Origin of the sequence: Mobiluncus sp., from assembly GCF_034180645.1 — a bacterium.
Classification (GTDB): Bacteria; Actinomycetota; Actinomycetes; order Actinomycetales; family Actinomycetaceae; genus Mobiluncus.
Window position 1 is genome coordinate 1 of the sequence record NZ_JAXFNY010000004.1, and the last position, 57,671, is coordinate 57,671.

Here is a 57,671-nt window from a genome sequence, read left to right on the forward strand (position 1 = left end):
GCGCGTTTATGGGGGGGTCTACCGCGTCCACTTGGGTAACCCGGGGGGGGGGGGTGCCCCCCCCCCGCCCCCCCCCCCCCGCAGGAATTATGATGAATTTTGAAACTAAACTAAATCATCATTCTTGACTCCATGTTTGAACTCTAACTGTTTGCCCCTCTGCCCAACCACTGTCTTTATCTGAGCCGAATCTGTCACCAAAACACTTTATCCCGTTCTTTAGTAGACCGCATGTCATCCCGTTCCCATAATCTGTATGTATTTTCACTCCATCGGGCAAAATAGAAATAGCACTACAGTAATTACCTGTTTTCTCGCTCAATTTCATGTTTGAACAATCGAAACCTTGTTTATAAAAATCAATCCACGGCATATACAGGTGGCTGGGTGCGAATAAGACAGAAGCAAATTTATCATAAGTCTTATTGTTCATTTGCATTTCTTCCTGCACCTTTTTAAAATACTCCGGCGTTGGTGCTATAGAGAACATTTGTTCTTTTGTTACAGGACGTTCCTTCCCTTTAGGAAATATAACACTGATCCCCGTGCAACCATCCCGGCTATCGCAACTCAATTGATATAGATTTTCTCTCGTCTCATCAAAAAAATAGTACCTGTCTCCGTAAACAATATCCGTATCCTTCAAAGTTTTTAAACTTGATAAATTTAAGTCCGGCATTGCCATAATGTCTTGAAGCGTTAAATCGCTCAGAGGCTTTTTCGGGATTACTCCGGTGGTGGCGGCTTGGACGGTTGTATCGGGCATGACGCCGGTTCCGCCGATAATAATCAGTTTGCTGGCACCCAGGGCGTCAGCTTTCGCTTTCACACCCTCCCCGTTTGGTGGGGAGAGCAGGATGACCCCGTCTTTGGCGGCACCAGCGACCATCGCGTCTTTCAACGCCGTACCCGACGCCAAATACACCACACTGCCGGACTTTTGAGCCTTCGCGTATTTAGCGATAGTGAACGCGGTCTCATACCTGTTCGCACCCGCCAAACGAGCCGTCGCTTTCCCACCAGCAGCCGTATTGAGAATGGAATCCGGCACAACAGCCCCACCACCCAGGGCAGTAACCTTACCGGCTTTCAGTTCGGAGACGACCCCGGGCAAGGCTGCCGCGGACGCATCAGACGTAAACGTGAGAATCGGGCCATCACGCAGTACGCTCGCTGCGACCGCGTCAGGAGAACCCGAACCCGCATTCTTGGTGATGTAAACGTTCTTTGGGGTGCCGTTAACCTTCACCCACTGCTTCGCGATAGCCACCGCCGTAGCATTACGATCCGCACCCGCCAAACGAACCACTTCCACACCTTGCCCCTTGGCCTGGTCCTCGATAGCCTGTGGCACCGCACCAGTACCGCCAAGAATCATGATTTTGCCGGGTTTCACCCCACCCAGATTCAGACTCTTACCATCAGTCAACACCACCGGGCCGTCCCCGATAGTCGCTGCTGGTAGGGCATCCACCGGGTTACGGTTAGACGCAACATACACAACCTTCCAATCAGTCCCCCACGTGTGTTTCGCCACCGCCAACGAGGTCTCCACCCCAGACGGGCCAGCCAAACGCTCATGAGCCAACTCACCAGCCACCGCCGGTGCTACTGACACACCAGCCAAACCAAGCATGGAACCAGCCGCAACCAGCCCCACCAACCATCTCTTCACACCCATAATCAAACTCCTAACGTTAGAAAAAACCTGGGTAACAAAATGCTAAGAAAACACCCCCCCCGCACGCTGTTCACCACCAGCGAACACCACCAGCAAACACAACCCGGACCGGGGTGTCGGGCGCGACCGGAGCAGGGGGGGGCGACTCAGCGAGAGGCTGGGGGGTGAGCGTTTTGCGACAATAGTCGCGCAAAACGCGAGGGGGCCCTCCCCCTTCCGCCTCTCGCGAGCGCCCCCAGCGACGAAGCGCCCCCACCGGAACCCCCTAACCCGACGGGAGTAACCCCGGAAACTAATCGAGACTGGTGGGATTCAGCAAGAAATCCAGGACGCTCATAGTAAGGATTCCGTGCTGGTCATAGGTGGGTTTCACAGTATCGCGCACCAACAAGATTTTCTTGAAGCTGTCCGGGACCTCCACAAGCGGAGCTTTCTCTTGGCGTTCCTTTTCCGAGTCCGAGATACGCCAGGCTGATTGCAGGTAGCAGCGCCGCGAACCCAGATTCGCCACAAAATCTACCTCGAGGTTTTTCCGAATGACTTTGCCGTCTTGACGAGCCTGTTTTTCCACGCAACCGACATCGACCGAGAAACCCCGCAGGCGCAGCTCATTATAAATAATGTTCTCCATTAGGTGGTTTTCCTCGACTTGGCGAAAGTTTAACCTAGCGTTACGCAGACCCACGTCCTCGAAATAGTATTTTTGCGGACTCCCGATATATTTTCGACCTTTCACGTCATAGCGAGACACCGTCTCGATCAGGAAAGACTCCTCCAAATACCCGATATAGGACGCGATAGTGTTCGCGCTGAGTTTTGACTTCAGGACGCTCTTAAATGTCGCCTCTATCCGCGACGGGTTCACCAGCGAACCAACCGAGGATGCCAGCACATTCACCAAGTCCTCTAGCTCTTGCGTTTTCTCAATTCCGTTCCGGGCAATAATGTCCTTTAAATAAGTTTCCGCAAACAAGCGCTCCAGGTAGCGCGACTTTTGCTGGTCACTGCGCATCGACAGCACCAACGGCATTCCCCCATAGAGCACATACTCCGCCCAACCGCCATACCGATCCCCGTCGAATCCACTCATGTACTCTGCAAAAGACAGTGGCCGCACCCGGACCTCGTCCCCGCGTCCGCGAAACTCGGTCAGCACATCAGAGGAAAGCATCTTCGAGTTACTGCCTGTCACGTAAACATCCACGTTGTGGGAACGGAGCAACCCATTCAAGACCCCGTAAAGACGCGGAGCCACCATCCCCTTCAGCTCTTGGCCTGTGATTGCATACTGGACTTCGTCAATGAGCACGTAGTATTGCGAGGTTTTGTCAAGGAGCCTGGATTTCAGGTAATCGTTAAGCACGCCGGGGTCGCGGTAAGCTGTCGCATCTTCCGTGTCCAGCGCGATTTCAATAATGTGTTCATCATCTACGCCCAGTTCCCGACGCAGATATTCAGCGAAAAGCCTAAACAGCAGGTAGGTTTTTCCGCAGCGTCGAACCCCGGTAATGACTTTAATCATCCCGTTTTGCATCCGGTCAATGAGCTGGTTGAGATAAACGTCCCGGCGGATTTCCACACTGTTAGTCTAATCTGCATTGAGTGATTTTGCTACATGTAGCAAAAATACTCAAAGCACGCGTGTGCAGCAAACCTGACTCAGGACTCTGCACCATTGACACTTAGCTTGACGCCGCGTCGCAAGTATTTACGAATATCCTCACGCTAGAGGCTGCTCTCCCCAGCTGAGGGCATATGCATGAACGACCGATTTCAAACCAAAATCCGCACCGCGGCTCCCCCTAACTTTTGCAAAACCGCTGGTGGACCCGATTCCAGCCTAATCAGGTTGCGGCAAACCGAAACGAAATCGGTCGTTCGTGCAGGGCATGACGTAAAACCCCGCCGGTGACCTGGCGGTAGGATAGAACCCATGCGCGCGAACCTAGACAAGAATCCTCACGACGTCCAATCCATGTTCAATGCCGTGGCCCGTCGTTACGACCTGATGAATTTTCTCGCCTCCCTGGGGCAGGAAAAAGTGTGGCGCGCCCACGTGAAGCGCGCGGTGGTGACGCGGCCATTTTTAAAGGTGTTAGATGTGGCCGCCGGGACCGGCGCCAGCTCGATTGAGTTCATGCGCGCCGGAGCCAAAGTCGTGGCGGTCGATTTTTCCGAGGGCATGATTGCCGAGGGGCGCCGGCGTCACCCGGAGATTGACTTTCAGCAGGGCGACGCGATGAACCTGGACTTTCCTGACAACACTTTTGACTGCGTCACCATCAGTTTCGGGCTGCGCAACGTGTCAGACCCAGACCGGGCTTTGCGGGAGTTTTACCGGGTGGTGCGCCCCGGCGGGCACGTGGTGGTGTGCGAGTTTTCCCGCCCAACTTTTGCCCCGTTTAGAGCCGTTTATCGGTTCTTTTTGCACCGGATTATGCCGCCGATTGCCCGGCTGTTCTCGACCGACGCGGTGGCGTATGACTACCTGGCGGAATCCATCTTGGCTTGGCCCTCTCAATACGAGTTCGCCGCCCACCTGCGCGCGGCGGGTTTCGAGCGCCTGCAGCTCAAGAATCTCACCGGCGGTATCGTCGCTCTGCACCGGGGCTACAAGCTGAAGTAGGCGCCGCCCCTCTAAATGCCAAGCTGGCCGCCGCCCGAAGGCAGCGGCCAAGCCAGCTAGACACGTGCGTACGACTATTGCGCCTGGAGCGTCACGGGAATCTTCTGTTCCTTTCCGTCACGCACCACGGTCAGTTCCACCGTGTCGCCCACGGCATATTGACGCACGAAACCGACCAGGGACAACGAGCCTTTCACGGGCTTGCCGTCAATCTTGGTGATGATGTCGCCCTGTTTCAAACCGGCTTTATCCGCGGCGGAACCGGAGTTAATTTTCTGCACCCGCGCACCCAAACGGGACACTTTGTCCACGGTGGCGACCTCTTGGCTCACCACGACGCCGAGTGCCGCGTGCACCGCTTCGCCGTGATCAATGAGCTGGGTAGCAATCATCGAAGCCTGATTAATCGGGATGGCAAAGCCCAGCCCGATAGAGCCCGCCTGGCCCTCTCCGGTCGAGCCGCCGGAACCCGAAAGACTCGCAATGGACGAGGTCACGCCTACTATCCGCCCTCGTGGATCGAACAAGGGACCGCCAGAGTTACCCGGATTTACCGCCGCGTCCACCTGAATCGCGTTCGTGGTGACTTCGGTAGGAGCAGTGCTTTTTTCAGGCTGGGAAGGCTGTATCATGCCGCCACCAAAGTAACGCCGCAGGCCAAAGGGGTCTTTCTCATCTTCACCATCGGGACTGCCCCCCTGTACCGCTTGCACCCGCACGGGACGGTCCAGCGCCGAGACAATACCCGTGGTGACCGTAGACGACAACCCCAGCGGGTTACCGATGGCCGCGACCGACTCCCCGACCTTCAGGTTGTCCGAGTTACCCAACGGCGCCACGGTCAAATCTTTCGGCGGGTTCTCGATTTTTATCACCGCTAGGTCAGTCAGCACGTCACGGCCCACGATTTTCGCTTTGTACAAGCGTCCGTCGAACAGCTCTACGGTGATGATTCCGTTGCCGTCCGCGGCTCCCGCCACCACGTGATTATTGGTCAGAATGTGGCCTTTCGAGTCGATAATCGAGCCGGAGCCCTGGTCGGATCCGTTGTTCGTTTCCACCGAAATCGCCACCACGGCGGGACGGACCGCTTTGGCCACGGCCTCCCAGTTCGGGTTCTGCGAATTGGAGTTTGCCACCGGCTCGGGGGTAGCGACGTCCTTGTCCTCCGGGTTGAACAGGGTCGAACTGGTCGTTTCTGCGTCATGCCCGAGCAAGCCGCTCTGTTCGATGGCGTACAAACCACCGGTACTCAGCAGCGATGCCGCCACCGCCACGCCGATCAAGGCTCCCCAACCAGGACGGCTTTTTTCCTTTTTATCCCCCGGGGTCGCCGCCCAGGTCAAGCTGTTTTGCAGCGGGTTCGTCGCCCCGCGGGTGCCGGCAAAGGGGTCAGAAGTCGCAAACGGGTTGCCGCCGGGGTTGCCCGGCAGGGCGGGGTTGGCGCCGACAGGCTGACCTTGGTTCGGGCTGGCCGCTCCCGATAGCGGGTTGGCCGGGTTCGCGAGGGGGTCGGAAAAGCCCGGAGTGGTGCCCCAAAAGGCGTTGGCTCCGTACTGCGCCGAAGGGTTCGCGCTCGCCGGGTTGGTCGTGTTGGCGGCGTTGGCAGAAGTGGGGTCAGTCGGGTTGGCAGAAGCGGGGTCAGTCGGGTTGGCAGAAGCGGGGTCAGTTGAGTTGGTTGAGGCGGTGCTGAACGAACCGGTGGAGCTGTTCAGGGGCTGTTCAGCGGGAACGCTCCCGGACGAGCTTGTGAAACCGTCACCACCCGGACTTGTGAAACCGTCATCGGAAGGACTGGCGAACCCCGCGCTCGCCACTTCACTAGAAGCGTGGGCCACCGGCCTGCTACCCGACTGGTCGGCGTTATCGCTATCCGCAGCAGGCTCAGCACTGGCCTGGCCGGCGGGGGTTACTGAGATAATCCGGCCGCTCAGGCTCGGAGTTTGCGTCTGGGCGGGCTGCGGGTTGTCCGATGCCGCAGCCTCCTTGGAGTTCTGGGGATTCGCGGGAATCTGCGTTTCTTGATGTTCCGGAGTGGAATCGGTATTTTCCTGGTTTTCTGACGCGGACGTTTCCTCGGGGGAAGCCCAGGGGTTATTTGTATCGCTCACTGTTTACTCCTTATAAAGTTCTCACCGGTTTTGACCCGCTGACTTCAAAATTACCTGGGAATCTGGCAGAGGTCTGCGGTCAAAGCTCGTTCCCAGGTAGGATTTGCCGGGTTTGGAATCGCCGTTACCGACGCGAGAGTTTCTACCTCTGATTTCGACACTTTTGCAATATATTCCCCAACCGCAGGATTGTTCAAAGTTAGGCTCACAGGACGACCTCCAGCAGGCTCAGCCCCCTGACCGGTTGGGTCAGGGCGGAAACCAGATCTGCCTGATTGTCTACCAACTCAGCTTGCCAGCCCGCCGCCCGAGCCAGCCCGCAAATGTCTCCGACCTGGGGAGTTAGGAACATTCGGGTGAATGTTTCCGCCGGGGCCGCACCGTGCTCCAGGCCGCCAAAGATCCGTCCGCCCCCGTTATTAATGACGATGACCTGCAAGTTTGGTACCTCTTCGGTGCGGCCGTGGCTCAGGGCACCCAGGTCGTGGAAAAACGACACGTCACCAAAAACCAGCCGCATCGGCTGACGCCGCGCCAGCGCCGCCCCCCAAGCCGAGGCAATGGTGCCATCAATCCCAGCTAGGCCCCGGTTGGTAAAGACGCGGTTCGGGGCAGAATTGCGCGCCACCGCATCGAAAACCCGGATGGTCAGCGAAGCCCCCAAGTAAAGATCCACCGGCTCGGGCGCAGTCATAGTGCTGTCCCAAATCGCTTGTGCCGCACTATGGAAACCCCAATCCTGGGTCAGGGCCGCGACCGCGTTTTCCCCCGCCACACGCCACATTTCCAGCCAGCTCTGTGGGGCCTCAGCGGCAGACCGGTGAAGAGTCGAGTGTGGTGATGGTTTCGCCGCTTTCGCCAGTTCACAAGCCAGGGTGGGCGCGTCTGTCCACTGCCGGGCGATGTTGTCGGCGAGGTTGACCGTTGTTCCCGGTGCTCCCACGGTTTCCACGGAAATGTCATGGCGGGTAACGAGCCGCGTAATCGGCCTGGTCAGGGTGGGTCGACCCGCGACAATAACTCTTTCTAGGTTGTTTTCGACTACTGCTGACAATGTGGTTCCGGCGACTTTGGCGTATCCTCGCACCGCGTTGGGGTGGCGCCGCCAGGCGGTTTGCGGTTCGGCCAGGACGGGAATCCCCGCGTTTTTGACCGCCTCACACAAGTCCGCGTAGGTGGCGTCGCTGAGATCTCCGGCAATCAGCAGGGTGCCACGCGGTGCCTGGTGCGGGTCCAGAGGGTTCTCGCTAGCGATAGCGCTGGCGGAAGCTCGAGCGGCGAACGCCTCAATAGTTTCGGGAGGTGCCAAAGGTTCGATGAAGCTGGCGTTGATATGTACCGGCCCGGGGAGGGGGAAGTGTTTTTCGTCGGTGTCCGGGTGGTGTGAAGGACTGACACCTCGGCAAGACGCCACGGCGGCGGACACGGCCTGCTGCAGTTCTGCGGCGGTGACGCCGGGCTGTATATCGGTGGAGAACCGCACGAAATCCCCAAAAATCCCCGGCTGCCAGGTCGTTTGGTTCGCCCCGGTGCCGCGCAGCGCCGCGGGGCGATCCGCGCTAAGGACCAGCAATGGCAGACCCGCATGGGCTGCCTCCATCACCGCGGGCAGGGCGTTTCCCACCGCGGTACCGGACGTCATCACCAAAACTGCCGGATGCCCCGCGCGCGTTGCCCCGAGAGCCATAAAAGCCGCATCGCGCTCATCGATGCGCACGTGCAGGTTCAGGCGGCGGCTGGCTGCCAACTGGTTTAGGGCATAGCCCAGGGGAGCATCCCGGGACCCGGGGCAATAGAACCAGTCCGTAAATCCCTGCGCAGCCAGTAGTCGCACCAAATCCCCAGCGTATTGCCGGTTTGAGGCATCCTGATTGTCTCGCTGACCGGTGTTATCCACGACTCACCCTTTCACCGCTTGGCATCGTGCTGTTTCGCGGTTTCCGTGAAACCGGGAAACCGTTGCCATGCCAGGAAACGAAAGCTGTTTTAGAAACTGCAAAATTTTCGTCTCCGGGGTCAATGTTACCTTTCAAGTACTTTCGTGCATACCGAAGGGAGGTTTATGGACAGAACCCAGTAATAAAGTTTCGATTCAGTTCAATAGTGGTGCAGCGCGGGGTCTAGCCGTCTGGTTGCGCGGGCGTTCGCCAGTTTGGTAGCGCTGACGTTAGCCGTTGTGCAGCACTGATGCTAAACCATGTTGCAGGGCTGATGTTCAGCCATGCTGTGGCGCGAGCGTTTGGTTGTCTATAGCGCGTGTGTTTAGCCGTTTTCTTGAGGAAGCTGGATTTTTGTGGCCTGGCCGCGGTGAATCCAATAGCCGCGGGCGGGCGGGAATATGGTGCCGTCCTGGGAGACGCTAACTCCGAAGATGGCGGTGGTGTCAGCGGCACTCAAGCCGAGAGACAATCCCGCGGCAGGGGCTTTGACCACCGCATTCAGTTCGGATTCTGTCATCCAAGACAGCCCGTCACGGGAATTGGCAGCGCCCGAGGCAAAAACCAGGTGTCCGCGGCTGCGTGCCGCGCGGATGACGTCTGCCATGGCCGCGGCGGCGTCCGTGTTCAGCGCGAATCCGGGCAGGTCGGCAATATAGATGGCTAAACCGGGGAATCCCGGCGGGGATTTTTGTTCCGCAACGGAAAGCAGCTGGTGATAGAAGTCGCGGAAGTCTGCGAAACCACAGGCTACCGCGTCCCAAATCTCCAGGCCAGCCAGGGTTTCCAACGCGGGCGAACTATCCTCACGACTCTGGGCAGACAACAGCACCATACCGGTGTCCGGGCTAGAGGAGCGCAGCGAACGAGCCAGCCAGCGCATGACCGCTAAGCTCACCGCCCGGTCGACTTCCCCGTCGCCTCGCGCGATGAGGTAAACCCCACTGGTGATGTTATTGATTTGCCGGCCTCCGGGGGCGCTCAGCCCCAATGCCATTTCTCCCTTGGGAGCAGTGGTGAGGGCGGTGGCGAACACCGGCACTGCCAACCGGCCAATCCGGTGGGCCGGGGTTTTCGCCAGCGTCCCCAAGCGCTCCAGGATGCGTGTCTGGGCTGGCTCGGAAGGGTCGTTACCGAGGACAGCTATCTGAATAGCTCGCGGGTCGTCCGCGACGAGGCCGCGGCCCGGGACGGAACCGTTTAACTCGATTCGCATTCCGAATGCGCCTCGCCAGGCTGCCGGGAGGTTCTCGACGCTCTCGGCACTGATGATGAAGTGGATTCCGACGACTCTGCCTCCGGTGATGAGTTCCAGGAAACTGGCAGAACTGGCTCCCGGTAGGGATTCCAACACGGCTTCCAGACCGTCAATCGCGACGATAATTCGCTCGCCACGGTCGGTTTCACCGCCCGCTACGCTATCAGCGCCGGGGGTTGCACTGGGGATGGCGCCGGGGTTCGCGCTGCGGGTTGCTCCGGCATCCCGCCCGGGTGTCGCTGAGTTCGGGGCCTTGGCACCGTTCTGTTCGCCGGACTGCTCACCGAGCTGTTCCCCGCGCAGCACTTCACGCAGTTCGGGGAAACTGCGGGTGGCGTTGCGCAGCGCAATTTCGGTACGCCAACGCCACCGGCTGACCAGGTACTCAATAGTGTCGGCAATCGTCTCCGGTTCGTTGACATGGGCTACCACACCCACGTTTGCCCAGTTCGACAGCACATCGAGGGTGGGGTCGGCACTGCAGACATAGAGAGTAACCGGACGACCCCCGGTGTTCAAACTATCGGCAGCGATAGCTCGCAACACTCCGGTGCGCCCGCTGCCGCTCGGTCCCGCCACGAACAGGTTGCCCTCCCGGTCAGGGTTAAAGCCAAAGGGGACGACGTCTTGGCGTCCCAGGTCATCGCGTACCCCCAGGCGGAACTCCGTGTCGCTGGATTGTCCCAAGGCTGCCAGGTCATAAACCTTTTCCAGTCCGGAAGTCCAGCGCCTGATTGTGGATTTCCCGCGGTAAAACGACCCTGCCAGTACCGACAGCGGCGTTGCCGCCCGCGGCACATCTACCGTGGGCTGGTCCCCGCTCTTGCCAGCCCGGCTGGAACTGTGACCTGCGAGGGCCGGAACTCGCCATAATCCGCCCGCCGATAGCTCTGGTGGGAATGCCGCTCCGCCCAGGGCGGTGAAGTTCACGGGAGCCAACTGAGCGTCAGCAAAATCGGTAATCATCAGGGTATTGAGGGTCTGGAAGCCGGTGGCTACCCCGCCGACCAGCAGGACTCCGCGGCCGGGATGCGCGAAAGCCGAGCGCGGGTCCATTTCAAAACTGCCGCAAACCATCTCTAGGGCTGCGTCCTCCAGGTGTAATACCACACGTGTCGGCAGATATTTCAGGGCTTCGCGCGGGAGCTTTTCGGTATCCCCGCCGCTCACCAACAGGTGTAATCCCAGGGCGCGGTACATGTGCAACCGCTCCGCCAGCTGCGAGAGCTGCCGTGAGGTAAATGCCTCCCCAACGGCTACGACGACAATTAAATCCGCCGGTACTCCCGCAATTTTGGCTTCGCGCGCCCGCGCCAGACTGCCCGCCCCGGATTCGCTCAGCCAGTTTTCGCGCCGCTCGGTTTCCGCTTCCAAGTAGCGGCGCAGCCGGGCAAACACGGCGTCTCCGCGCCCCGGCTCGATACCTAAACAGTGTGGGGCTTGCCCCAGTTCACCCCATTTCGTTCCGCGGGAATCAAAAATAATCCAGCTCACGTCCTCCGGGCGCTGGGTCAAGGCCAAACCCGCCAGATAGGCAGCGATAACATTGGTCCGGGCCGCCTGGTTTTCTCCCGCCACGATGGCGTTCTGGCCATCAGCCAAATCCAAAGTCACCGGGCCGGCAGCGCCGTAGCCAATCGCCGCCGCGCAGCGGGAACTGTCCCCCGATTCACCTAAAACCGCCGCGCTTTCACCAGGCATCAGGGGATAAACATCGGTCAGCTGGGCGACTACCGGCAAAGGCTCGGCGGTTTTACCGGGCAGCTTCAGGTTGGCCAGGAGTTCGGCGACTTTTCGCGCGCTGGGGGCGGTCAGCAGCAGGGGTTCCACGCTCAGCAGGCTCGGGCGGGCGGACTGCAGGGGAATCCCGTTCGAAGCGGTGTGGCGCGGACCAGGCGGGTTAGCTCCGGGAATGCGGGACACACCGTCTTGCCAAGACCCGGTCGCCAGGTCCAGGACTTGCCGAGCGGCGCTGACCGCACTACTGAGGTCGTCAACCGCGTTAACCAACCAAACGCCAGGTTCTGTAGCGAAATCTTCCCATCTTGAGGCGGCCGGGACTTCTCCGTCCACCACCAGCAACAGGCGTTGGCGTGAACCGCGCTGTCCTTTGCGGCTGGTCCAGGCTTGCGCCAGACGTTCAGCACTGGTTTCGCTCAAGTCACTGACCGGCTCTAACTCTAAATCCTCGCGCACCGCCTCGCCGTGAGGCAGGAAGCTGACCCACGCCCATTGTGCGGGTTTCGCCCCGGCGACCACGATTTTCAGGTCAGCCGGGGAATAGCGCAGAGCGGCGCGAATCAGCAACTGATTCAGCGCGGGTCCGCGCAGGTTTCGCGGACCGGTCACCGCTAGCGGGCCGGAATCAGCGGGAACATAGGCGACTTCCAGGCCGGTGTGCCCGTCGCCAACAGCGGCGGCACCAATCGCGCTGATTCGGCGGTTGATGGCCGCGACTTGTCCCGAGGTCGTGTGGCGCGTCTCCGCGTTCGGCGCCGAACCAGGGGCTGCGGTTCCGGCTGGCCGGTGGACAGCCTCACCAGCCCCGTGCCTCGTATCCGACCCCGCCATCGCTCCCCAGCCGCGAAACGGGGCTGCATCTGCGGGACTGCTCAACTTGATTTCGGGATGAGCCTGGGTGAAACCGACCGGAATCCGCATTTGCACACTCGCGTGTCCCCACAGTCCGGGCAGCAGGGCGTTGCGCGGGTCCGCCAGGTCGGTGACACTGGCGCGTATCGCCGCGTCACGTTGGTCCAAAGCCGTCCGAATCTGCGGAGTGAGCGCAGCCATGTCACGCTCATACCGCACCCAAGCCGCCCGGTTTTGGGTCAGAGCCCATCCTACTTCAGCGCCGCCCGCCACCACAGCCAGCCCCAGCAGGGCAAACGCCGCAGCGCTGGGAAAAATGACCGCCAACACCCCAAACAGGGCCACCGGCACCACAGGCACGGCGAGCGTAGCGGAATTCGCCAGCCACAGGCGGGGCCGGGCCGGCATTTCTACGTTGATTCCCAACGGTTCGGGGTCAGCAACCGGTTGCGGGGAATAAGTCAGCAAGGACTTCATACCCGCCGGAGCTGGCGGCAGCTCGGCGTTATCCCCCGCGAGTGCTAAACCTGCCCCCGGCGGTATCGGCGCTTTCGCCAGCGGCAACGCTCGCGGTAACACGTAAGGTTTCCCAACCTGCGCCGGACCTGACCCGCCAGTCTCGCCACTCGGGACTTGTGACCTCGAGCCCTCAGCAACGACCGGCAGCGACCCGGTGCCGCCCGGATCGAGCAAGGGCGCTAACGGCGTGACGGTCAGGCGAGAGGTCGGCACTCCGCCCAAAGCTGCGGCCACATCGGCAACCCGGGCGCGCGCGTCCGCGTTTAACAGCACTTCGGTGGGATTGCCCTCCACCAGGATTCTGACCGGTCTACGCATCAGGCTTCAAACCTCAACAGGTAGTTTGGCGCCAGTTCCAGCACGTCGCCGGGTTGAATGTTGTACCGCCTGTGCGGCTGCAAGTCCACTATCTGGCCCGTCGTCCGGCACAAGCGGGTGCCGTTATCCGAGCCCAGATCCTCCACGCTGACTTCCCAGCCTTGCGTACTAATACGGGCGTGAGTGCGGGAAATTTCGAGGATTTCGGGTGGAGTAGTCAGGGAAAACACTCCTTCGCGCCCATGCGTCTCCGGGGCGCGACCCACCACCAAATCGCCCGTCAGCTCAACAGTTTGCCGGTCGGTGGAACGCACCCAGCCCAATTTCGGGAAAGCCACCTGAATTGGAGCATCCAGGACTCCACCGCAAACCCGGCAGCGGGGAAAATCCAGCGGATTGTGATGACCCAGCGGACAAATCCGCACGGTATACGTTTTGCCTCCGTTGGCGCTGTGTTTCATAGTCATCCCTCGCTATCCGGGGGAGGCGGTGGCGGCAGAAGGGAGCCCGGCGGCTCGGGCGGCGCGGATTGCGCCGATTCCGTGGGAGTGGATGCGGATTCCGGGGCGGTTACGTCGACCACAATCGCGGTGACATTATCGTGCCCTCCCGCCTGCAGGGCCAGGTTCACCAGGGAGTTTACTGCCGCTTCCGGGGTGGAGTGTTCACCCAGAGCCCGCCCGATAGCGCCGTCATCAATCATGGAATGCAAACCGTCGGAACACACCAGGAAACGCCGGGGCGTCGCCACCGGATAGGTCCAGGTATCAATCTGCGGCAACCCGGCTTGACCAGCACCGATAGCGCGGGTGATGACGGAACGGGTCGGCCAGACGCGGGCTTCTTCTACAGTCAACATCCCCGCCTCGACCATCTCGGCGACTTGCGAGTGATCCCGAGTCAGGCGGGTCAGCAGCCCCTCTCTCAACACGTAAGTTCGCGAATCGCCCACGTTGAGCACCAGGAACTGCGCCGTTTCTGACCCGTCAGCCGCGTACTCCCCTGGTGAATCCAGTACCACCAAACCCGTCAGCGTGGTTCCCGGCGGGGAAATCGTGTAATCAATGTTCGCTTCGACCAGCCCCATGACTTCTTCGCAGGCCGCCTCCAGGGATTCGCGCACCACCGGCAGGCTCACGTCCGTGCCGGTCAGAGGCTTAATATGGCCCAGCAGCGTGGCCGAGGCCTGTTTGCCTCCGGCGTGGCCGCCCATTCCGTCCGCAACTAAAAAGAACGGCGGAGTCGCCAGGAATGAATCCTGGTTTTCAGCCCGTTTCAAGCCGATATCGGTGGCGGCAGCCCAATGCAGCGTTTCCCCGTGAGCAAACGTCCAGGTGCCGGTTTCGATTTCCATCGGTTTCGTCCTTCGCTCCTTAATTGCAGTTCCGCTGCCGCTGCTAACTAAAGTCTAGCGAACACGGCGGCTACCTGTTCAACTCTTTCGCGCCACCGTTTGCTGACCGCCGGGCTGACGGGTGCCAGATTTCCTTTCAGTTCCAAGGTTTTTGCCGGATATAGGCAACCGTTTTCGAGGTGGGGATCCGCAGTGAGGATACTGTCGGTGAACAAGCGCAGTGTCCCAAGTCCGCAGGCGGCTGTCGTTTCCAGCTGGGTCGCGAGGGCCAGTCCGGCGCTCAAGCCCACCCCGGTATCTAAAGCTGAGGACACCACCAGGAGGGGCGCGCTTGTGCCACCTGGAGCAGCCGTCCGCAGCCCGTCCGCCACCAGGGCCGCGGTACGCGCCGGGCCGCCCAGGGGCATCGCTTTGATGACGGCAGCGGCCAGCCCACTGGCGATCACTTCGGTGAGCTGCCCGCCCAGGCGGATAGTTTCGTCAGCCGCCACCGGAATTCCCGTCGCACGCTGCAGCTCGACCAGTTCATCGAGGGTTTGACAGGGCTGTTCCGCATACTGCAAACCGGCCGGTCCGGCTGCCTCGCACAAGCGCGGCAGCGCGGTTTTTGCCTCAGCCAGACTCCACGCCGCGTTAGCGTCCACCCGAATCTGCCCCATCGTCCCGAGGGCCGAACGCACCGCGCGAATCCGGGCGATATCGTCCTCGAGGTCGCTGCGCGGGTCGGCGACCTTCACTTTTGCCGTGCCACACCCGGACTCGCAAACCAGCCGCGCCGCGGTGTCCGGGTCTACGACCGGCACCGTGACGTTGAGGGAAACGGGGGAAGGCGAGGCCGGTAACCCCTGTGCGGCCACCGCAAACGCCCCGGAAAACCAGGTGGCGGCGACTTGTGGAGGATAGTTATCAAACGGCGCCGCCTCAGCCAGGCCGGCACAGCCTTGTAAAATCAGCCCTTCCCGCACCGTAATATTGCGAAACTTGACGCGCATCGGCAGGGAGTACACCCACGCCCGTTTGATTCCTTGCGCGGTAAACAGCTGGGCGCCAGCCGGGCCGGGTTCAAAGGGGGACAGGCGGGCGGAACTGCCGGAATCTTCAACGCGGCTGGTCACGACGCCACCACGGGACCGGCTGTCCTTCCGGAGTCCGGCAGGGTCAGTGAGGCGGCGACTTTCGCCCCCACGTCTGCAAGCGGCCCGAAATCGGAGCCGGCGACCTGAAAAGCCAACACCCACAAAGTATCCCCGATAGCCGCCGCCCAACGCTGCTGCACTCCCCGACCGTCCGATAGGCACGAATCAGCCCAGATAGCGGGGTTTTCAGCCAGCTGGGAAGTCCCTACTTCCCGCGGCTGCCAACCGGCGGGTACCGCCAGGCGACGCAGCCAATTCACGCTGTGCTCCGGGCTGGTCAGGGGCGCGGACATCAACAGAATCCGCGAATGCGGGGTAAAGTCGTGGGGCGTATCCAACGCAAAACGGCTTTCCAGTTTCAGTCCGGAAACACGCGCGGGGGCGCTCGGCTCCAGGTTCAACACCCAAGTTTCGGGGTAAGCCAGCGAAACCCCGTCAATCATTTGGGTGTCGAAATAGTCAAACCCGCGCCGGTTCACCTCCCGTTCCCGACGCTTCTGAGCGGAGCGAGTGCGTTCCAGCGCCCCCAAAGCCCCGTAGAGACGTTCCTCTTTCATCCACCGCGGCTGCAGGAAGCTCGGCACCGGCGCGGGAACCAACGCCCAAAACGCTACCCCGAGGCCAATCAAAGCCAGCAAAGCCGCCAGCGGAATCCCCCACACTCGCCAAAAGGACAAGCCGGTGGCGTAAGTCACGCAAGCCTCGAAAAACGTCACGCCCAGGCACAGAATGGTCAGGCCGGGAATCATGATGGCCACCACCCGGTTACCCAGCTCAGTTTTCCCAAAACCATCGCGCAGGAATTTGGCGTAGGGCGTCACCCAGGTCACGATTATCAGCGCGATTCCCACCAGCGTGGCAACCAGGAACGTGAAATCCATCTTCGCCTCCGCACGTCTGCCTGTGATTAATCCTAATTAAGCTGTGTCTTCTGGCTCTGTGGACTACCTACATAGACTCACTAAAACCCTCGTTTAAACTTCACGTTACTACATCAATGTCGGTAAACCGAGCGGATTCGCAACAAATTGAAACAATTACGAAAGTTTGAAATGCCAAACGGCAGAGTACGTAAGAGATGGGTCACCTGCGCCGATTATAGCGATGGGAAATTCGTGTCCGTTCTCAATGATTTCATCAGGTATTGAAAAAGTGTATTCATTGTTAGAAACGATAGCTTCACACGATTTTTCGCCGGTTTGATAGGAACAGATATTCACAATTTCCCATGACTTTGGATGACCGTTCGAATCGACGCCTTCGGGGTAATAAGCAGTGTCGATTTGCTCTAAAGGTACCGCACTATGAATACGGATTTGAGACGTTTCCACATCAAACGATTCAGGGAGTTTTACCCATTTTATCGGTGAGGCAGGTGCTTCATCATCGGCTACTCCCCATGAAGAATGGGATTCATCAATGAAAATTTGTGGTGAACAAAAATCTTTAGAGCAAAACCGTAAGTAAGGGACTTGGCTTGACGTTTCGTCATTGCGGGATGAGACTTGACGCCCTCCGGTACATGAAGTAAGGCACATAAGACAAAATAATAAAACCAAAGCATTGGTCAAGTAAGACTTGGAAAGAATAAAACCTAACATTTTACAATCTCAATACATATAGGGGAATGAATTTTTGCCAGATGAAGCGACTGAAAAATGATTCTTACCAACCGTCCAATAACGAGAGGCTCCCAGATCCCGATAGTTAACTTGCAATGTTCCGACAAAACTCTAGGATTATCATTTTTTGGAATTACACGAAAGTCTGCCAAATCACTTTGGCTACTGTTGCGGCTATATATAATACACTTTTCATACCTATCAATGAGTAAGGATAAAATACTCCAAAAGTTCGACATTTTTTCGCCTTGTATATAATCAATGCGTAAACTAATGTCACAGGGAAACTCACAGCCTCTAGAAATTGCTTCGATGTACCCCTCACCTCTAGCGTCAGGGAAAATTGGCTGAGGAACCATATCGCCTATGAACTGTAAAATCTTAGAATAATGGATATTTTCATCGACCCCAGACTTACCGTATTCGATAACGGAGCCCCACTCCGGTAAGTTGAGACTTCCCATACGAATTGCGACAGCATCCACTTGGGTACTCTTAACTTGTGATAAGCAATGAGATAGCATCCAAAATAATAAAGAAAATGCAGGTTTTTGCCGATCTGCGAAACTCACATATACCGATGACACCAGTCCCGGAATGTCCTGCGGCCACTTCTCTTCCGGGTGATAATACCAGGGAGCACATCTGTTTTCGGTAAAATCAAAGCACTCTTCGCACATTCCCTCAAATAGCTCAATTATCTGTTCTTTCTCGGATTCTGATATCTCTAAACTATCTTTGGTTACAGTTTTAGAAACAAAATTAATTTCTACTGCATTGCCCATGGCCAACAACTAATATCTCTGTTATTGGACTTATGCTCACCGTAGCTTTTTTGTACCCCAGGCGCATACCCGGTGCCGAATGTATGCCATGAAGTTGTTTTGCCGGTTACACATGCAACTCTAGCATTCGGTCCCGGTGTCTGCCCTTTGAGGCACGGTTTACTTTCCCGAGCGTCTTCCATTCCCACCTTCACATATCGGTTACCATACCAGGCATATAGTTGAGCCGTAAGCCTCATGGTAGAAAACCTCGGATTTCCAACCGGTTTCCAGCACACATGCCCTGACACTTCAGCAACGCCATTGGACGGATGAGGCTGATGCGCCGTAACCAGGCCACCATTGGGCGAGAGTAGATTCCGTTTCTGGTTGTGCGTCGTTGCTTGTGTTTCTCTCACCTCACCCACAAATTGAGTCTGCTGATTACTCTCCAACGGATCATCGTATGGAATAGGCTCTATTGCGCCAGCAGCCGATGGAGCTGAAACCAGCAAAGATGCTGCTACGCAGCCAATCGCCACGGGTATGAAAACAGAACGAATGACATTCTCCCTTCCTAATTTCAAAAAAACAGTCCGTGTTCCCGATTTTATCACCCAGCACCGACAAATACTGCAAATTCGCCATTGCTGGGAATCAGTTTGCGCACTCTCACAGAGATAGAACTCATATCTCTAGTAATAATACGGAAACTCGTCCCAGTTCGGGGCCCGCTTCTCGAGGAAAGAGTCGCGGCCCTCGCGCGCCTCCGCGGTCCCATACGCCAGCCGGGTCGCTTCCCCGGCAAACATTTGCATTCCGACCAGGCCGTCGTCCACCGCGTTGAAAGCATATTTCAACATGCGAATCGCCTGCGGGGATTTCCCGGCGATGGTCAGCGCCCATTCCCAACCCACGCGTTCCAGGTCCGCGTGCGCCACCGCGCGGTTCACCACTCCCCAAGCCTCGGCTTGGGCGGCGGAATAGGTCTCGGCCAGGAAGAATATCTCGCGGGCGCGCTTATCCCCGGCTTGCCGCGCCAGCAGCCCCGAACCGTATCCGGCGTCAAACGAGCCAACATTCGCGTCGACCTGTTTGAACTGGGCGTGTTCCCGGCTGGCCAGCGCCAGGTCGCACACCATCACCAGCGAGTGTCCCCCACCGGCCGCCCACCCGTTGACCAGCGCAATGACCGGTTTCGGGGTGGCGCGAATGAGGCGCTGCACCTCCAGGATATGCAGCCGCCCATAGCGTCCGGCCGCGTCTCTCGGGTCAGGGAGGTCCGGAGTTTCTGGGGTTTCAGAGTGTTTCAGGTCAGCAGTCCGGTCGGCCGGGTTTCGGGTTTCACAAGGGCGTTCGGGCGGGTTTACTGCGCCCTCTAGCGGAAGTGGTGCGTCGTCGCGCGGAACGGTCACGTGATACTGGTAACCGTCAGCGCCGCGAACCCGCTGGTCTCCGCCGCTGCAAAACGCATAGCCGCCGTCGTGTGCCGGCCCGTTGCCGGTCAGCAAAATCGTGGCCACGCTGGCAGTCATGCGGGCGTGGTCCAGGCAACGATACAGCTGGTCCACAGTTTGGGGACGAAAAGCGTTGCGCACCTCGGGCCGATTGAACGCAATGCGCACCACCGGCGCCGGGCTACCGTCCGCGCCCACGCCCCGGTGATAGGTCACATCGCTCAGCCCCTCCAGACCGACTTCCCGCCACCGTTTTGCCTCAAAAACATCTGACACTTCGTCCATGACCCAAATCTTAGTCGCTGAGACTGGAGCAAAACCAGAAACAGGCGCACAGTCACCCTTCACCAATTGGTTGTGAGCCGCGACAATCAACCAAGCGATCAGAATTCCATATTTTCCTTAGTAGCTCAGCGCAAGGTGCTGTAAAATTGTTACGTCCAGTTCACACATGCGTATGCGTATTTTTCACAGAGGATTTGGTAAAAATGAATATTCCACTGTTTTTTCAAAACCCTGCGTTCGTATATTTCATGACTTTCTCACCCTATGTATTGGGATTGATAGCGGTCGTGATGCTGGTGGTGATAGTGATTGAACTGCACAAACTCATCAAACTGATACAAGCCCAGATGGACAATCAACAAACTGTTTCGCCTGCAGACCAAACAGTTACTGAAAACTGAAGTTAGTGTTGGGCAGCAACTCAATCCAGGTGGTGCCCCGGTTGAGCAGGACGGGCTGACCGGCCGAGTCCGTCAACAGTAGCGGCGAGCCTTCGGAATCTTTGGACCAAGTCACTTGGGCAACCGACCCCCCGCTCGCCACGTAGGCGGTTCCACTACCGGTCAGCACCGTTTCCGGGACAGCAGCCCCGGCCGCGTCTTTCGCGCCAGTGTCGACGATGCTGGTCAACACCACCACCACGTTATCGGTTTGCAGCGGGACTCCCGAGCGAGCGCTCGCCGCCACGCCCCCGTCGGACCGCTGCCAGCGAGAACCGGTCCAGGTGTAGCCCGCTACCAGGGACGGGAAGCGGGCCGCCAGGGTGTTCGCCGGAGTTCCTGACGAAATCGCGGTGGGAGGCTCCCCTAGGTCAGGGTTGACGAAATCGAAAATTGGGGGCGCATCGGGCTCAATAGTGTGGTCTTTGCCGACCTTTTCGTAAAGTTTAGGAATCGAGAGGTAGAGGTTGTGGGGCATGGCGCGGAACTTCACGCGATACAGCGCCCCCAGCGCCTGATCTTCGTTGAATCCAAGCAGCCCCGAGTCTTGCACCCGGGATTCATAAACCGGCACGCCACCGGAATAGACCAGCATTCCGCCGAACGGAGCCGCTATGCACGGATCCATCGGCCGCACGGAACGCACCGGGCCGATTTCCTCGGGAGTATGCGTATGAAACACAGCGTTATACCTGGTCATGCCACCTTCAACCTGTTCTTCAAACACGATGTCGGCGTCCTCCAGCCCGGATTGCGGACGAGCCGCCACGGTGTTCTCCACTTTCACCGCCACCGCGGGGTGCGGGGTCAGGTCTTCACGAGGTAGGCCAGTCAAGGGCCAAGAGGCGGGTTCCTCGGGCTGGGTGGTAGGGGGAGGGGCCTTTTCCGGCTCGGGTGTCGAATTTGCACAGGCTGAAAGCCCCAGCATTCCCAGCATTGTCCAGAAAGCCACGAAAACCGCTAGAATCTTATTGAAACCGGCTGTATGACGGGTTCCGGGCACGTTGCTACGTCCGGCGCAAACGACTTTGTTTGCCACATTTTCTGCGGTGTTGTCCCAGGTTACAGCCATAATTGAACTTTAGCGTTAAGGCAGGGTGAAGTTGGTGAGTGACACAGCGAAGCGGGGAGTTCCCGTCCGGTTCTGTTTCCTGACGGGTGGCACGAAGCCCCAGGACGTAGTCAGTCTGGCCGAATTTTTGGATACCGCGATTGAGCCTTTTCTGACTACCGAGGAAGAACTCGCCCGCAGCGGTCGGCAAATCGCGGACGACTACGACTGGGAGGCGGCGTTCGCGGAAGTCCGCGCCGAGGAGGACTCACAAACCCCGGAATCCCCAGAAGAATCGGACTTGCTTGCGGAATCGGAATCACCCGAACAGCCTGCTGAGACCACCCTCGACGCTACCGACACTGAAAAACCCGCAGACGACACTGCTGAGAGCACCCCCGCGGACGCACCCCCCAGCCAGCCGGTACGTGAAATCCTGGTTCCCATCGCCCCGGGAGTCGATCCGGAACAGGCCCGCCAAACCCTGCGGTCGCGCCTGAATGGGCCTCTACCAGCCAAAACCGACTTAATTATGCAGACCTCCGGCTCTCAGACCGGCAATGGGCATTTGGTGGCGATTTCCGCCAGCGCCCTGGTGTCCTCCGCCCGTTCGACCCTGGCTGCCCTGGGCGGGCCGGGCCGCTGGATTCTGGCACTGCCGACTCACCACGTGGCAGGGCTGCAGGTGTTGACCCGTTCGCTTATTTCTGGGACGAAACCCGTCATCGTGGATACCACTAACGGATTTAAGCCCGCCAGCCTGGTGCGCGCGGTGGAACGCGCCACCAAGGATTCAACCCTGCCGGTGTATCTGTCGTTAGTGCCGACCCAGGTGTCAAAGATTCTGGACGAGGGCGGGGACGCGGTCGAGGCCTTGGCGAAAGTGGACACCATATTGGTTGGGGGTGCCACATTTACCACGTTCCTGGCCGACCGGGCCAAAGCCGTGGGCTGGCACGTGGTGGAGACTTACGGGATGACGGAAACCTGCGGAGGCTGTGTCTATGACGGGATTCCCCTGCTGGGAACCCAAGTTTCTACCGTGGGCGATACCGTGTGGATTACCGGCACGTCTTTGATGGAGGGCTACGTTGAGAAACCGCCGTCTGGAGTCGATCCTGCGGAGGTTTCGCCGTGGATTCAGATGGGGCCGCGCCGCTGGTTTAAGACTTCCGACACCGGCCGGATGGAAGGTCCGCGCCTGATTATCCAGGGCCGTACCGATGATGTCATCAACACCGGCGGGGTGAAAGTTCATGCTTCCGCAGTTGAGCAGGCTTCTTTAAGTGTGCCGGGGGTTGGTGAAGTGTGTGTGGTCGGGCTGCCCGATGCACGCTGGGGTGAACTGGTGACCGCGGTGGTGGTGCCTGGAGACGACCTCGACGTGGATTTGCTGGCTCCGATGTTGGGCTCCCCGGCTTCCTTGGGGGTTCGGGGGAAAGATGGAAATACTGAGCCGGATTCTCTGGCGGCGCGGATTCGCACCGCCGTCACCGCGGAGCTCGGCGCTGCACACGCTCCCCGCGTGGTCGTGGTGGTGCAGCATCTGCCCACGTTAGGACCGGGCAAGGTGGCTCGTCACGAGGTCACCGAGCTGGCGAAACGGGAACTTCGCGCCGGTCGCGCTTGGGTGCGCTAACCGAGCCCCGCAGGTTCGGGCGGGCTTAGGACTGCGCCCGGGAGCGCTGCGAGGAGTTCCGGATTAGCCCCGCTATGAGGTTGGGGATAAACGCAAAACCGACATAGATGCCGGCGAATAGGACAAATTCGTCCCAGTGGATGCTGAGGTCGGCAGCCGCGTCCATCGCCAGAAAAAAGTGCGGAATAAACAGTACTACCGGAGCGATGAGCCACCACAGCGACCAGCCGTTGACAATCCCGTCCGCAACCCCGCACCCCAGTCCCAAAAGCGGTAACGCCAGGTAGAAAATCAGCAAAATCCACCCAAAACCACAATCGCCCACCAACTTAAAAATCGGTTGGGTCACATAGGGCAAAGCCAGGAACAGCACGGCATAAGCAGCCCAGAGAATCCAGCGTGATTTGGGGTTAGACATCTGCGACCCCTTCTTTGCGAATAAAACCATTTAAAAATCATAATACCGGTCGCCTCCCCCCGCATTATTTATACTATTTTCTCCGTTGGTATCTTCCAGGCATGTCCAGAAATCGACAAAACAAGAAAGACCACTGGTTATACGTTAAGATGAAGCCGTGGCCAGAGTTTTGTTGTTTATCTTGTGGTTGGCGCTGACCCTGTATGCGCTGATTGATTGCATTCGCACCCCGAAAGATAACATGCCCGGCAAGGTGCCAAAGATTTTGTGGATTCTACTGATTTTGCTGCTGAGCCCCATCGGAGCGATTGCGTGGGTAATCGTGTCCCGAGTCGCCGCAGCCGAAGCCAAAGGCGGGGTTATCGAACCGAATATCTGGTCTAGTGAGGAATCCGTACCCATCAGTCTCGGACGAAAACCTGCCCCGAAACAGCCCAGCGCTCCTGACGACGACCCGGAATTCCTCGAGGAAGTCAGTCGGAAACTGCGCGAGAAACAGCGTGAAGAATACGAACGCAAGAAGCGGGAGAAAGAGGACGAAAAACTCCAGCCCCGCCCGGACGAAAATTCCGACCCAGAGAAGCCCACAGACCCCCAAAATCCCCCGGACCCCGCGGACTGACCCGACACGAAATCCTAGCCACCCGAGCTTGTGCCCCCGCCAGAAAACCGCACGTACCCGGTTTTGCCCCGGTATCACCAGACTCACCTAGCTACCCCGAGACTCACAGCCGACAAATCGGCCTGGTGAACCGGGAAAACCCTGACCTATCGCCGGGCGAAATCAGCAGGCCGGATTGCTATTCCTCGGTTTTCTCAGAGGGGTCGGACTTCTTGGCTTTCTCTTTTTCAGCCTTTTGTGCAGCCTGCACCAGGGCTTCCTGGTTCAGTTTGTCCAAGGTCGCTTGCGCCCGGGCACGTTCTTTCTCAGCCGCGTCATGGATCTGTTCCTCGCGCAACCGCGTATCGAAACTCCGGGATTCCCCGGTGACATCGTCGAACCCGTCCCCGTCACGGTCACGTTTTTTCCGGTCTACCACCAGGGAGGTCGGCTCATCGGAGGGCCGGAAGAACACATCAATCCAGGCCGTGCGCGGGTCGGAGTCCACAAAGATAGCTTTAAAGAACAGCGTGAGCGGCACCGCCAGAATCGCGCCAAGCGGGCCCATCACCGTGGACCACACCATCAAAGACAGGAACGAAACGGTGGCGTTCAAGCCCACCGCGTTCCCGGCGATGCGAGGCTGCAAAATGTTCAGGAACAGCAGCGACGCGACCATGTAACCGATGAATACCCCGACAGCGGGCCACACCCCGCCCAGCGCCAAAGCCAGCAAAATCGGGGGAATCATGGACAGAATGAATCCCACCGCGGGAATGTAGTTCGCCACGAAAGCGAGGATGCCCCAGGTCCAGGGGGTCGGCACGCCAAACGCAAAGAGAATTCCTACATCCACCAGCGCCACGACAGCACCAAAAACGGTGGTCATCAGGAAGTAGGTCCGCACCCGCAGGGAGAAATTGCGCAGGGCGATGGCGAAACCTGGCACGTAGGAAGCCAGCTCGGCTGCGCGGCGGCGTACCACAACGATGTCCCCGACCACAAAAATCGACACCATGATGATAAAGAACAGGGTGGTTCCCGCGCCGCTAATCTGGTTAGCAAAACCGGACAGGTAGGAAAAAATCCGGTTAATATCCACGTTCTTCCAGGAATCCAACACGGCGGAAGTGTCGAAGCCGCGTTGATCCAACTGACTGATGGCTTGTTCATAGAGGGCCTGGAACTTTGAGCCGTAGCGAGGCAATTCGGTGACCATTGCGGTGATGGCAATCGCAATCAACCCCAGCATGACAAACAGGATGACAAACAACAGCACGATGTTGACCAAAGCGGCCAAACCCACCGGCCAGCGATGACGAATCAGCCACTCCGAAACCGGTCGCACCGCCAACGCCAGCGAAAATGCCAGGAAAGTTGGCATGAACACCCCAGCAATCTGGGCCAGAAGGAAAATTATCAGCGCGCTGGCCGCCAGGGCGAAAGCGAAGCGCATCCCGGTCGGCCAGGCAGCCAAACCGGAGGCTTTCTCTTCTAACTCCTTGACCTCTACCGTGTTCCCCACCTCAACGGCGCTGCTCGACTCGTCACCGGTGTTACCAGACCTTACCGCCTGAACCATATCTTTGGCCTTATCCAACAATCCCATAGCCATAACCCTATCAACCGGGTGTTGAAAAACTGAAGTTCCCGGCCCGCCAACCGCAGCTGGCGAACCGGGAACCCCGAAACTATTGAATTAAACCCGATTTAGCCCCGTAATCACAGGTCATCGAGCATTGTCGGCCCTACCCCCACGGGTGTTCCAGGTCGACATCGTCATCGAACAGCCCGAATCCGGTCGTGTCGCTGTAAGGCAGCTGCGACATCAGCATCTCGTGACCGCTCGCGGAAGGCTTGATTTCCACCCGGCGGTAACGGCTCAGACCGGTACCGGCCGGAATCAGCTTGCCCAGGATGACGTTTTCTTTCAGGCCCGACAGCGGGTCGTCGATGCCTTCCATCGCCGCGTTGGTCAGAACCTTCGTGGTCTCTTGGAAGGAAGCCGCGGACAGCCAGGAATCGGTAGCCAAGGACGCCTTGGTGATACCCATCAGCTCGGAACGTGCCGAGGCAGGCTGCTTGCCCTGCGCCACGACTCGCTTGTTTTCTTCACGGAACTTCGCCTGATCGATGAGCTGACCGGGCAGCAACATAGTGTCGCCCGACTCCAGCACGGTGACGCGGCGCAGCATCTGGCGCACGATAACCTCGATGTGCTTGGCGTGAATATCTACGCCCTGGCTGTGGTAAACCTGCTGCACTTCGTTGACCAGGGAACGCTGGGTTTCGGCTTGGCCTTTCACGCGCAGCAGTTTCTTCGGGTCAATAGGACCTTGGGTCAGGCGGTCGCCCACCTCCAGGTGATCTCCGTCCGCAACCAGCAGTGCCTGGCGGCGAGACACCTCGATGACCAGGTCCTCCTTGCCGTCATCACGAGTGATTATGACCTCGCGCGGGCCGGAGGGGTCGTCGTTTATCTTCACCCGACCAGCAGCCTCGGTGATGGTCGCTTCGCCCTTGGGGGTACGCGCCTCAAACAGCTCCTGTACACGCGGCAGACCCTGGGTAATATCGGCCGCCGAAGCCGCACCACCGGTGTGGAAGGTACGCATCGTCAGCTGAGTACCGGGCTCACCAATGGACTGCGCCGCGATAATACCGACAGCCTCACCAATATCTACGCGCTTGCCGGTAGCCAGGGACCGCCCGTAGCAGGCAGCACAGGTACCAATCGCCGCATCACAGGTCAGCACGGAACGCACCTTAATCTGGGTGATACCGGCTTTCAAGAGCTTCTTAATAGCCACGTCACCGACATCTTGCCCGGCTTCAAGCACGACGTTTCCGGCCTCATCCACCGCGTCAACAGCCAAGGTACGCGCAAAAGCGGTGGTCTCGACCAGTTCGTCAGGCTCGACTTGACCTTCTTCGTTGACCGAACCGATGGTAATGGTCAGGCCCTTGCGGGTGCCACAATCCTCCTCGCGGATAATGACATCCTGGGACACGTCCACCAGACGACGGGTCAGGTAGCCGGATTCCGCGGTACGCAAAGCGGTATCCGCCAGACCCTTGCGGGCGCCGTGGGTCGCGATGAAGTATTCCAGCACGGACAGACCCTCGCGGTAGTTCGACTTAATCGGGCGCTCAATCAAGCGCTGTTTCGGGTCGGACACCAGACCGCGCATACCGGCAATCTGTTGAATCTGGGACCAGTTACCGCGCGCCCCGGACTTCACCATGCGGTACACATTGTTGCGTTCGGGGAAGTTCTCGCGCATTTCCTCGGCCACTTCATTCGTGCACGCCCGCCACAGGTCAATCAGGGCGCTGTAGCGTTCGTCCTCGGTGATGGCACCCAGGTCATAGTCTGCTTGGACTTCAGAAGCGAGGTTCTCGTACTTTTCCAAAATGGCGGGCTTGGTCGAGGGCGGCACCACGTCCGTGAAGGAAATCGTAATCCCGGACCAGGTCGACCAGTGGAAACCGAAGGACTTGAGCGCATCCAGGGACACCTCAATATCGGCCTTTTGGTACAGTTCCGCCAGGTCATTGACGATTTTGCCGAGTTTCTTTTTCTCTACCACGTAGTTCACGAACGGGTAGTCACGCGGCAGCGAGTCATTAAAGATAACCCGGCCCAGGGAAGTTTCCAGCTCAAAGCGGTCTCCCGGCTGCCACCCCTCGGGCATTTTCATGTCCTCCGGCGGCAAGTCGCCTGGTTCCATCCGAATTACGCAGGTTTCCTGCAAAGCCAGGTCGTCGTTGTCATAAGCCAGGCGGGCTTCGGCGGGGCTGGAGTAGTGCTTCAACACCCGGTTGCCGTCAGGGTCAAACCGCGGGTTATGCACCATCTCCGGATCTTCATCCGAGGTCAGGTGGTAAATCCCGATAATCATGTCTTGGGAAGGCATGGTCACCGGGCGTCCGTCTGAAGGCTTCAGGATGTTGTTAGACGACAGCATCAGCACGCGGGCCTCAGCCTGGGCTTCAGCGGACAGCGGGACGTGGACAGCCATTTGGTCGCCGTCAAAGTCCGCGTTGAACGCGCCGCAGACCAGCGGGTGCAACTGAATCGCTTTGCCTTCCACCAGCAGCGGCTCGAAAGCCTGGATACCCAAACGGTGCAGGGTTGGCGCGCGGTTCAGCAAGACCGGATGGTTGGTGATAACCTCGTCCAAAACGTCCCAGACCTGGGGGTTTTGCCGCTCTACCATGCGCTTGGCAGCTTTGACGTTCTTGGCTTCCCCGTTTTCCACCAACACCTTCATCACGAAGGGCTTGAACAGCTCCAGAGCCATCGTTTTGGGCAAACCGCACTGGTGCAGCTTCAGCTGGGGGCCGACCACGATCACGGAACGACCCGAATAATCCACGCGCTTGCCCAGCAAGTTCTGGCGGAAACGCCCCTGCTTGCCCTTGAGCATGTCGGACAGGGACTTCAGGGGACGGTTGCCCGGACCCGTCACCGGCCGGCCCCGCCGACCGTTGTCGAACAGCGCATCCACAGCCTCTTGCAACATACGTTTTTCGTTGTTGACGATGATGTCCGGGGCTTTCAATTCCTGCAAACGATTCAAACGATTGTTGCGGTTAATGACGCGGCGGTACAGGTCATTCAGGTCAGAAGTCGCGAAACGTCCGCCATCCAGCTGCACCATCGGGCGCAGATCCGGGGGAATGACTGGAATAGAATCCAGAACCATCGCGGAAGCCGGTTTGCCGGTCTGGAGGAAAGCGTTAATGACCTTCAAACGCTTCAGAGCGCGGGTCTTTTGTTGACCAGACTTGCTCTCCACGACCTCTTTCAGCGCCTCGGCCTCAGCTACCAGGTCAAAAGACTCCAAGCGATCCTTCACTGCCTGGGCACCCATGCCGCCCTTGAAGTAGGTCCCGTACAGGGCATACATTTCGCGGAACACCAGCTCGTTGCCTTCCAGGTCGCCGACCTTCAGGTTCTTAAACCGGTCCCAAACTTCGTCATGCAGCTTCAGGTCAGACTCAGCCTGGTGGCGAATGGCACGCATTTCCTTTTCGCCGTTGCGCTTGACCTTGTCGATTTCGGATTTCTCGGCGCCTTCCTTTTCCAGCGCCGCCATATCCTGTTCCATCTTTTGGGCGCGCTTTTCGACGTCCAAATCGCGGTTCTTTTCGATTTGCCCCCGCGCCAAATCGGATTCCTTTTGCATATCGGACAGGTCCTTGTGGCGACGTTCCTCGTCGACCTCGGTAATCATGTAGGCCGCGAAATAAATAACCTTTTCCAGGTCCTTCGGAGCGATATTCAGCAGGTAACCGAGACGGGAAGGCACGCCCTTGAAGTACCAAATATGCGTCACCGGGGCAGCGAGTTTAATGTGACCCATCCGCTCGCGGCGCACCTTGGAACGGGTGACTTCCACCCCGCAGCGTTCGCAGACAATACCCTTGTAACGCACGCGCTTGTACTTGCCACAGGCACATTCCCAGTCGCGGGTCGGTCCGAAAATCCGTTCATCGAACAAGCCTTCTTTCTCAGGCTTCAACGTCCGGTAGTTGATGGTTTCCGGCTTCTTAACTTCGCCGTGGGACCAACCGTTAATGTCGTCCTCAGTCGCTAAACCGATGTGCAACTTGTCAAACTTGTTTGCATCCAACATGTGTTTTCTTTCCTCTTCTTCCGGTCCGTCTTAGGCGTTGATGAATTCGTCGGTCGTCAAAAGGCCGGGGGCGTTGGGCCGTTTGCCCAGGTCGAAGCCGAGGCTGTTGGGGCCGCGGCCGGCCTCGTCGTCATCGTCACGCAAGTCGATGGCGTTGCCGGCAGCGTCCAGCGCTTCTACGTTCAAGCACAGCGAACGCATTTCCTGCATCAACACGCGGAAAGATTCCGGAATGCCCGGCTGAGGCAGGTCCTCGCCGCGCACGATAGATTCGTAAACCCGCACACGTCCTTGCACGTCGTCGGATTTCACCGTCAACAGTTCCTGGAGGGCATAGGCGGCGCCGTAAGCCTCCATAGCCCACACCTCCATCTCACCGAAACGCTGGCCGCCGAACTGGGCCTTACCGCCCAGAGGCTGCTGGGTAATCATGGAGTACGGGCCGGTAGAACGGGCGTGAATCTTGTCATCGACCAAGTGGTGCAGTTTCAGCATGTACTTGTAGCCGATAGCAATCGGGTACGGGAAAGGTTCCCCGGAACGGCCGTCAAACAGCTTGGCTTTGCCCATTTCGTCGATAAGCGGGCGGTCGAAGTCGTCGCGAACCCGAGTGTTGCGCAGCAGGCCGGTAATCACGTCAGCCTCCGCACCGTCGAACACGGGGGTCGCCACGTGCTGTCCCGGTTCGCAAACCTCCAAAGGAACATCCTGAGCCCACTGTTCACCGGCCTTGCGGGCTTCACTGATATCCCAGCCCTCGTGAGCCAGCCAGCCCAAGTGGAATTCGAGTACCTGACCCAGGTTCATACGACCGGGCACACCCATCGGGTTCAGGATAATGTCCACCGGGGTGCCGTCCTCGAGGAACGGCATATCCTCAACCGGGAGAATCTTGGAAACACAGCCCTTGTTGCCGTGACGGCCAGCCATCTTATCTCCGACCGTCATCTTGCGGCGCTGGGCGATAAAGACGCGAACCATGTGTTTCACGCCAGGTCCGAGCGCGGCGTCTTCGCAGTCGCCGGCCACAAATTCCTTGACCCCGATAACGATGCCGGATTCCCCGTGGGGCACCCGCAACGAAGTGTCGCGGGCCTCTCGCGCCTTTTCACCTAAGATAGCCCGCAGCAGACGTTCCTCACTGGTCAGCTCGGTTTCGCCCTTCGGCGTCACCTTACCGACCAGGATGTCGCCCGCGCTAACTTCGGCGCCGACACGGATAATGCCACGTTCGTCCAGGTCCTTGCGGGCAGCTTCGGAAACGTTGGGAATGTCTCGCGTAATTTCTTCCTCGCCGAGTTTCGTGTCCCGAGCATCGATTTCGTGTTCCTCGATGTGAATCGAAGTCAGCAAATCTTCGGAAACGACCCGCTGGCTCAAAATAATGGCGTCCTCATAGTTCAGCCCTTCCCAGGACATGTAGGCCACCAGCAAGTTCTTGCCCAAAGCCATTTCCCCACCAGCGGTAGCAGGACCGTCAGCCAGAACGTCACCGGCTTCGACCCGGTCGCCCTCGTCAACAATAACCTGCTGGTTATAGCAGTTGCCTTGGTTGGAACGCTTGAACTTTTCTAGCGCGTAAACGCGGGTTTCATCGTCGTCTTCTTGGACACGCACCAAATCTGCGCTGACCTCTGTGACGACGCCGCCTTTCTTGGCTACGACCACGTCGCCGGCGTCAATTGCGGCGCGTTTCTCAATGCCGGTGCCCACCAGAGGAGCCTCGGTTTTCAGCAGCGGCACTGCCTGACGCTGCATGTTAGCCCCCATCAGGGCGCGGTTCGCATCGTCGTGTTCCAGGAACGGAATCATCGCCGTTGCGACCGACACCATCTGACGAGCCGAAACGTCCATCAAGTCGACTTCTTCGGGGCTGACCAGCACCGGGTCGCCGCCGGTAGAACGGCACAGTACCGCGGATTCTACGAAGTGCCCGTCTTTCGTGAGCTGCGCGGAAGCCTGGGCGATGTTCTTGCCTTCTTCATCGTCAGCGGTGATGTAGTGGATTTCGTTGGTAACGACGCCTTTCTTAACCACGCGATAGGGGGTTTCCACAAAACCGTAAGGGTTAATCCGCGCGAAAGTCGCCAGCGAGCCAATCAAACCAATGTTCGGGCCTTCGGGAGTTTCCACCGGGCACATGCGCCCGTAGTGCGAGGGGTGCACGTCACGGACTTCCATCCCCGCCCGGTCTCGGGACAGGCCGCCCGGACCCAAAGCGGACAGACGGCGCTTGTGCGTCAGACCCGCCAACGGGTTGTTTTGGTCCATGAACTGCGACAGCTGAGAGGTCCCAAAGAACTCTTTGATGGCCGCCACGACCGGGCGAATGTTAATGAGCGAGTTCGGGGTGATAGCTTCGACGTCCTGAGTGGACATGCGTTCCTTCACCGTGCGCTCCATACGGGACATACCCGTGCGCACCTGCATCTGAATGAGCTCACCGACCGGACGCACCCGGCGGTTGCCGAAGTGGTCGATGTCGTCGGTCTTGATGCGCAGTTCGGTTTCTTTGCCGGCCGCGTCTTTAACCTTGACCGTGTCGTCCCCGGCACGCAACGCCAACAGGTAGCGGAAGGCGGCGACAATGTCGGTCAAATCCAGGGTGCGCTCGCCCATCTCCCTCTCGACACCGAGCTTCTTGTTGATCTTGTAGCGTCCCACCTCGGCTAGGTCGTAACGTTTGGGGTTGGTGTAAAAGTTATGCAGCAGGTTACGTCCGGCCTCCACGCTGGGCGGCTCGCCGGGACGAATCTTGCGGTAGATGTCCTCCAGGGCCTGATCCTGGGTTTCAATCGCGCCGTCTTTTTCCAGGGTTTCCAGCATCAACGGGAAGTCTTGGAAAGCCTCGCGGATTTCGCCGACGCTCATACCCAGCGCCTTGAGGAAAATGGTGGCGGACTGCTTGCGCTTGCGGTCAATACGCACCCCGACCGTGTCTTTCTTATCAATCTCGAACTCGAGCCAAGCGCCGCGGGAGGGGATGACCTTGCCCAGGTAAATGTCCCGGTCCGAGGTCTTGTCCGCGGTCTTTTCAAAGTACACGCCGGGGGAACGCACCAGCTGGGACACGACCACCCGCTCGGTACCGTTGACGATGAAAGTCCCGCGTGGGGTCATCAACGGAAATTCGCCCAGGAACACGGTTTGGGTCTTAATTTCGCCGGTTTCGTAAGTAATAAATTCGGCCGTCACGTACATCGGCGCGTTGTAGGTCAGGTCCTTGTCCTTGCATTCGTCGATGGTGTAGTGCGGGCTTTCCAACGTGTAGTCCTTAAAGGACAAGCTCATGGTGCCGCCGTTGTCCTCAATCGGGCTCATTTCGTTCAGGATTTCCTGCAGGCCTGAAGTGCGGGGAACATGCTTATCACCGGTTTCATCGGCTTTCTTAACACGCTCCTGCCAGGCTTCATTCCCCAGGAACCAGTCAAAAGATTCGGTCTGGAGCGCCAACAGATTCGGCGGCGCCATCGGTTCATCGATTTGGGCAAAAGACACCCGGAAAGGGTGAGTGGAGGATTCTTTGGATTTCGTAGCCAAGATTTCCGTTTCCTTTATGTCGTATGGATGGTCGAGATTCCCTTTTGGTTTCAATAGGTTACCCTCTGCTTTTGCGCGAAAAGTCGCGTCAACGAGGGTCTCCCCTTCCACCTTGAAAATCTCGATGCGCTCCGGCGTTTGAACATCTCGTCCCTCGCTGTACCTGCCGTGATATTGCCGGCGCATACTTACGCAATATCAACGGTTCTAGGTCGCCTCGGACAAAGAACACGCGAGTATCTACTCTATAACTTTTGCGTGCTGTAAGCAATTTTCCGCTGTTAAATCCTGGCAGAGCGACCCCGCCAGCAAAGCTACTTAATGCTGCCGGAAGTAAGACCACCAATCAGACGCTTCTCGATGAGGGCAAACATGATAATGACCGGCACAATCGCGATTACGGATGTTGTAAACATGTACTGCCATTCACGCACGTAAAGCCCCAAGAAACGCGGCATTGCCACCGTCAAAGGTTGCAACTCGGGCTTTTGCACCAACACGAAAGCCGCTGCGTACTCGTTCCAGGTATTAATGAACACGAATACGACCGCGGTAACGATACCAGGCCACACCAGAGGCAACGAGATTTTAAACATGGTTTGGAGACGTCCCAAGCCATCCATCAAAGCGGCTTCATCCACTTCCTTGGGTACTGAAGAGAAAAACGCCTGCATAATCCAGATTGCGAAAGACAGGTTAAAAGCCCCGTTGATGAGGATTAGCGCCACCCACACGACTTGTCCTTGCCAGCTGGAAAACTCCTGGTAGAGGCCGACCGCCAACACGGTAGGCTGGAGCATCTGGGTGCACAGTACCAGGAACAGGAAGGGCATCCGCCCGGGGAAACGGAACCGAGCCACATAGTAGGCCGCGGGGGTCGCCACCAACAGCACCAGGAGTGTCGCCCCGATGGCGATGACGGCCGTGGCCAAAAGCGATTTGCCTACGTTTACCGCGGGGAAGGACCACACCGTTAGGTAGTTGCTCAGTTCCAGTTTGGAAGGCAGGTAGTCCGGTGGGATTTTCCGTACGTCGCCGCGAGTCTTAACCGAAGTCACAAACATTAACGCGTAGGGAAATAGGAAGAACAACACAATCAGCAGCGCCCCGACAATCGTCATGACCATGCCCGCGGGACGGCGTTTACGGCGGGTCGCTGGGGTAGCTTCAGAAGCTGCCTTGGCCGGTTCAGAATGTTTGGTCAGAGGGGTACTCATGTTACTCCACCTCCTTCGTCGGCTTCACAGATATGAGATAGATGGCAATAATCACCAGGCAGAACATGAAGTTCAGGACAGACAGCGCACTCGAGACGCCCGGGCCGAGCTGTGCCTTGTACTGGAAGATCAAGGTTGTGGTGGTGTGGGCGGAGTGATAGCCAGGGGATTCCACCAAGATCTGCAAAATAGGCAGGGAGTTAAATACGTTGATGATGTTTATCAAAGCAGCGGTGGCGACAGCGGGGCGCAACATGGGGAACACTATCAGCCAATAGCGCTGGAAGGAGTTGGCACCGTCTACTCGAGAAGCCTCCAGAATGTCTTTCGGGACGGACTGCAGTCCCGCCAGGATGGTGTACGTCGTAAAGGGTAACGACACGTAGATGGCCACAAAAACTGCGACCCAGAAAGCCGCCGTGGGATTTTCCGTGAAAGCATAGGCTTTTTGCAAGATGCCCGTGTCTACAAAAAACCGGTTGAACAGACCATATTCTGAGTCAAGGCCGTAGTTAAAGGCGGTGGTCGTCATCACCACAGAACACGCCCACGGGAGAATCACGAAGAGTCGCACCAGCTTGCGACCGGGGAAGTCCTTGTTGAGGAACTGCGCCAACCCCAAGGAAACTAGCACTGTCACCGTCACGACTACGACCACCCACAGGGTGGTGTTGAGTAGCACCTGGCCAATGTGCACAGAGGGATACGTCAGCGCCCCGGCTTTACCGACATAGTTGTCCCAACCTGTAAACCCTTTGTTTACCCCATACTTGTTGAATTTAATGAATGAATAGTAGATGAGCAGGATAGTCGGGTAAATCACAACCCCGATAATCAGCAGAAGAGTCGGCGCCAGCCACGGTATAGCGGCTACAGTTTCCAACCACCGGCTCTTTTTCGCTTTTGGCTCAGTTTGGATGCGCAACTGGGTCTTGACGTTCTGTTCCACACTGGGCGCACTTTTCATATCGACGAGATTCCTCTATACAAAGCGGGTTTTTATCGGGGCTGTAGAGGTGACAGTAGCCACCTCTACAGCCCCGTTTTCAAGCGTTCACGTCAGGACTCGGCATCGACCTGGGATTGAATCGCATCCAGCACAGCGGCTGGTTCTTGAGCGGTCAGTTTCCCGGCAGTAGACTGCAGGGCTCCTTGCAGCGTATCCCACTGCGGGTTGCCCACTGGCAGGAACCTTACGGTACTCAGCGCTTCGTAGAACTTCTTGTCGATGGGGCCGGCTTCGGACTTGCCTTGCTCAATGATGCTCTCCGTCACTGGAAGCAACCCGGAGGGGGCATACCAGTTCTGGTACATCGCGTCCGAGTAGAACAAGTCAAGGAATCCCTTAGTAGCCTGCTTGCGGGCGTCATCGCCATTGTCAAAAGCGAGGATGAAGTCCGTCACTCCGATTGCCACACCCTTGCCATCCTTGGAGGGAATCGGGGCGATATCGTACTTAATGTCGGGGTAGTCCTCCTCTGTTACGCTCAATAGACCAGAGTGGGCCATCATCATGGCCACCTTGCCGTTGTTGAACAGGTCGGCGACATCTTGACGGTTGGACGTGCCGGCGTTGGGTTGGGTGCAGCCTTTATCGATGAGCTTCTTCATCTCGGTGAAAGCCTCCACGGCTTTATCACTCTTGGCTTTCAACGTATCACCCTCGGACCAGTCACCACCGGCTCCCCACAGCCACAGTGAGGACTCAACCTGAGCTTCCTCTCGGCCTAGAGGCATACCGTAGGGGTACACATCCGGGGAAACAGCTTTAATCTTGTCGCAGGCTTGCTCCAGTTCGTCCCATGTAGCGGGAACCGCCGTGATGCCGGCTTTTTCAAAAATGCCGGTGTTGTAGGCCATCATGCGGGAGGAGGCCACGTCGGGGACGACCCATTGAGTTCCGTCCGCCCCTACACCGTTCTTCAGAAGGGCGGGTTCAATCGTATTCAACACGTCCTCGCTCATGACTTCTGTAATGGGGTAGAGCAGTTCGCCGTCGGCTGCGGACGCAAAGTTATTGTCGTTCAAAATGTCGGGTAAGTCCTTGGCTTGTACACGAGCCTGCACCTTGGAGGAGAAATCGTCCCAACCTTCAATTTGCAGCTCAACCTTGACCTTCGGATAGGTCTTGTTGTATTCAGCAATAATGTTCTCCCAGTCCGTCTTGGTCGAGGAGGCGTACGAAGGAGCCAGAATTTTAATAGTGGTTTCCAAGTTAGCCGGATCCGCTGCAGCACTGCCTGAGCCGGAGTCAGAACCTGCACATCCTGCTAAAGCGAGCGCCGCGATTGCTGCTACTGCGCTAATTTTTACGATGCCTTTCACGAGCTTTCCTTTCCATTGTTGTAAGTTGTCAGCTCACGGTGGTAACCGAGGTAGTTTTTCCGCACTGTCTCAGGCGAAAAGGTGGACTTCATTGAACACCTGCAACAAAGAATATGATTTTTCTAATCATTTTGGTGCGTTTTAAACAAATTATTCTATTTGCCGGCCCGTTCCTAGACAGTCAAAACCGTGATACCTTGGCTTTCCAAGACTTCTAAAGTTTGCGAATCGACACTGTCTGTGAGGATTTCGTCAATCGGTTCAAAGTCACAAATCCGGGCAGTCCCCAACGCGGAGAATTTGGAGCTATCTGCCACCACGGTGACTCGTTGCGCGGAACGGAGAAAATCAGCGTTGGTCTCCGCTTCCAGCAAGTCATCATTGAACAAACCACGTTTCACGTCAATACTGACCACCGCCAAAAACATCCGCGACATCGCCAAATTGTCCAGCACCAGTCCAGACATATTACCCACGACTTCATAAGAGCAAGGGCGTAGCGTCCCGCCCACTACTATGACTTTGATTTGTGGTCGTAGCGCTAGCTCATTGGCGATATTGATAGCGTTCGTCACGACTGTTATCCCGTGACGTTGAAACCCGGGATCTTTCGAAACACGCAGCGCCAATTCGCGCGAAACTTCCGTGGTGGTGGTTCCCCCGTTCAAGCCGATAACATCCCCCGGTTTCACCAATTTGGCGGCAGTTTTCGCCAGACGCTGCTTGACTCGCCCACTATTCACCGGGCGATACCGCAAGGGCAGGTCCCCGGATAGGGGGTTGGCCACCGCTCCCCCACGAACCCGGGTAACCATCTGTTGGGATGCCAACCTGTCCAGATCGCGACGTGCAGTGGCTGGGGATACACCCAGGAGAGTTTCGATGTCCTCTACCTGAATCGAGCCGTTTTCGAGCACGAAATCAAGGATTTTGGTCAGCCGTAATGATTGATGGGCCATGCGCTTTCCCTCCTGATTGATTTAAAATGTCTATAATATGAAATTTAAATCAGTTTCAAACAATTTGTGTCACCTTGCGTGGTATTTTTGTTTCTGAACAATGTAGCCGATTTTATTAGGGAGAACACACCGCCATGAGTATCACCGCTGAGGAAATTGCTAGCCAACCCCAAACCTGGAAACAGGCCATTGACATGCTCGCTTCCCTGGACCCCAAGTTTTTCCCCGATAAGGGCAAAAGTGTTGCCATGATTGGCTGTGGTACTTCCTGGTTCATGGCGCAGGCATACTGCCGAGCGCGGGAAGTCGCCGGACACGGAGTCTCCGATGCTTTCACCGCTACCGAATTCCCCCTGACACGCCACTATGACATGGTCATTACCCTGTCTCGTTCGGGCACCACCACGGAGATTATCGATATTCTCAAAGCCTTGCATGGCAAGGTTCCCACCCGCTTAATTACCGCCGTCGGCAATGGTCCCGCCACACCCTTTACCGACATGGAACTAGTTTTAGACTTCGCGGATGAAACGTCGGTAGTGCAAACGCGTTTCGCCACCACGGCTCTGGCTTTGCTGCGCGCCAGTCTCGGAGAGGACTTGACGAAAGCTATTGCGGATTGCGCCGCGGCAGTGAATGCGGAAATTCCCGCAGCTTTCGTAACCGCCGACCAATTCACCTTCCTCGGCACCGGCTGGACTTACGGACTCGCCAACGAAGCCGCCCTAAAGATGCGCGAAGCCTCACAATCCTGGACCGAGTCCTATCCCGCGATGGAATACCGCCACGGGCCGATTTCCATTGCCGAACCGAACCGCATTACCTGGATTTTTGGCTCTGTCCCCGAGGGGATGGAGGCGCAAATCGCCGCTACCGGTGCCACTTTGGTCCACCACGACTACGATCCGATGGCCTCCCTGGTGCTGCTGCAACGCGTCGCTGTGGCGCGCGCGGAACACCGGGGTCTGAATCCAGACACCCCGCGTCACCTGACTCGTTCAGTGATTCTGTCCTAGTTACGCACCTAAATAATCCTCGCGTCTTTGGAGGGACAGATGCCACCCGATGAGCTTCCGACACCAAAAACCGGTTCTGCACCGGTGTACACGCTGGCCTTTGATGTGGGGGGAACGGACACGAAAGTTGCTTTCGTGTCTAACAGCGGTTCGCTGGTGACGCTGCCGACCCTAACTACCTCTACCGGCGGCGCTGTTGGTCTGATTGACCAAATTGCTGGTCAGTATAGTCAGATTCAACAGGCTTTGCACCGCGGTGAAATACGTCGCCCTGACGGCAAAGCTGTGACCGCTGAGCAAGTTTGCGGTGTTGTCGGCGTGGGTGTTCCCGGAGTAATGGTGGAAGACACCGGCATGACCATCACTTCAGCCAACCTTGGCTGGGGGAGTTTTCCCATGCGCGACCGATTAGGTGAAGCCTTGGGCGCTCCGATTGCGTTGGGACATGACGTTCGTTCCGGTGCCTTGGGCGAAGCCTTATTTACCGGACGTCAGGAGTGTTTTTTTGTCGCTATCGGAACCGGCATTTCGGCAGGGATTGTCCTCAACGGACGAGTACTGAACCGGAGTGGGAGCTCTGGCGAGATTGGCCAGGTTCTACTTCCCAATCCCGATTTGAATTATCTGGAAAAGGCCGCCGCGCCAGTTTCCACTCAGGCAACTCGCCTCCCCCTGGAACGGATTGCTTCTGCCGAATATACCGCCCGACGCTACGCCCTTTTGAAAGGTATTTCCCCGCAAACGGCCCACCCCACGTCCAAGGATGTGTTCCTGAGGGAACGGGAAGGAGACGAATGTGCTCATCACGTAATCGAAACCGCCACGCAGGCATTGGGGGCAGTCTTGGCTGCCAGCCTGGCGACCTTGGGAAATCTTGATGTCATCGTAGGCGGAGGACAATCTAAGGAAGGACCCACCTACCTTGAACGACTCCGCCAGGCTACGTTATCGCACCTCGTGAACCTGCCTGAACCGCACTTCTCGCTGTCCAACTTTGGGTCGCAGGCACAACTGTTAGGTATTGCGGCGCAAGCCTTTGCCAAAGCCCAAGTTCCGATTATCCCCGCGGCTCGCCCGTCATAAGTTTGGAAAGACTCAGATGCCTCAGCTCATTACTTTCACTCCCAACCCTGCTTTGGACATCACTTACACAGTGGACGCCCTCAAGATCGGTTCAACACATCGGGTCGAGGACTTCGTTTACCGTGCCGGAGGAAAGGGCATTAATACAGCTTCAGTCCTGGCTCAAATGGGGTATCCCACCCTCGCAGTTGGATTTTTTTCCAGCCCGGAATACCTTGCCGACCTGGAAAAACGGAAACTAGAGTGGCACGGAAAGTTTAGTTTTCTACCCTTGCCCATGCCGTTCCCAAACCGCCAATCCGTAGCTATCGTGGCTGACGGAGACGCCACGGTATTCAACGAGGCAGGCCCGAACTATGGCACTATGAACCCCAAAGACGTTACTCAGCATTGGGAACAGGCGTGGCTGCAAGCACTCGAGCTGGACTGGGCGACCCCGAATGCTTTCGTCAGCATTAACGGGTCTTTTGCCCAGGGCAGTCCCAAGGGGATGCTCGGACGTCTAATCACCGGTTTGCATGACTTAGGCTGTTGGGTGATGGTGGATACTTCCGGGCAGTTTCTCTTAGAGGCCGCTCAGGCAGGCGCGGATTGCCTGAAACCGAATGCGGCGGAACTGCGTGAGGCCACCGGTATTGCTGAGTTGCCCGCGGCGGCGCGTTCTTTGCTATCTCTGGGAGCTCGCTCCTTGCTGATTTCCGCTGGAAGTGACGGGCTGGCCTACGTGGAGCATCCCGCCGCGCCTGTGCACACCGCCTCGCTACAGGTCGAGTGGGCCGTCCCCGGGATGACTTTGGAGGGCAATCCTACTGGAGCGGGAGATGCGGCGGTAGCTGGATTCCTGTCCGGCATGTCCGAAAACTTGCCAACACACGAGGCTCTCGGGCGCGCGGTGTCTTGGTCGGCTGCCGCGGTTCCGGCGGCAGTTGCTGGCGTGGTGGAAACAGATATGGTGGCAACAATTGCCGCTAAAATGACCTTTCAAACTGAAGAATGGAGTGCATAAATGCTGTGCGATATACGTAAACTCGCTGCTGAGGCCGCCTCGGCCGGAGTCGGTCTGGGAGCTTTCAACGTGGTGCTGCTGGAACATGGCGAAGCCCAAATCGCCGCGGCAGAAGCGGTCAACCTACCGGTGATTCTGCAGCTGTCCCAAAACGCTGTTAAGTACCATCATGGCTGGCTGGAACCCATCGGCTGCGCCGTGCTAAAGCTAGCCGAGCAGGCAAAAGTCCCGGTGGTAGCGCACCTCGATCACGCTGAGGACCTCGACCTGTGCCGCGCGGCAGTCGATTTGGGCTTTACCTCGATTATGTATGACGGCTCCAAACTGCCGGATGCGCAAAACCGTGACACCACCGCGCAGATTACCCAGTGGTGTCACGACCGTGGCGTGAGTGTCGAGGCCGAACTGGGCGAGGTCGGTGGAAAAAATGGAGTCCACGACCCTAGCGCACGCACCAACCCAGAGGACGCCGCAAAGTTCGTGGCAGACACCGGCGTGGACTTGCTGGCGGTAGCAGTGGGGTCGTCACACGCGATGACCTCGCGCGATGCCACGTTGGACACGGATCTGATTTCTGCCATTAAACAGGCCGTTCCGGTTCCGCTGGTTCTGCACGGTTCTTCCGGGGTTTCTGACGAAGGAATGCGCGCCGCTATTACCGCAGGTATGACCAAGATTAACGTCTCTACGCACCTGAACGTGGTCTATACCGCAGAAGTTCGTAAGGACTTGGCGCAAGGCCCCGATTTGGTCGACCCCCGCAAGTATTCTCGTAACGGTAACACCGCATTGCAAGCGGAAGTGGAACGTCTGCTTCTCTGGTATTCGGGGAAATAAACCCCGCTAGATGCTGAAATTCCGGGAAGGAATCGTCAGGATACCCGTCAGCTAACCGTTTATCGCGCGTAGCCCGAAAGTGAAGGTTTCCGGTTTCCCTGGTTCCAGTACCAGTACGTCCTGGTTGCGGTTCAGGGCGTTAGGCGGGCAGGTCATCGGCTCCACCATTATGAGAGTGATGTAACACATCTAGCTCCGTGATATAGTGTTGGTATTAATCTTGAAACTGCAAGGAGGCTTATACGCTTACTAACAAGGCTATATTTGCTGCTATTTCTCTTCTTGCACTAAGCACCTCGGGATTCGACAGCGTTGCCACTTCTCAAAATGACAGTGCTCCAATTCTACCCATAAATAGCCGCAGCGAAATGATACGCCCGACCACTCCTCTAACCGAGGTTGATTCAACACTCAGTAGAATCAGTTTCTCCAACCCTGCGCGTCCACAGTCGAGTGCCGTGGTACCTACGAAACCAGTCTATTCACCTTCGAAGTGCACAGGATACACCGACTTGCCGCATAAGAGCGGCAACATGGCATCCGTACACGGTCGTATAACATGCTCAAATAACGTTCAATACCTTAAGACAGTGACATCTCTCTACCGCGAAACTCCGTACGGATTCCAACCGTTGGCTTCCGACGGATCAGAAACTACCGGAAAGAATACAAGCTACGATGCACATCCTCACCAGTCCTGTTCAGGTACTGGAACACACACATATTGGGGTTTTTCTGCACATTTTACAACCGAGAATGGGAAGAATTACTTCGCCAGGACAGGTAATGGTGGCAATAACCGAATCAGTAGATTTTCATGCTAGCTCGGACATTATACTTCACCTCAGTTGCAGCGATTGTAGTTGCTCTGGCATCTTGCACCCTCGGGTCAACAGGTTCTACTTCACGAGATTCGTCACCTGCGGCTCTGGAATATGCTTACGTAGGACCAGATGCACCCCCTACACTCGTTGTAAATGGAAAAGAGATTACACCAGTCGAGTTTCTGTGGTTACCCTATTTCGAGGCACAGATAGGCAACACGGTGACACCTATGGAGGATATACCAGTCGTATCACGAAAGAATCCCACTCTTCTCGAACTGCGGTTTTACAGAATCGCCCCGCCGCCCTCGACTTTAGTTCGTCAGTGTGAGCAAATTTACAAGAAAGAATCAGTTAATCCCAACAAATGCACATACCAAGAATTCGGCATCAATTTACAGGAAGATTGGCAGGTAAAAGACTCCTTCATAGAGCTAAGGCTACCTGTAACAATGAAGTCTAAATACGTGACATTATCTATCTTTTATCCCAATGCAAATGGTTGGGACAAAGCCTCTACTGATAGCCCGATGAACCATGCAAACTATGTATTCATTCTTAAAAGCGATTGACCCGAATCTCGCGCTGCAGTCTAACGACCATCGTACCGGGTATGTATCTGATTTGGTCTTTAAACACTTTGATGCCACTCTGATGCTGCTTCTACCAATAGGAAATATGCAGGACACATTTTCCTGGGCGGACCTCGCCGCGAAACATCATTACTCCTTGGTTGAAGTTTCCCAGAATCCTCAGTTACTCAAAACAATCGATACCGGTTCCAAATTGCACTTCGCCGAGGGCGTAATTAACAGCGAAGTTTACTTATCTCAGCTGACAGCCACGCTCGCGGATTTTTCCGAATACGAATCCTGGCACGGTATATTCTGGAGTGGATACGTCGAATACGCAGAACAGGCTAATCTCATCGGCCCTGTTGATTCGTTCCTACGTCCTGAAGAATACACGCTACGTAAGTTTTCGTCACGTAAACTCACCAGCGCGTTAAATTCTCGCCTGCCATCTCTCCTTTTTAATTCCTCAATTTCGTGCGTATTAACTCAGTCAATCTATTCTGACAGAATCTATGTTTCATGCCATAAAAGAATCGCGTTAGCCCTGTCGGACAAACTGCCTGACGTTCTTCCTGTCACTGCCGAGGATTCGTTACCCAACTTCTGATGCTCTTCTTAAGACGATGTAAATAGAGATAGTTACGATTCCGAAACCTACCATCGGGCTTTCACGGTCGGGTGCGCCAGGTGACGGCTATTCATCAGCGTGCTGCGGCGAGGGAGCGTAGCCCGAAAGTGAAGGTTTCCGGTTTCCCTGGTTCCAGTACCAGTACGTCCTGATTTCGGCTCAGGGCGTTAGGCGGGCAGGTCATCGGCTCGACCGCCAGGGCGCGCCCATCATCAACGCCGGGGAAAGCCTCCTGGTGAGCGGGGTCAGCGGTATAAATCTGGAGCCACCGACACCACGGTCCGGCACTGAGTTCCGTCCCCGAACCGTCCGCCCGGCACAAGGCGGCCCGGACTCGCCCGCCCGGTTCGGGTTGAGCCCGAAAGGCGTGGTCAAGCCACAATCCGTGCAGCGCTACCGGCCGCGCTTGACCCAACACAGTATCCGCGGGGCGCTCCAGACCGGTCGGCAGGTTGCGTGTCGAATCGAGCACGAGATTGTTGCCTACTGAGATGCGCAAGGTGCATTCGTCCAGACTCGCGCCCCCCGCGCTCAGATAGGGATGCCAGCCGAAGCCAAACGGGCAGGGCGTATCGCTGAGGTTGGAAACCCGCAGTTCGCCTCGCAGCCCTTGGGTCGCGTCAACACTCCAGTTCATCACGTATTTGAGTCGCCACGGCCAGCCCGGTTGCGGCGCCATTTCCAGCGCGAGGCGCACCGTCGCGGGGTTGTCGGACGTTTCGGGATCGAGTTCCCAAGGCCGTTCCCTGACGAAACCGTGAATGGCGTTGCGGCGGTCGGGTTCGTTGATTTCGAGCTGATACGTTTCGCCTTGAAACGTGAAATTCCCGCCGTCTACCCGGTTGGGCCACGGCGCCAGCAGACACCCCGCCGCAAACGGAACCGGAGAGACTTGTGACAACCCCTTGTGCGGCACCGGAGGGGTCACTACCAGCGGCTTCCCCGCAAAAGTCAGCGACCACAAGCCCCCACCAAAGGGCGAAATCTGGGCGCGGTATTGACCGGCTCGAAGTTCTAAAAAGTCATTGCTCGAGGTCATACGGTGATTTTAGCAAGGGCGGGGAGGGGGAAACCATTGCCGTTTCTTAACGGCTCCGCACCCTGAGCGCTTCGCTCATTTTCTGCCGCCGGGCGGCAGAAATGCTCAGCGCCCAAAGAAACTCGCGAATAGGGATTGCGGTTTGCGTTTGTCTTCGGGACAGGTACACCACTGGTCGGCCGGGACGCTGGCCTTGACCGCTTCAATGTGTTGGCCACATCCTGTCCAAGTCGTCTTTCCGCAGTTCGCGCACTTTACTGGAGAGCACATGTTATTCCCTTTCCTCTATCCGGAATCGTCTGTTGGAAGCTACGTTACATTTCCAGCACCGCACCGGGGTTGTCAAAGTAATAGGCGAAAACCGTATTGACTCCGCCAGATAATACTTTAGCATTAATCCCTGCGGGTTCCAGAATTCTCTGTGCCAGCCAAGCGTTAGCCCCGCTATCATCGCTCAAGTACACGGTTTCCCCGTCGGCCCAGGAACGCACCTCGTCCAGCCGTGAACGCAGTTCCGTCAAGGGGATACACCTGGAGCCTCGCAAATGTCCGGCATTGAACTCAGGGACGGGGCGCACATCAAGTATTGGCGTGGCAGGGTCGAGGCGAGCCGCTTCCTCGGCGTACCACAGTTTCAGCCGACCGCACAGCACATTTTCCGCCACGTAACCCAGGAAATTGACCGGATCCTTCGCTGCGGAATACGGGGGCGCATACGCCAAATCCAAGTCAATCAAATCGGGGGCGCTCAGCCCAGCCTTAAGCGCTGTGGCAATAACATCGATACGCTTATCCACCCCGTTGCCCCCGATTCCTTGAGCGCCGAGGATTCTTCCGTCCGCGGCCGCAAAATGCAGCATCAGCTGCATCGGTTGAGCACCGGGCAGGAAAGTTCCGTGGTCGGTGGGATGGGTGTGAATAGTGTGGTAGGCGATGCCCCTCGCGTCCAGTTCGGCTCGATTTGCCCCGGTCTGAGCCACAGTCATGGGTCCCACCCGAAAAATCGAGGTAGAGATGGGTTTGGGCAGGGGCCGAGCCGTTTCTGGGTCAGCGATGAAGTCGGCGATAAGCCGAGCCGCGCGGTTGGTCGGACCGGCCAGCGCAACCGGCCGCGCTTGTCCACTCACCCCGGTCTGCTGCGTAACGGCATCACCGCAGGCGAACACGTCAGGCAGGTTCGTGCGTCCATGCTGGTCAATTACTATGAAGCCCCGCTCATCAGCCTTGACCCCGGCTGCCACGAAAGGCTCCGTAGCGGGGGTAACGCCCGCAGCCAGCACAATCAGCCCCACTTCCAGGCACTGCCCGTCCGACAGTTCTGCCAGGTCGTGAGCGGGGAAATGTTGGACCTTGGTGACACGAGTTTTCGCGATGACGTTAATATTGAGCGATTGCAAGGCTCCGGTCACCAGGTGAGCCATCTCCAGGTCCAGCGGAGGCATGACATGGTCACTGCCTTCGACGATTGTCGTGTTGATGCCGCGGTGAGCCAGGGCTTCCGCCGCTTCGATCCCGATGAATCCCCCACCGATTACCAGCGCCGATTTTGCACAATCAGCCAGATCCACAATCCGCTGAGCATCATCAACGGTGCGCAGCGTGTGAACCCGCGGAGAATCCAAGCCCGCAATCGGGGGACGCGCAGCCCTCGCTCCGGGAGAAAGAATCAGCTTGTCGTAGCGTTCCGTGAATTCTTGCCCGTCCGCGCCGCGCACCTGCACGGTTTTCGCGGCCGCCTCCACGCCGATGACCTCGTGGTTTACCCGCACATCCAGGTTCAGTTTCGCTTTCAGGCTCTGGGATGTGTTCAGCAGTAGGCTTTCTCGCGCGGGAATCTCCTGACCAACATAGAAAGGCAAGCCACAGTTAGAAAACGAGGGGTACGCTCCTTTTTCAAACACCACAATTTCTGCTGACTCGTCCAACCTGCGCATCCGCGCCGCGAAGGACAGACCACCCGCAACTCCGCCGACCACTACCAGTTTCATTTCCTCCCCTTTTCTTCGTTTTATTCAGAAGGTTCTCCGGGCGCTTTCCCGGTGAACTCTTGACACTATTAACATAGCATGAGGTGGCGCGTGAGGGTAAGCCGACTACCGCTGACCGCAGCGAGCTGCCGCCCACCCGCGCTTTTGCACGATTCTGAAAAACCGGCAAAAACGGCTAGAGCAGGGCGAACAGCAGACCGAGCAGGCCGCCATAAGCCAGGGTTAAGAAACCGGTGTTACGCAGGGCGACAATCAAGGACCTGCCAGTCTGATGCGCGCGCACCGGACGCATCGTCAGCAAAGCCCCCAGCCACAGCGCCAACTGCACCACAAAACCGCTGCCCCATTGGATAAATCCGCCGGGGAAGATATCCGGCCACGGCACGAACAGCACCACCAGCGACAGCAGCAAAGCGACATAAATTAATAGCTGATAAATGCGCCGCGACCAAGCATCCCCCAAACGTACCGCCAGGGTGATTTTGCCGGATTTCCGATCCGTGGGGATGTCGCGCAAATTATTGACCATCAGCAGAGCACAGGACAACAGCCCCAACCCGCTGGCCAGCGCCCATGACTGCCACGGTAGGACTTGAGCTTGCACCCACAGGGTTCCCTGCACCGCCACCAAACCGAAAAAGACAAAAACCAGTAGCTCAGACAGGCCTACCCCGGCGTAGCCATAGGGGTGCTTGCCCCCGGTATAGAACCAGGCGGCCGCGACTGCCGCCACTCCGGCGCCGATGAGCCACCAGGACTGGGAAACGATGGCGACACTCAGGCCCACAGCGCTGGCTAAGGCGAAACAACTCAGCGCCACCGCCAAGACCTTGCGCGGATTTTCCCCGCCACCGACCAGGCGCGGCGGGCCAACGCGGTATTCATCCGTACCGCGAATCCCGTCTGAATAGTCGTTGGAAAAATTGACCCCGATTTGTAGCAGCAGCGCCACTGCCAAGCAACCCAGGGCCAGCCAAGGATCCATCTTGCCCAGTCCGGCGGCAATGCCGGTGCCGAGCAGGACAGGTGCCGCCGAAGCCGGGAGGGTGCGCAGCCGCGCTCCTTCAATCCAGGCTTGAGCAGTTGCCATCGAGGTTCCTCTCTTTGTAATCGTTGCGCCACCGGGCGTGAGGTTTCGTGCTTTCACGAGGTTCTTCGCCCGGGGTTTCGGCGTGATTCGCCGTAAAAAGTCTAACGCGGTTTTAACCTGAAATTAACCGGTTAATTTGTGGCCCTGGGTGCGGGTTTTCGGAGCACGTGTGGATTATAGAGGGAGAATAGCCGGGTAGCTGCCATTATTGGCAGCTACCCGGCTATTCTCCACCTTTATCCGCAACCCAGCGAGTATCCCCATGATTATCCCGTCCTGTTATCCCCGGGTTCACCGGATATTTGCCTGGAGGTGTTTGCCAGGGCCGAACTCGCGATTTTTCGCATTCGGGGGTTGTGAGACGATGGAGTCATGGCGAAAGAAAAAACGGTTTACGTGTGCTCCAACTGCGGGGAGGAATGGCCCAAATGGGCTGGTCAATGCCGCGGCTGCGGCCAGTGGGGCACCTTGGAAGAAAACGTGGTCCTGGCGAAAAACTCCGCCCGCGTAGCTGCCGGAACCGCGGTGCGCGGTTCCGGCAGCTACGGGCGTCCGGCATCTCCGGCTAAACCTATCGGGCAATATTCCACCGAGAGGGCGGTGCGCCTGCCCACGGGAGTGGGTGAATTCGATCGGGTCCTCAGCGGCGGTATTGTCCCCGGTGCGGTCATCCTGTTGGCTGGAGAGCCCGGAATCGGAAAGTCAACCTTATTGTTAGAGGTCGCCGCCCAGATTGCCCAAGGCACAGTCCCGCCCTCGCCCGACGCTGGAGGGAACTCCCGGCTACGCTTGGTTTCCCCCGATTCACCGAATCCCGCCACTGCGGATGCGGAGGGAAAAACTGTCCTGTACCTTACCGGCGAAGAAACCGCCGAAGCGGTGTTGTCCCGAGCGAAACGTATCGGTGGAGTGGCGGACAACCTTTACCTAGCAGCCGAAACCCAGGTCTCGCAAGCCCTGGCTCAAATCGAGACAATCAGCCCGGATTTAACCATTATCGACTCCATTCAGACCTTGACCGATCCCACTATGGACACGTCTATCGGCGGGCCGGCCCAGGTTCGTGAAGTCGCGGCCCGGCTCATTGACGCGGCCAAAAGCCGACACATGGCACTGGTTCTGGTGGGGCACGTCACCAAGGACGGGGCGGTGGCCGGCCCGCGTACCCTAGAACACCTGGTGGACGTAGTGTGTCAGTTTGAAGGCGAACGAACCGGAGAGCTACGGCTGTTGCGCGCTGTAAAAAACCGCTACGGCCCGACCGACGCGGTCGGTTTCTTTCAAATGGTCGAATCCGGCATCGAAGGCATCGAGGACCCCAGCGGCCTGTTCCTCAGCAAAACGGCCGAGCCGGTGCCCGGGGCCTGCGTGACCATGTCGCTGGAAGGTCGGCGCGCCCTGCCTATAGAGATAGAAGCCCTGGCCACCCCCATTGCGGGCGGTTCCCCGCGGCGCACTGTTTCCGGTCTGGATTACTCACGCACCGCCATGATGCTGGCTGTCCTGCAAGCCCGACTAAAACTGCCTTTCGGTACTTTGGACGCTTACATCTCTACAGTTGGCGGAGCCAGAGCGGTCGAGCCGGCAGTGGACTTGGCAGTTGCGCTCGCGGCGGCCTCTGCGGTGACGGGCCAGGTCATCGACCCTGGTCTGGTGGCTTTCGGGGAAGTCTCGTTGACCGGAGAAATCCGTTCCTGCACCGCGGCATCTCGCCGGGTGGCGGAAGCGGCTCGACTGGGATTCACCGGCGCTATCGTGCCCACCGCCACTACGGGAGGTTTGCAGGCCCCGCGGGGATTCAAGATTCAAGCTGCCGCAAACCTGCGTGAAGCGATGAGCCTGGCCCTACGCCGCACCCCCGCCTCGCCTCCAGACCACGAAATCTGAGTTAAACCGAAACGGAACTTTTCTCACGCACGCCGTGTCACAATGAGTACATCTCGACTACCCAAAGGGCATAATATGACCCGAAAACGTTTCGTTGTCACAGTATGTGCCCTCGCTATGGCGGGAGCATCTACCATCACCTGCGCCGCCGCTAACGCTGAGGGCTTCAACCAGCTCGCGGGCACTAACCGTTACGAAACCTCCGTAGCGATTTCTCGCCACGCCTACCCCAGTTCAGCGGAAAATGTTTCCTGGCACGCGGCGATGTTTTAGCCGATGCTCTCTCGGCAGGATTCCTGCCGGGCGGCCCGATTGTTCTGGTCAATCCCCGCGGCAACAACGATGCTGCCACCCAGTATGTAGCAGGTTTGAAAGTCAGCGGCAAAGTCATTGCCTTGGGCGGGCCGGGCGCCGTGTCCGCGGAGGTGCTTGCCGAAATTGCCCAAGGGGCAGACACCGACCGCTTGCAGGGTGAGAACCGCTACGCCACCTCCCTGGCTATCGCCAACTACGCTTTCCCCGGTCACAAGGGGAACTTCTACGTGGCTCGCGGTGACGTGTTGGCTGATTCAGTTTCCAGGGGGAGCGCTCCAGGACGGTCCCATCATCCTGTCCTCCACCATGCCGAACCCGGGAATGAATATCGCCGCTGGTTACGTGCAAAATAACGCGACTTCTCCCATTTTCTTAGGCGGTAGCATCTGGGATCCGCAGGTCATGCAGATGATTGCCAGCGGCACCGGATACACTCAGTCGGCTCAGCCCGCTCAACCAGAGGCAGCAACCAAAGAATCCAGGTAATGCGGCCGGTTCCGCGGAGCAAGCCGCCGCCCAGGAAGAAGCGGATATCCATGCCGGCATTACTGCCCGGCGCGCCCAGGACGGCATCGCGCCTCTGACTCGCGACCCCGCTATGGATGCCCTCGCCCGCGTCTGGTCGCAGCATATGGCTCAAACCGGCGAATTCGAGCATTCCAATAATGCCCCGAACGGCATCCGCTCGATTCTCGTCTCGAAGTGCATGGGAGTAGGCGAAAACATTGACTGGCACATGGGCTTCTTCCCCGCTGGTCAGGGCGGCAGCAAGCACGTCACCAACTGGATTCACTCGGCCGGGCACTTCGCGAACCTGATGAACGCCGGCTTCACCACCACCGGTATCGGGGTGTGGTTCGACGGGCCGAATTCGTCCTACGCGACCCAGATGTTCTGCCGGTAAAGGCTTCCTGGACAGGCAAAACACCTAACTTAATCAATTTTTTCTAACTTAATAAACTTTTTGGGGCTGGCGCACGCCAGCCCCAAAAAGCATTAATCCCAAAACAGCACCAAACTGGCGGATTCTCAGTCAGAGAACTCGATAGCTGTGCCGCTGCGAGACACGGCCTCGACACGGCCCGTCTGCGAGTTGCGGCGGAACACGGCGTGGGAAACCCCTGCCAGTTCCTCGGCCAACATCGTCTTTGGCTCGATAAAGAACCCGGTATCACCAGGCATAACACCGCCGGAAGGCATGTAGTAAACCTTGGTGTCGCTGTTCAAATACAGACCGCCTTCAATATCGCAGTCGTCTCCCAGCGGAACCGCCAGACCGGAGTTCGCCCCCATGTGACAGTCCTTACCCAAGGACACCCGCTTGTGAATTCCCACCGCCAAAGTACCCGCGGTGGAGGCACCACCAGCCAGAGTCGTGCCTTCGTCCACGGTCACGCCCTGAGACAAACGTCCCTCAATCCGGGCCGCGCCCAAGGTTCCCGCGTTATAGTTCACGAACCCGGTGTAGCCAATCTCGGTACCCGGATGCAGGTAAGCCCCCAACCGCACGTTTTCGGTATTGGCAATCCGCACCCCGTCCGGGGTCACGTAGGTGGTCATCCGGGGAATCCGATCCACGCAACGGATGTTGGCGCCGATGCCGTACTTGGTCATCAGGCGCAGACGGGTTTCCTCAAAGTTCTCGTAATCACAAGCCCCCCGGCTGGTCCACGCCACCAGGTTCAGCTTGTCAAACAAGCCTTCCAGACTCAAGGTGTTGGGTTTCACCATCCGCCATGACAGGGCGTGCAAACGCAAGTAGCCATCGGGAGCGCTTTGGACATCGTCCTCCAAATCGGCACTCACGGTGATGACCTTGTTAATAATCAGGCGGGCATCGTCCTTGCCCTCCAGGTGCGCCAGCTTCGCGGTCAGCTCTTTTGCCTTCGCCTCGTCCACGTCGCCCTCGAAAATGTAAGGGTACCAAGTGTCCAACGACTTTCCGCTCTCAGTTTCGGCCGTCAGGCCCACACCCCAAACTTTCTTAACCATGTTTTCCTTCTCTCTAGTTGTCAACGCTGTTGTCTCGCCCACCGGCGTCGGGACGCGTCAGGCGGCGCGGTCAACCGGACAGGGCAGGGAGACGTAAAAGTCGATTACTTGGCAGACCGAGAACGCAGATTCTCGTAGTGACGCTCGGCGTGGCCGATGTAAACCTGACGCGGGCGAGCAATCTTGGTCGCCGGATCGGCAATCATCTCACGGTACTGGGCAATCCAGCCCGGCAGACGGCCCACCGCGAACAACGGGGTAAACATCTTCATCGGGAAGCCCATCGCACGGTAAATCAAGCCAGTGTAAAAGTCCACGTTCGGGTACAGGTTACGGGAAACGAAGTAATCATCGCTCAACGCGATACCTTCCAGCTCCAGCGCCAGATCCAGCAGCTTGTCGGCCTTGCCCAGACGGCTCAACACTTCGTGAGCGGATTCTTTCACGATGGCGGCACGCGGGTCGTAAGCCTTGTATACGCGATGGCCGAAGCCCATCAGCTTGATGCCGTCCTCTTTATTCTTGACCTTATCGACGAAGGTCTTAACCGACATATCCGTATCTCGCAGCTGAATCAGCATGCGCAACACCGCCTCGTTCGCCCCACCGTGCAGCGGACCAGCCAACGCGCCTACTCCGGAAGCCACCGAAGTGTACAGGTTCGCGTGAGATGAGCCCACAAAACGCACCGTCGAGGTCGAGCAGTTCTGTTCGTGGTCGGCGTGCAGGATAAACAGGCGGTCCAAAGCACGAACCATCGCCGGATCAATATCAAAGGACTGGTAGGGTAGCCCGAAACACATGCGGATAAAGTCCTCGGTCAAGTCCCGAGACGCGTCCGGGTACAGCTGAGGCAGGCCGGCGGCGCGCTTCGCGATGGTTGCGACCATGACGGAGAGCTTGGCCAGCAGTTGAATCGTGGCTTCTTCAAGCTGTTCAGGTTCGAGGGGGTTCAAAGTGTCCTCGTAGTAGGTCGCCAGACCGGCAACGCCTGCCTGCAGGATTGACATGGGGTGACCATTCGAGGGGAAGGCCGTAAAGAACGCCTTAAAGTCCTCGGGCAACAGACGGTTGCGCTTGATTTTGTGGGTGAAGGTTTCCAGGGACTTCGCGTCGGGCAGGTCACCATAAATCAAGAGGTAGGCGACCTCTACGAAACTGGATTCCCGAGCCAGTTCCTCAATCGGGTAGCCGCGGTAACGCAGCACCCCGTTAGCGCCGTCAATGTAGGTAATCTTGGATTCGCAGTTGGCGGTATTACCGAAACCGTAGTCCAAAGTGACGTTGCCAGTACTGCTCAACAGTTTGTTGATTTCAAGACCGTTGTTGCCTTGCGTGGCCTGATGAAAAGGGGTATCCAATCGCTTCTGGTCAGACTGGATAAAGTACTCTCCGTTATTCTCACCCATGAGATTCCTCCTCGATGATTTTTATTTTCATATAAGCGCTGGTCCGGCAGCATTGCCAGGCTGGGGGGCTTTGGGACTTAAGTCCCTAGGACTATAGTACTCCCGTTACCCGCGTTTCGTCCAATAGTTTTTGGCGTCAATAATTTAAATAAAAATCACCGGGGCGGTGCAGATTCGCTCTGCACCGTACTGTACGTTGAGGAGGCGTTCAGTCAAGCCTCACAAAGGCACCGCTCCCAGTGCCGGAATCAACCCTGGGGAGGTAGCGCGGCCACCATCGGGTCGTCCTTGTCGACCTTGCCCACCACCGAGGCCCCGCCAGGGGTCGGGTTATCAAAATCAGCAAAAAAGTCTCGATTGGCCCGCAAGAAGTCCGTCCACGGCGCGGGCAAGTCGTCCTCGTAATAGATTGCCTGCGGCGGGCACACCGGCTCGCAAGCTCCGCAATCCACGCATTCCAGCGGGTTGATGTACAGAGTGCGTTCTCCCTCATAAATGCAGTCGACCGGGCATTCGTCGACACAAGCCTTGTCTTTCACGTCCACACAGGGTTGAGCTATCACGTAAGTCATGAATCTATCCTACCCCGTGTCGTCAGGTTCGCCTGTCGGCTAGTCGTCTGTGCTTGGGGACGCAGCTGCGGCTTCACGAGCTTTTTGTGCGGCCAAATCTTTCGCACACACCACCGCATTATCCGGCGCGTAGGTGTGAGTGTAGGTCTTGGAATCGACCTTTTTCCCATCCAAGTAGCGGGTACGCGTGTTGCTGACGGTAAAACCGGGCTGACCCGCCCCAGATGGAACGCACTTGGACCAATTGTTGATGGTCTGTTTCGGCTGCACATAGTTCGTCCGCGGACTTTGCGTTGACTCCACGGTGTAGTACTTGGTGCCCCAGATACGCATATGCAGCTGCCCCCCGCCGGTCCATCCCTGCAGCACCACAGCCGTTGGATTCGGGTTTTTCCACTTCAAATCCAGGGAACCGGTCCACAAGGTACATTCGCGTCCGGCCGGATAGCGGGTGAAGTAAACCCCATGAGGATTGAACTCAATCAAATCCATTCCCGCAAACCAAGCCGCATTCAAGGCTGTGACGCACATCTGGGACAAACCACCGCCGATGGCTGTGGTGTGCACACCGTTTTCAAAGACCCCCGAAGCTCGCCAACCATTCTCGGGCGTCAACGGCCCCAAGTCACGTTCCAGGGAAAAGTCCTGTTTCGGGAGATACATTTTCCCAGTCAGAATCTGGGCCGCCCTGGTCAGATTACTGGTCCGCACGCTGTCGGCAGTCAGCGGGGTGGCAAACTCCCCAATAATCTCTTTTACTCCGGCTTTATTGGCGTCATCGGTGGAGAACTGGGGAGGAATCGGGGTCAAATCGAGACTGACCTCACGGTTTTCCGTCGAAGTTGCTCCCAAGGTCACCCGGTCGGCCAATTCTTTCGGATCGAGTTTGGTCCCGTCCACGGATGCCACCACCTGGGGAGTTCCGGAACTAAAACTGAAACGAGCGTTAACCGGCTCGGTTTCCAAGCCCTTGGTGCTTCCCAAGGTGAATTTCTTGAGTTTCTCCCCGTCAAAACTAGCTTTCAGCTCCTCGCCGCGCAGAGACCAAGTGACGTCCTGGCACAGTTCAGCAGTGGGAATTTCCAGGCTTTGCCCGCCGACGTTGAGCTTCACCGGGGCACTCATCAGGATTTTCGCCTCACCCTCGGTGGCGGCGTCCAACTGGGCCTGGGTGGATTTCGGGGCACTAGACTTGCCCGGAAGTTTCAGGGGGTCCCCTTGCTTCCACCACGATGTTTGCAGCAGGGCGGTGGCGGCTTTCAGATTCAACTCGCGTCCCGGACTGGGCTTGACCGGCTTTAGCTGACCCGCCTGACAATTAAAATCAGCTTCCTGCGGCGCGGACTTTAGATCCGCGGCCGCCGCGGAAACGGCTTTATAAAGCGCTTTTTCATCAATCTTCGATTTCAGGTCCAGCGCGCCAGCACCACCGATATGAGCAATTATCTTGACTGGGTTCAAGGAGAAATCGGCGACCTCATGCACGGAAGAGGCGAAATCGGGCTGCAGTCCCGCCACAGCCGGATCGATGTTCGCCGTCTTGGCGCCCAGCTTCACCGGGAACGGCTGCTTCAGCTTGTCTCCCAAATCGGAATCGAGCTTCTTAATGGCGGCATCGGGCGTAATTCCCCCGACAGAAACCCCCACGATTGACGACCCTCGGGGCATGCTGCCCGACACGGCTACGGCCACCCCCACGTAGGTCAAAGCTAAAACCCCAATGGCTGCGCCGATAAACACGGGAAACTTGCCGCTGCGTTTCTTGTCCTGCGCAAAACCGGGGAACATTTCAGTGGCGTTGGTAGTCCGCGCCCCACCCGGCGCTTTTCCTGCCGGTCTAGCGGGCAGGGGAACGGGGCGAGGCGTGGCAGGACGCGCCCCTTTAGGGGAGGCACCTGGCCTCGCACCTTTATTCACGTCTGGTTTGCCCATCGAATCTCCCCGCGGTGTCCGCTCTTGGTTTTCCGCCGAGTTACTGCTCGCGGCGGCGACGCGCCGCATCTTTGTAGCGTGTTTCCGTATCTAAGATTACCTTACGAATCCGCACAGCTTCAGGAGTTACCTCGACGCATTCATCATTCCCGGCAAATTCCAGGCTTTCCTCTAGGGTAAAGTTCATCGGCGGGGTCAGACCTTCAAAAGCGTCCTGGGTGGAGGAACGCATGTTGGTCTGCTGTTTTTCCTTGGTAACGTTGACAATCATGTCATCGCCACGCGGGTTCTCACCGACGACCTGGCCTTCGTAGACCTGCGAGCCGGGCTGAATGATGAAGCTGCCGCGCTCCTGCAGTTTAATCATGGCGTAAGGGCTGGCTTTCCCGGCGCGATCCGCGATAAGCGAGCCGGTCGCCCGCCCCTCAATCTCGCCTTGCCACGGCGCCCAACCGGAACTGACCGAGGAGGCAATCCCAGTGCCGCGCGTCTCGGTCAAAAACCGCGTCCGAAAACCAATCAAACCGCGGCTCGGCACGGTAAATTCCAGACGCACCCAGCCGGTTCCGTGGTTGGTCATCGTGTTCATCTGACCTTTACGTGCCGCCAGTAGCTGCGTCACCGTTCCCAAGTGTTCTTCCGGGACGTCCACGGTCAGGGCCTCCATCGGCTCCATCAGCTTGCCGTTTTCTGTCTTGGTCACGACCTGCGGTTTACCGGCGGTCACTTCGTAGCCTTCCCGGCGCATCTGTTCGACCAAGATTGCCAAAGCCAGCTCGCCACGGCCCTGCACCTCCCAGGCGTCCGGGCGCCCGATATCCACAATCCGCAGGGACACGTTACCTACCAGTTCCCGCTCCAAACGATCCTTGACCTGGCGTGCGGTAACTTTTGCATCTTTCACCCGCCCGGCAAACGGAGAAGTATTGATGCCAATCATCATGGAAATCGCCGGTTCGTCCACCCGAATCAGCGGGAGGGGACGCGGGTCGTCCACGTCAACCAGGGACTCGCCGATGGTGATGTCCTCGATACCGGCCACCGCGACAATATCCCCGTATTTTGCCGACTCGGCAGGGACCCGTTCCAGGCCGTGCGTGGCCAGCAGCTGGGTAATCTTCACAGTTTCCACCATGCCGTCCTGGCGAGCCCAACCGACTGTCTGACCTTGCCGGATGGTTCCGTTGTGAATCCGCAGCAGCGCCAGGCGGCCCAGGAATTGAGACGCATCGAGGTTCGTGACGTGCGCCTGTAGCGGTGCCTCCGGATCGTAGGTGGGTCCGGGAATATGTTGCAAAATGGCTTCAAACAGGCATTCCAGGTCGCCATCAGGAACATTGCCGTTGCCGGGATTCGTCAGAGACGCCGCCCCGACCTTTGCCGAAGCGTAGATAATCGGCAGGTCCAGCAGCTGATCCAGGTCCAGACCGTCCTCACCGAGTTCCCCGCTGGCTTCCAAGTCAGTGGCCAGCGTCAGCAACAGGTCGGTCGCTTCGGAAACGACTTCGTCGATACGCGCATCGGGGCGGTCAACCTTATTAATAACCAACACGACCGGCAGTCGCGCCGCCAACGCCTTGCGCAACACGAAACGAGTCTGGGGCAGGGGACCTTCTGAGGCATCCACCAACAGCACCACCCCGTCAACCATCGACAGACCGCGCTCGACCTCCCCGCCAAAATCGGCGTGACCGGGGGTATCGACCACGTTGATGGTGACGCCCTGGGGACACCCGCTATCCACGGCTGCCGGACCGGAATACTTGACCGCCGTGTTCTTTGCCAGGATAGTGATGCCTTTTTCGCGCTCCAGGTCGCCCGAATCCATGACCCGTTCCGGGCCGTCCGCCCGGAGTCCCTCGGCGTGAGCCTGTTTCAACATGGCGTCGACCAGGGTCGTTTTCCCGTGATCAACGTGCGCGACGATGGCGACATTTCGGATATCTTGACGCTGTGCCATAAACCCTTTTCTGTAGTTACCGGTTT

44 protein-coding genes and 1 pseudogene are annotated in these 57,671 nt (G+C 57.8%); 14 read left to right on the top strand and 31 right to left on the bottom strand.

Features of this window, described 5'->3' with window-relative positions:
* Positions 1 to 118 precede the first annotated feature (118 nt).
* Together SPI05_RS01075 and SPI05_RS01080 are read right to left on the bottom strand one after the other, a co-directional pair.
* Positions 119 to 1,681, bottom strand: a complete 1,563-nt coding sequence (locus SPI05_RS01075) for a cell wall-binding repeat-containing protein (protein ID WP_321075355.1) — start codon at positions 1,679 to 1,681, stop codon at positions 119 to 121.
* A 292-nt stretch (positions 1,682 to 1,973) separates the two neighbouring features.
* Positions 1,974 to 3,260, bottom strand: a complete 1,287-nt coding sequence (locus tag SPI05_RS01080) for an ATP-binding protein (protein WP_321075357.1) — start codon at positions 3,258 to 3,260, stop codon at positions 1,974 to 1,976.
* A gap of 354 nt (positions 3,261 to 3,614) precedes the next feature.
* Between SPI05_RS01080 and SPI05_RS01085 the strand changes: the two genes are divergently transcribed.
* The gene (locus SPI05_RS01085) at positions 3,615 to 4,307 is read left to right on the top strand and encodes a class I SAM-dependent methyltransferase (protein ID WP_321075359.1); all 693 of its coding nucleotides are present in this window, start codon (positions 3,615 to 3,617) and stop codon (positions 4,305 to 4,307) included.
* A 74-nt stretch (positions 4,308 to 4,381) separates the two neighbouring features.
* On the opposite strand, the gene SPI05_RS01090 is transcribed toward SPI05_RS01085, so the two are convergent.
* The 10 genes from SPI05_RS01090 to SPI05_RS01135 all read right to left on the bottom strand — a co-directional run bounded on the left by SPI05_RS01090 (position 4,382) and on the right by SPI05_RS01135 (position 19,660).
* Entirely contained in the window at positions 4,382 to 6,418 is a 2,037-nt protein-coding gene (locus SPI05_RS01090) for a S1C family serine protease (protein WP_321075360.1), read from the bottom strand.
* Positions 6,419 to 6,623: 205 nt separating this feature from the next.
* Positions 6,624 to 8,315, bottom strand: coding sequence for a 2-succinyl-5-enolpyruvyl-6-hydroxy-3-cyclohexene-1-carboxylic-acid synthase (gene menD / locus SPI05_RS01095; protein WP_321075361.1), 1,692 nt, complete (start codon positions 8,313 to 8,315; stop codon positions 6,624 to 6,626).
* 365 nt (positions 8,316 to 8,680) lie between these two features.
* Positions 8,681 to 13,042, bottom strand: a complete 4,362-nt coding sequence (locus SPI05_RS01100) for an FtsK/SpoIIIE domain-containing protein (protein ID WP_321075364.1) — start codon at positions 13,040 to 13,042, stop codon at positions 8,681 to 8,683.
* Positions 13,042 to 13,503 carry an FHA domain-containing protein gene (locus SPI05_RS01105; protein WP_321075367.1) on the bottom strand — a complete coding sequence of 154 codons (462 nt, stop codon included), beginning with the start codon at positions 13,501 to 13,503 and terminating at the stop codon, positions 13,042 to 13,044. Before SPI05_RS01105 ends, SPI05_RS01100 begins: the two co-directional genes overlap by 1 nt.
* Before the next feature lie 2 nt (positions 13,504 to 13,505).
* A complete protein-coding gene (locus SPI05_RS01110; RefSeq protein WP_321075368.1) occupies positions 13,506 to 14,396 on the bottom strand; it encodes a protein phosphatase 2C domain-containing protein in 891 nt (296 codons plus the stop codon).
* A 47-nt stretch (positions 14,397 to 14,443) separates the two neighbouring features.
* A complete protein-coding gene (locus tag SPI05_RS01115; protein ID WP_321075369.1) occupies positions 14,444 to 15,511 on the bottom strand; it encodes an enolase C-terminal domain-like protein in 1,068 nt (355 codons plus the stop codon).
* Positions 15,508 to 16,413, bottom strand: coding sequence for a hypothetical protein (locus SPI05_RS01120; protein ID WP_321075370.1), 906 nt, complete (start codon positions 16,411 to 16,413; stop codon positions 15,508 to 15,510). The genes SPI05_RS01115 and SPI05_RS01120 overlap by 4 nt, the downstream gene beginning before the upstream one ends.
* Positions 16,414 to 16,569: 156 nt before the next feature.
* The gene (locus tag SPI05_RS01125; RefSeq protein ID WP_321075371.1) at positions 16,570 to 17,133 is read right to left on the bottom strand and encodes a hypothetical protein; all 564 of its coding nucleotides are present in this window, start codon (positions 17,131 to 17,133) and stop codon (positions 16,570 to 16,572) included.
* On the bottom strand, positions 17,127 to 17,939 hold the full coding sequence (locus SPI05_RS01130) for a hypothetical protein (protein ID WP_321075372.1): 813 nt from the start codon (positions 17,937 to 17,939) through the stop codon (positions 17,127 to 17,129). The genes SPI05_RS01125 and SPI05_RS01130 overlap by 7 nt, the downstream gene beginning before the upstream one ends.
* Positions 17,940 to 18,613: 674 nt before the next feature.
* Complete coding sequence (locus SPI05_RS01135) at positions 18,614 to 19,660, bottom strand: 1,4-dihydroxy-2-naphthoyl-CoA synthase (protein ID WP_321075374.1); 1,047 nt, start codon at positions 19,658 to 19,660, stop codon at positions 18,614 to 18,616.
* Between the two features lie 203 nt (positions 19,661 to 19,863).
* On the opposite strand from SPI05_RS01135, the gene SPI05_RS01140 reads away from it, so the two are divergent.
* Positions 19,864 to 20,061 (top strand): hypothetical protein, encoded by a 198-nt coding sequence (locus tag SPI05_RS01140; RefSeq protein WP_321075375.1) that lies wholly within the window; start codon positions 19,864 to 19,866, stop codon positions 20,059 to 20,061.
* Here SPI05_RS01140 and SPI05_RS01145 read toward each other — a convergent pair.
* On the bottom strand, positions 20,048 to 21,172 hold the full coding sequence (locus SPI05_RS01145; protein ID WP_321075376.1) for a DUF3048 domain-containing protein: 1,125 nt from the start codon (positions 21,170 to 21,172) through the stop codon (positions 20,048 to 20,050). The two genes, SPI05_RS01140 and SPI05_RS01145, sit on opposite strands and share 14 nt — an antisense overlap.
* A gap of 25 nt (positions 21,173 to 21,197) precedes the next feature.
* Here SPI05_RS01145 and SPI05_RS01150 point away from each other — a divergent pair, with 25 nt between their 5' ends.
* Positions 21,198 to 22,790: an AMP-binding protein gene (locus SPI05_RS01150; protein WP_414601945.1), complete on the top strand. Its 1,593-nt coding sequence runs from the start codon at positions 21,198 to 21,200 to the stop codon at positions 22,788 to 22,790.
* 25 nt (positions 22,791 to 22,815) lie between these two features.
* Here SPI05_RS01150 and SPI05_RS01155 read toward each other — a convergent pair whose 3' ends face one another.
* Positions 22,816 to 23,208, bottom strand: coding sequence for a hypothetical protein (locus SPI05_RS01155; protein ID WP_321075378.1), 393 nt, complete (start codon positions 23,206 to 23,208; stop codon positions 22,816 to 22,818).
* A gap of 157 nt (positions 23,209 to 23,365) precedes the next feature.
* Between SPI05_RS01155 and SPI05_RS01160 the strand changes: the two genes are divergently transcribed.
* Positions 23,366 to 23,830: a PLDc N-terminal domain-containing protein gene (locus SPI05_RS01160; RefSeq protein ID WP_321075379.1), complete on the top strand. Its 465-nt coding sequence runs from the start codon at positions 23,366 to 23,368 to the stop codon at positions 23,828 to 23,830.
* A 178-nt stretch (positions 23,831 to 24,008) separates the two neighbouring features.
* Here SPI05_RS01160 and SPI05_RS01165 read toward each other — a convergent pair whose 3' ends face one another.
* The 7 genes from SPI05_RS01165 to SPI05_RS01195 all read right to left on the bottom strand — a co-directional run bounded on the left by SPI05_RS01165 (position 24,009) and on the right by SPI05_RS01195 (position 37,492).
* Positions 24,009 to 25,424, bottom strand: a complete 1,416-nt coding sequence (locus SPI05_RS01165; RefSeq protein WP_321075381.1) for an AI-2E family transporter — start codon at positions 25,422 to 25,424, stop codon at positions 24,009 to 24,011.
* Positions 25,425 to 25,557: 133 nt separating this feature from the next.
* The gene (locus SPI05_RS01170; protein ID WP_321075382.1) at positions 25,558 to 29,451 is read right to left on the bottom strand and encodes a DNA-directed RNA polymerase subunit beta'; all 3,894 of its coding nucleotides are present in this window, start codon (positions 29,449 to 29,451) and stop codon (positions 25,558 to 25,560) included.
* A 30-nt stretch (positions 29,452 to 29,481) separates the two neighbouring features.
* Positions 29,482 to 32,991, bottom strand: a complete 3,510-nt coding sequence (locus SPI05_RS01175) for a DNA-directed RNA polymerase subunit beta (protein WP_321075433.1) — start codon at positions 32,989 to 32,991, stop codon at positions 29,482 to 29,484.
* Between the two features lie 314 nt (positions 32,992 to 33,305).
* Complete coding sequence (locus tag SPI05_RS01180; RefSeq protein WP_321075383.1) at positions 33,306 to 34,208, bottom strand: carbohydrate ABC transporter permease; 903 nt, start codon at positions 34,206 to 34,208, stop codon at positions 33,306 to 33,308.
* 1 nt (position 34,209) lies between these two features.
* On the bottom strand, positions 34,210 to 35,175 hold the full coding sequence (locus SPI05_RS01185) for a sugar ABC transporter permease (protein ID WP_321075384.1): 966 nt from the start codon (positions 35,173 to 35,175) through the stop codon (positions 34,210 to 34,212).
* Positions 35,176 to 35,267: 92 nt separating this feature from the next.
* Positions 35,268 to 36,533, bottom strand: a complete 1,266-nt coding sequence (locus SPI05_RS01190; protein ID WP_321075386.1) for an extracellular solute-binding protein — start codon at positions 36,531 to 36,533, stop codon at positions 35,268 to 35,270.
* A 173-nt stretch (positions 36,534 to 36,706) separates the two neighbouring features.
* Positions 36,707 to 37,492, bottom strand: a complete 786-nt coding sequence (locus SPI05_RS01195) for a DeoR/GlpR family DNA-binding transcription regulator (protein ID WP_321075388.1) — start codon at positions 37,490 to 37,492, stop codon at positions 36,707 to 36,709.
* 134 nt (positions 37,493 to 37,626) lie between these two features.
* Between SPI05_RS01195 and SPI05_RS01200 the strand changes: the two genes are divergently transcribed.
* The 4 genes from SPI05_RS01200 to SPI05_RS01215 are packed head-to-tail and all read left to right on the top strand — an operon-like array spanning position 37,627 to position 41,434.
* Positions 37,627 to 38,508 (top strand): sugar isomerase, encoded by an 882-nt coding sequence (locus SPI05_RS01200; RefSeq protein ID WP_321075391.1) that lies wholly within the window; start codon positions 37,627 to 37,629, stop codon positions 38,506 to 38,508.
* A 39-nt stretch (positions 38,509 to 38,547) separates the two neighbouring features.
* A complete protein-coding gene (locus SPI05_RS01205) occupies positions 38,548 to 39,591 on the top strand; it encodes an ROK family protein (protein WP_321075393.1) in 1,044 nt (347 codons plus the stop codon).
* A gap of 16 nt (positions 39,592 to 39,607) precedes the next feature.
* Positions 39,608 to 40,597 (top strand): 1-phosphofructokinase family hexose kinase, encoded by a 990-nt coding sequence (locus SPI05_RS01210; protein WP_321075395.1) that lies wholly within the window; start codon positions 39,608 to 39,610, stop codon positions 40,595 to 40,597.
* Complete coding sequence (locus SPI05_RS01215; protein ID WP_321075396.1) at positions 40,598 to 41,434, top strand: class II fructose-bisphosphate aldolase; 837 nt, start codon at positions 40,598 to 40,600, stop codon at positions 41,432 to 41,434.
* A gap of 51 nt (positions 41,435 to 41,485) precedes the next feature.
* Here SPI05_RS01215 and SPI05_RS01220 read toward each other — a convergent pair whose 3' ends face one another.
* On the bottom strand, positions 41,486 to 41,623 hold the full coding sequence (locus SPI05_RS01220) for a hypothetical protein (protein ID WP_321075397.1): 138 nt from the start codon (positions 41,621 to 41,623) through the stop codon (positions 41,486 to 41,488).
* Between the two features lie 1,172 nt (positions 41,624 to 42,795).
* Between SPI05_RS01220 and SPI05_RS01225 the strand changes: the two genes are divergently transcribed.
* Positions 42,796 to 43,440, top strand: a complete 645-nt coding sequence (locus SPI05_RS01225) for a hypothetical protein (RefSeq protein ID WP_321075399.1) — start codon at positions 42,796 to 42,798, stop codon at positions 43,438 to 43,440.
* A gap of 94 nt (positions 43,441 to 43,534) precedes the next feature.
* Here SPI05_RS01225 and SPI05_RS01230 read toward each other — a convergent pair whose 3' ends face one another.
* The 4 genes from SPI05_RS01230 to SPI05_RS01245 form a co-directional block, all read right to left on the bottom strand.
* Complete coding sequence (locus SPI05_RS01230; RefSeq protein WP_321075401.1) at positions 43,535 to 44,500, bottom strand: aldose 1-epimerase family protein; 966 nt, start codon at positions 44,498 to 44,500, stop codon at positions 43,535 to 43,537.
* 105 nt (positions 44,501 to 44,605) lie between these two features.
* Positions 44,606 to 44,770 (bottom strand): hypothetical protein, encoded by a 165-nt coding sequence (locus SPI05_RS01235; RefSeq protein WP_321075403.1) that lies wholly within the window; start codon positions 44,768 to 44,770, stop codon positions 44,606 to 44,608.
* A 44-nt stretch (positions 44,771 to 44,814) separates the two neighbouring features.
* Positions 44,815 to 46,488, bottom strand: a complete 1,674-nt coding sequence (locus tag SPI05_RS01240) for an FAD-dependent oxidoreductase (RefSeq protein ID WP_321075405.1) — start codon at positions 46,486 to 46,488, stop codon at positions 44,815 to 44,817.
* A gap of 175 nt (positions 46,489 to 46,663) precedes the next feature.
* Positions 46,664 to 47,578 carry a 1,4-dihydroxy-2-naphthoate polyprenyltransferase gene (locus SPI05_RS01245; protein ID WP_321075407.1) on the bottom strand — a complete coding sequence of 305 codons (915 nt, stop codon included), beginning with the start codon at positions 47,576 to 47,578 and terminating at the stop codon, positions 46,664 to 46,666.
* A gap of 372 nt (positions 47,579 to 47,950) precedes the next feature.
* On the opposite strand from SPI05_RS01245, the gene SPI05_RS01250 reads away from it, so the two are divergent.
* The 5 genes and pseudogenes from SPI05_RS01250 (at position 47,951) to SPI05_RS01265 (ending at position 50,684) form a co-directional block, all read left to right on the top strand.
* Positions 47,951 to 49,465, top strand: a complete 1,515-nt coding sequence (locus SPI05_RS01250) for a DNA repair protein RadA (RefSeq protein WP_321075409.1) — start codon at positions 47,951 to 47,953, stop codon at positions 49,463 to 49,465.
* 75 nt (positions 49,466 to 49,540) lie between these two features.
* Complete coding sequence (locus SPI05_RS01255; RefSeq protein ID WP_321075410.1) at positions 49,541 to 49,738, top strand: hypothetical protein; 198 nt, start codon at positions 49,541 to 49,543, stop codon at positions 49,736 to 49,738.
* A gap of 38 nt (positions 49,739 to 49,776) precedes the next feature.
* Positions 49,777 to 49,833, top strand: a pseudogene (locus SPI05_RS08975) (hypothetical protein); the annotation flags it as partial.
* Complete coding sequence (locus SPI05_RS01260; protein ID WP_321075411.1) at positions 49,834 to 50,133, top strand: cell wall-binding repeat-containing protein; 300 nt, start codon at positions 49,834 to 49,836, stop codon at positions 50,131 to 50,133.
* 59 nt (positions 50,134 to 50,192) lie between these two features.
* Positions 50,193 to 50,684, top strand: a complete 492-nt coding sequence (locus SPI05_RS01265) for a CAP domain-containing protein (RefSeq protein WP_321075413.1) — start codon at positions 50,193 to 50,195, stop codon at positions 50,682 to 50,684.
* 125 nt (positions 50,685 to 50,809) lie between these two features.
* On the opposite strand, the gene SPI05_RS01270 is transcribed toward SPI05_RS01265, so the two are convergent.
* From SPI05_RS01270 to typA, 5 genes are all read right to left on the bottom strand, one after another.
* Positions 50,810 to 51,772, bottom strand: a complete 963-nt coding sequence (locus tag SPI05_RS01270; protein WP_321075415.1) for a DapH/DapD/GlmU-related protein — start codon at positions 51,770 to 51,772, stop codon at positions 50,810 to 50,812.
* 104 nt (positions 51,773 to 51,876) lie between these two features.
* The gene (locus SPI05_RS01275; RefSeq protein ID WP_307742369.1) at positions 51,877 to 53,181 is read right to left on the bottom strand and encodes a citrate synthase; all 1,305 of its coding nucleotides are present in this window, start codon (positions 53,179 to 53,181) and stop codon (positions 51,877 to 51,879) included.
* Between the two features lie 248 nt (positions 53,182 to 53,429).
* Entirely contained in the window at positions 53,430 to 53,753 is a 324-nt protein-coding gene (fdxA, locus tag SPI05_RS01280; protein WP_282920975.1) for a ferredoxin, read from the bottom strand.
* Positions 53,754 to 53,792: 39 nt separating this feature from the next.
* Positions 53,793 to 55,685 carry a VanW family protein gene (locus SPI05_RS01285; protein WP_321075420.1) on the bottom strand — a complete coding sequence of 631 codons (1,893 nt, stop codon included), beginning with the start codon at positions 55,683 to 55,685 and terminating at the stop codon, positions 53,793 to 53,795.
* A gap of 40 nt (positions 55,686 to 55,725) precedes the next feature.
* Positions 55,726 to 57,645, bottom strand: a complete 1,920-nt coding sequence (gene typA / locus SPI05_RS01290) for a translational GTPase TypA (protein WP_321075422.1) — start codon at positions 57,643 to 57,645, stop codon at positions 55,726 to 55,728.
* Positions 57,646 to 57,671: the final 26 nt, after the last annotated feature.

What these genes read in the sequence shown, in the direction of transcription:
- SPI05_RS01075 (WP_321075355.1), bottom strand. Translation starts at nt 1,681, where the DNA reads ATGGGTGTGAAGAGATGGTTGGTGGGGCTGGTTGCGGCTGGTTCCATG.
- SPI05_RS01085 (WP_321075359.1), top strand. Translation starts at nt 3,615, where the DNA reads ATGCGCGCGAACCTAGACAAGAATCCTCACGACGTCCAATCCATGTTC.
- SPI05_RS01100 (WP_321075364.1), bottom strand. Translation starts at nt 13,042, where the DNA reads ATGCGTAGACCGGTCAGAATCCTGGTGGAGGGCAATCCCACCGAAGTG.
- SPI05_RS01105 (WP_321075367.1), bottom strand. Translation starts at nt 13,503, where the DNA reads ATGAAACACAGCGCCAACGGAGGCAAAACGTATACCGTGCGGATTTGT.
- SPI05_RS01110 (WP_321075368.1), bottom strand. Translation starts at nt 14,396, where the DNA reads ATGGAAATCGAAACCGGCACCTGGACGTTTGCTCACGGGGAAACGCTG.
- SPI05_RS01120 (WP_321075370.1), bottom strand. Translation starts at nt 16,413, where the DNA reads ATGGATTTCACGTTCCTGGTTGCCACGCTGGTGGGAATCGCGCTGATA.
- SPI05_RS01125 (WP_321075371.1), bottom strand. Translation starts at nt 17,133, where the DNA reads ATGTTAGGTTTTATTCTTTCCAAGTCTTACTTGACCAATGCTTTGGTT.
- SPI05_RS01130 (WP_321075372.1), bottom strand. Translation starts at nt 17,939, where the DNA reads ATGGGCAATGCAGTAGAAATTAATTTTGTTTCTAAAACTGTAACCAAA.
- SPI05_RS01135 (WP_321075374.1), bottom strand. Translation starts at nt 19,660, where the DNA reads ATGGACGAAGTGTCAGATGTTTTTGAGGCAAAACGGTGGCGGGAAGTC.
- SPI05_RS01140 (WP_321075375.1), top strand. Translation starts at nt 19,864, where the DNA reads ATGAATATTCCACTGTTTTTTCAAAACCCTGCGTTCGTATATTTCATG.
- SPI05_RS01145 (WP_321075376.1), bottom strand. Translation starts at nt 21,172, where the DNA reads ATGGCTGTAACCTGGGACAACACCGCAGAAAATGTGGCAAACAAAGTC.
- SPI05_RS01155 (WP_321075378.1), bottom strand. Translation starts at nt 23,208, where the DNA reads ATGTCTAACCCCAAATCACGCTGGATTCTCTGGGCTGCTTATGCCGTG.
- SPI05_RS01165 (WP_321075381.1), bottom strand. Translation starts at nt 25,424, where the DNA reads ATGGCTATGGGATTGTTGGATAAGGCCAAAGATATGGTTCAGGCGGTA.
- SPI05_RS01170 (WP_321075382.1), bottom strand. Translation starts at nt 29,451, where the DNA reads ATGTTGGATGCAAACAAGTTTGACAAGTTGCACATCGGTTTAGCGACT.
- SPI05_RS01180 (WP_321075383.1), bottom strand. Translation starts at nt 34,208, where the DNA reads ATGAGTACCCCTCTGACCAAACATTCTGAACCGGCCAAGGCAGCTTCT.
- SPI05_RS01185 (WP_321075384.1), bottom strand. Translation starts at nt 35,175, where the DNA reads ATGAAAAGTGCGCCCAGTGTGGAACAGAACGTCAAGACCCAGTTGCGC.
- SPI05_RS01195 (WP_321075388.1), bottom strand. Translation starts at nt 37,492, where the DNA reads ATGGCCCATCAATCATTACGGCTGACCAAAATCCTTGATTTCGTGCTC.
- SPI05_RS01200 (WP_321075391.1), top strand. Translation starts at nt 37,627, where the DNA reads ATGAGTATCACCGCTGAGGAAATTGCTAGCCAACCCCAAACCTGGAAA.
- SPI05_RS01205 (WP_321075393.1), top strand. Translation starts at nt 38,548, where the DNA reads ATGCCACCCGATGAGCTTCCGACACCAAAAACCGGTTCTGCACCGGTG.
- SPI05_RS01210 (WP_321075395.1), top strand. Translation starts at nt 39,608, where the DNA reads ATGCCTCAGCTCATTACTTTCACTCCCAACCCTGCTTTGGACATCACT.
- SPI05_RS01215 (WP_321075396.1), top strand. Translation starts at nt 40,598, where the DNA reads ATGCTGTGCGATATACGTAAACTCGCTGCTGAGGCCGCCTCGGCCGGA.
- SPI05_RS01220 (WP_321075397.1), bottom strand. Translation starts at nt 41,623, where the DNA reads ATGTGTTACATCACTCTCATAATGGTGGAGCCGATGACCTGCCCGCCT.
- SPI05_RS01225 (WP_321075399.1), top strand. Translation starts at nt 42,796, where the DNA reads ATGCAAACTATGTATTCATTCTTAAAAGCGATTGACCCGAATCTCGCG.
- SPI05_RS01230 (WP_321075401.1), bottom strand. Translation starts at nt 44,500, where the DNA reads ATGACCTCGAGCAATGACTTTTTAGAACTTCGAGCCGGTCAATACCGC.
- SPI05_RS01235 (WP_321075403.1), bottom strand. Translation starts at nt 44,770, where the DNA reads ATGTGCTCTCCAGTAAAGTGCGCGAACTGCGGAAAGACGACTTGGACA.
- SPI05_RS01240 (WP_321075405.1), bottom strand. Translation starts at nt 46,488, where the DNA reads ATGAAACTGGTAGTGGTCGGCGGAGTTGCGGGTGGTCTGTCCTTCGCG.
- SPI05_RS01245 (WP_321075407.1), bottom strand. Translation starts at nt 47,578, where the DNA reads ATGGCAACTGCTCAAGCCTGGATTGAAGGAGCGCGGCTGCGCACCCTC.
- SPI05_RS01250 (WP_321075409.1), top strand. Translation starts at nt 47,951, where the DNA reads ATGGCGAAAGAAAAAACGGTTTACGTGTGCTCCAACTGCGGGGAGGAA.
- SPI05_RS01255 (WP_321075410.1), top strand. Translation starts at nt 49,541, where the DNA reads ATGACCCGAAAACGTTTCGTTGTCACAGTATGTGCCCTCGCTATGGCG.
- SPI05_RS01270 (WP_321075415.1), bottom strand. Translation starts at nt 51,772, where the DNA reads ATGGTTAAGAAAGTTTGGGGTGTGGGCCTGACGGCCGAAACTGAGAGC.
- SPI05_RS01275 (WP_307742369.1), bottom strand. Translation starts at nt 53,181, where the DNA reads ATGGGTGAGAATAACGGAGAGTACTTTATCCAGTCTGACCAGAAGCGA.
- fdxA (WP_282920975.1), bottom strand. Translation starts at nt 53,753, where the DNA reads ATGACTTACGTGATAGCTCAACCCTGTGTGGACGTGAAAGACAAGGCT.
- SPI05_RS01285 (WP_321075420.1), bottom strand. Translation starts at nt 55,685, where the DNA reads ATGGGCAAACCAGACGTGAATAAAGGTGCGAGGCCAGGTGCCTCCCCT.
- typA (WP_321075422.1), bottom strand. Translation starts at nt 57,645, where the DNA reads ATGGCACAGCGTCAAGATATCCGAAATGTCGCCATCGTCGCGCACGTT.